This is a genomic window from Pseudomonas atagonensis, from assembly GCF_011369485.1.
In the GTDB taxonomy this organism is placed as follows: Bacteria; Pseudomonadota; Gammaproteobacteria; order Pseudomonadales; family Pseudomonadaceae; genus Aquipseudomonas; species Aquipseudomonas atagonensis.
Genome location: NZ_VXCA01000009.1, coordinates 229431 through 287101, shown reverse-complemented (window position 1 = coordinate 287101; position 57671 = coordinate 229431). Strand labels below are relative to the sequence as shown.

Below are 57671 nucleotides of genomic sequence, written 5' to 3'. Positions count from 1 at the left end.
AGGACGGGCTGATACGCAGGCGCTCGCGCACCGGTACGCCTTTCTCTTCCAGCTTGGTGATCTCGCGCAGCAGGGCGTCGGGTGCAACCACCACGCCGTTGCCGATCAGGCACTGCACACCTTCGCGCAGCACGCCCGACGGAATCAGGTGCAGGACGGTTTTTTCGCCGTCGATCACCAGCGTGTGGCCCGCGTTGTGGCCACCTTGGTAGCGCACTACGGCGGCAGCATGTTCGGTCAGCAGATCAACGATCTTGCCTTTGCCCTCATCACCCCACTGGGTGCCCAGGACTACGACATTCTTACCCATAACACTTGTCCTCATTCGCGCAAACTTGGTGCCGGCGATGGCCGGCAGGAAAACTCAAGAAGCCAGTGGCGAAACTTGCCAAAGCCCGTTCTGCTGAATCAATTGCCGGTCGCAGTCCGCATCACGGGCGGCGGCCAAAGGTTGTCCAGGCAAGGCCTGAACGACACGCTGACCCTCACTGCGCAACTGACAAACCTGCTGCCAGAGTGCCGCATCCGTACTGTCAGGCATCCAGATACCGCCAGACGGTAGCTCGATCTCAGCACGCCCCAGGGTCACCAGGGTTTTCAAATCGGTGGAGAAGCCTGTAGCCGGACGGGCGCGACCGAAGTCGGCGCCGATGTCGTCGTAGCGACCACCCTGAGCGATGGACTGGCCAACGCCCGGCACAAATACGGCGAACACCACACCGGTGTGGTAGTGGTAACCGCGCAACTCGCCGAGGTCAAAGTACAGTGGCAGCTCCGGGAAGCGCACCGACAGACGCTCGGCAATCGCCAGCAAATCTTCCAGCGCTGCCAGCACCGGCGCCGGCGCATTGGCCAGACGCTCCCGGGCAGCACTCAATACTTCGCGGCCGCCGCACAGATCAACCAGCGCACGCAGCATGCCGGACAGATCGGCCGGCAGGCCTTCGGTCAGGGTAATGACCTCGTCGATGGCCTTGCGTTGCAACGCATCGAACAACTGCTGCTCGACTTCACCGGACAGTCCGGCGGCGCGCGCCAGACCACGGTAGATGCCGACATGACCAAGGTCCATGTGCACGTCCGGCACATCGGCCAGTTGCAGCATGGCCAGCATCAGGCTGATGACTTCGACGTCGCTGCTCGGGCTGGCATCGCCGTACAACTCGGCGCCCAACTGGATCGGGCTGCGCGAGGACGACAGTGCCCGCGGCTGGGCATGCAGCACGCTGCCGGCATAGCACAGACGGCTCGGGCCTTCGCGGCGCAGGGTGTGCGCATCGATGCGCGCTACTTGCGGCGTGATGTCGGCACGGAAACCCATCTGCCGGCCCGATTGCGGGTCGATGACCTTGAAGGTACGCAGATCCAGGTCCTGGCCCGCGCCGGTCAGCAGGGATTCCAGGTACTCGATATGGGGAGTCACGACAAACTCGTAACCCCAGCTCTGGAACAGATCCAACACCTGACGACGCGCAACTTCAATGCGCGCCGCTTCCGGTGGCAGTACTTCTTCGATGCCATCTGGCAGCAGCCAGCGGTCTACCGTTGCCATTACGCCATTCCCCTTTGATCCGGGCGGCCAGCCCGAGGGCGAGCCTTGAGTGAAGCAGAAAATGACCGGTCCGTTCAAAACGCACGCGCATGAACGACGCGGCGAAAGGCCTGATACCGGCTTCGCCCATCACTTTCCTCGAAAAACTGTCCGGGCCATTCAACCCGATGTTCTGCAGCAAAAACAGCAATCAAACGTGCAGACGCAAAAAAGCCGGGAATTTCCCGGCTGCCGCATCATACACACGTTTTCCCAAAGGATCACCCCGCCCGTGGTTTTAGCCGCCGGGCGGAATGATTCAGGTCAACGTCGTATCAAGGCTTGGACTTTTCCAGGTAACGGAAAAAGTCGCTGCTTGGGTCGAGGACCAGGACGTCGGATTTGTTCGCGAAGCTTTCACGGTAGGCGCGCAGGCTACGGTAGAAGCCGTAGAACTCCTGATCCTGACCGTAGGCCTTGGAATAGATCGCAGCGGCCTGGGCATCACCATCACCGCGAATCTCTTCGGATTCACGATAGGCTTCAGCCAGCAACACGCGGCGTTGACGATCGGCGTCGGCACGGATGCCTTCAGCCAGCTCGTTACCCTTGGCGCGGTGCTCGCGAGCTTCACGCTCACGCTCGGTGCTCATACGTTCGAACACGCTGCGGTTCACTTCTTTCGGCAGATCGATGGCCTTGACCCGGACATCGACCACTTCGATACCCAGCTCTTTTTCCGCCATCTTGTTCAGCGACGCAGTGATGTCAGCCATCAGCGCATCACGTTCACCCGACACCACTTCGTGCAGGGTGCGCTTGCCGAACTGGTCACGCAGACCGGATTCCAGACGACGGGACAGACGCTCGTCGGCGATCTGCTTGAGGCCCGATGTCGCGGTGTAGAAGCGCTCGGCATCTTTCACGCGCCACTTGGCGTAGGCATCGACCATCACGGCTTTCTTTTCCAGGGTCAGGAAACGCTGTGTCGGTGCATCCAGCGTCATCAGACGTGCGTCGAATTTACGCACCTGGTTAACGTAAGGCACTTTCACATGCAGACCCGGCTGGACATCCGCCTGCACCACACGACCGAACTGCAGCAACACCGCACGCTCAGTCTGAGCCACGATGTAGAAGCAGTTCCAGCCAACCAGTACCACAACAACGCCAACGATCAGGGCGATCAGCGATTTATTGCTCATCAGCGGGTCTCCCTTGTGCGCGACTGCGGCAGGTCAGTGACGTGCGGCGTGACATCCGTGTTGCTGGCCGCGGCCGAACCGGTGACCGGCGCATTGCTGCCCGAACTGTTCTGAATCATTTTGTCCAACGGCAGATAAAGCAGGTTGCTCTGGCCATTCTTGTTGCCGGTCACGAGTACCTTGCTGGTGCTGCTGAAGACTTCCTGCATGGTGTCCAGGTACAGACGCTGGCGGGTGACTTCAGGTGCCTTGCGATACTCGGCAACCAGCTTGGTAAAGCGATCAGCCTCACCCTTGGCGCGCGAGACCGTTTCGTCACGGTAACCGTTGGCATCCTCAAGGATACGCTGGGCTTGACCACGGGCCTCCGGCACCACGCCGTTGGCGTAGGTTTCAGCCTGGTTGCGCGAACGCTGCTCGTCTTCACGGGCGCGGATCACGTCGTCGAAGGCTTCCTGCACTTCGCGCGGTGCCGCTGCGCTCTGTACGTTGACCTGAGTGACGGTGATACCGGTGCGATAGGTATCGAGGAAACGTTGCAGACGCTCCTTGATTTCGCTGGCCATCAATTCACGACCTTCGGTCAGCACCTGGTCCATGGCGGTCGAACCCACCACGTGGCGCAGGGCGCTGTCGGTCGCATGTTGCAGGCTGATTTCCGGCTGATCGACGTTCAGCACGAAGTCCTGCAGGTTGCTGATCTTGTACTGCACGGTCAGCGGCACTTCGACGATGTTCTCGTCTTCGGTCAGCATCTGGCCCTGCTTGGTGTAGGCACGCTCACGCGTGACGTTTTCCATGTACTTTTTATCGATCGGCGGGAAGTAGATGTTCAGACCCGGGCCCACAGTCTCGTAATACTTGCCGAAGCGCAGCACCACGGCTTGCTCCTGCTCGTCGACTACATAGACCGCGCTGTACAGCCAGACAGCCGCCAACACCACGAGGCCGATGCCGAGCAGGCCGCCAAAGCCGCCACCACTCCTGCCCGAACCACCGCCGTCATCACCACCGCGTTTCTTACCACCACCGAACAACCCGTTCAGGCTTTCCTGCAGCTTTCGGAAGGCCTCGTCGAGATCCGGTGGCCCCTTGCGGTCGCCGTTATTGCGGCGCTTGCCACCCCAAGGATCCTGATTATTCGAGTTGCCACCCGGCTCATTCCAAGCCATAGCGCTCTCCATCTGATAAAGCAAAGACGCACCCACGGCGCGCCGACCAATGCTACAGAATGCCTGCCGTTGCGGCACAACCGCTTTTTCAGGCTTTTATTGCAAAGTGTGTTGCTCGATGAACTCCGTCGGCACAACGCCTTCACGACTGACCAGTCGATTGAGCTCCGAGCGCGGCAATCGAACGGCCAGCAAGCTGACACCTTCTTCGTCGTATTCTTCTTTCTGTACCGCGCCCAGTTCGAAGAACTGTGCACGCAGCCGCGCAAAACGCTGAGGCAACCGCAAGGTTCCGACAAACAAGTCACTGCCCAACAACTCGGCAATGGCTTGCTCCAGCAATTCCAGACCACTGCCGTCACGCGCCGAGAGCCAGACCCGTTGCGGCCTGCCGTTTTCGTCGCGCTGGATTTGTGGCTCAACGCCTTCAAGCAAATCGAGTTTGTTATAGACCTCGAGGATCGGCAAGTCCTGGGCGCCAATCTCGCCCAGCACCACCATCACCTGCTCGATCTGCAACATGCGATCCGGTTCGGCCGCATCAATCACGTGCAACAGCAGGTCAGAGTTGCTCGACTCTTCGAGCGTAGACCGAAATGCCTCGACCAGCTTGTGCGGCAGGTGGCGAATGAAGCCCACCGTGTCGGCGAGGACAATCGGCCCCAGGTCATCGAGCTCCAGACGGCGCAGGGTCGGATCCAGCGTGGCGAACAGCTGGTCGGCCGCGTACACGTCGGATTTCGTCACGTTATTGAAGAGTGTGGATTTACCGGCGTTGGTATAGCCCACCAGCGAAACGGTAGGAATATCCGCACGGGAACGGCCGCGACGCGACTGCTCGCGCTGACTGCGCACTTTTTCCAGGCGGCCCTTGATCTGACGCAGGCGAACCCGCAGCAGACGGCGGTCGGTTTCCAACTGGGTTTCACCCGGACCACGCATGCCGATGCCACCACCCTGACGTTCAAGGTGAGTCCAGCCGCGAACCAGACGGGTACTCATATGGTCAAGCTGGGCCAGTTCGACCTGGAGCTTGCCTTCATGGGTACGGGCGCGCTGGGCGAAAATATCGAGAATCAGACCGGTGCGGTCGATCACGCGACACTCGAAAACACGTTCGAGGTTACGCTCCTGACTGGGCGTGAGGGTGTGATTGAAGATCACCAGATCGGCTTCTTCGGCGTGTACCAGGTCGCGTAATTCCTCGACCTTGCCGCTGCCAATCAGGAATTTGGCGGTTGGCCGATGACGCGGCACGTTAAAAAACGCAACGGTCTCGGCGCCCGCCGAATTAGCCAATTCCTGAAACTCCTGCGGATCTTCGCGCGCCTCAGGGTCCTGTCCATCCAAGTGAACGAGAATGACTCGCTCACCACCACCGTGGCGCTCAAAGAACAAAGGAGACTCCTATCAGGCGTTACCTGGCTCAGCGTCACCTGCTTCGGATTCGGTTGCGCTAGGCAGACGAATTGGACGAACCGGCACTACTGTCGAGATAGCGTGTTTGTAAACCATCTGGCTGACGGTGTTTTTCAGCAGAATCACGAACTGGTCGAACGACTCGATCGTGCCTTGCAGTTTGATACCGTTGACCAGGTAGATGGAAACCCCAACTTTCTCTTTACGTAAAGTATTCAAGTAAGGGTCTTGTAGCGAATGCCCTTTTGACATGTGCCGCACTCCTTTAAGGATTCAATAATAAAAATAGGTAATTCAGATGGCTTTGGCCGTCACACCCCCAAGGATAGACGGCAATTGCAAGGACTCAGCTCAATATGGAGATGGTCCCAAGGTATTTCAAGGCGCGTGGCAGATTGTCGCAATCAAGACTGTCCAGCCAGTGTATATCTTCCCAGCTGCGCAGCCAGGTGAACTGGCGCTTGGCCAATTGGCGCGTGGCAATAATGCCGCGCTCCTGCATTTCAGCCAGCGTCAGTTTGCCATCCAGGTAATCCCAGACTTGGCGGTAGCCTACCGCACGTATAGACGGCAACCCCGAATGCAGGTCACTTCTTTTACGCAGGGCTACGACCTCGTCGATGAATCCCTGTTCCAACATATTTGTGAATCTTTGTTTAATGCGCTCGTGCAGTACCTGACGATTTGCCGGGGCAATGGCCAAGTTCGCGACAGTATAGGGCAATTGTTGCAGTCCCGAAGCGGCTGCTTCAGTACTTTGCGCAGATTGTTGCTGACGCAGGGCGGTCATGCTCTGACCGCTGACCCGATAAACTTCCAGCGCGCGACTCAGGCGCTGCGGATCGTTGGGGTGAATCCGCGCCGCCGACACCGGGTCGATGACCGCCAACTGATCGTGCAGGGCTTGCCAGCCAAGGCGTGCAGCCTCTTCTTCGATCTGCGCCCGCACTGCGGGATCGGCCGCCGGCATGTCCGCCAGACCGTCGACCAAAGCCTTGTAATAGAGCATCGTGCCGCCCACCAGCAGCGGAATTTTTCCGCGTGCGGTGATTTCGCCCATGGCTTGCAGGGCATCGCGACGAAAATCCGCCGCCGAGTACGCCTCGGCCGGGTCGAGAATATCGATCAAACGGTGCGGATGCTCAGCCAGCAGCTCTTTGGAAGGCTTGGCCGTGCCGATGTCCATGCCACGGTAGACCAGCGCCGAATCGACGCTGATCAGCTCGCACGGCAGCACTTTGGTCAGCTCGATGGCCAGGTCGGTCTTGCCCGCAGCGGTCGGGCCCATCAGGAAAATCGCTGGAGGTAGCTGGCTCATCAACGACCGCGCAGGAACAGTTTGTCCAGATCGTCCAGGCCCAACTGGGTCCAGGTCGGTCGGCCATGGTTGCATTGACCGCTGCGCTCGGTGTTTTCCATGTCCCGCAGCAGGCCGTTCATTTCCGGCAGGGCCAGGCGCCGGTTGGCGCGGATCGCGCCGTGGCAGGCCATGGTGCCGAGCAATTCGTTGAGATGTGCCTGAATCCGGTCGCTGGTGCCGTACTCCATCAAGTCCGACAGCACGTCGCCGACCAGACGATTGGCCTCGGCTTGCTTGAGCAACGCCGGAATCTGGCGGATCGCCAATGTTTCCGGGCCCAGACGCTGCAACTCGAACCCCAGACGCTGAAACCACGCAGCGTGCTCTTCAGCGCAGTCGGCCTCACGCTGACTGACCGCCAGCGATTCCGGCACCAGCAACGGCTGGCCACTCAGGCCTTCGCTGGCCATGGCGATTTTCAGGCGCTCGTACATGATCCGCTCATGAGCGGCGTGCATGTCCACCAACACCAGCCCCTGGGCGTTCTCGGACAGAATATAAATACCCTTGAGTTGCGCCAGCGCGTAGCCCAGTGGCGGAATATCTTCCTGACCGGCCGGCAGCGCATTGGCATTCGCCTCGGCCAGCGGTGCGAAAAACTCGCGATATGCGGCCTGAGCTTCAGCGGCCGGTGGCACCGCAGATTGCGGACGCGGCGTGTATTGATACTGATAGGCGCCGCCGGCACTGGCCCCGGATGACGTATTGAGCGCCGGTTGCGCCTGTGGCTGTTCGAGCAACGCATTGGCGGCCAGACGCATTTCACCCTGCGGCCCGAATTCGCCGGCCTCAAGACCGGTTGGCCGGACGACGGCGGTTGTGACTGACCCGGCAAGCTGATCTTCCGGACGCACATCACCCAATGCCCGGTGAAGCGTGCCGTAGAGGAAATCATGCACCATGCGCCCGTCACGGAAGCGCACTTCGTGCTTGGTCGGGTGCACGTTGACGTCTACCGCCGCCGGATCGACTTCGAAAAACAGCGCAAACGTCGGATGCCGACCGTTGAACAGCACGTCGCGGTAGGCCTGACGCACAGCGTGGGCAACCAGTTTGTCGCGCACCGCCCGGCCGTTGACAAAGAAATACTGCAAATCCGCCTGGCTGCGGTTGAAGGTCGGCAGACCGACCCAGCCCCACAGGTGCAGACCGTTGCGCTCGATCTCGATCGGCAACGCCTGCTCAAGGAAACCCGCACCGCAGATCGCCGCCACACGCCGCGCGCGGGCAGCATCATCATGGGCCTCGTGCAGGCTGAGGATGGTCTTGCCGTTGTGACGCAGATGGAACGCCACGTCGAAACGCGCCAACGCCAGACGCTTGATCACTTCTTGCAGGTGATCGAATTCGGTTTTTTCGGTCTTGAGGAATTTGCGCCGCGCCGGGGTGTTGAAGAACAGGTCGCGGACTTCCACCGAGGTGCCGACCGGATGCGCCGCTGGCTGCACGCGGGGCGCCATGTCGCGTCCTTCGGTTTCGACTTGCCAGGCCTGATCGGCATCGCGGGTGCGCGACGTCAGAGTCAGGCGTGCAACGGAACTGATCGACGCCAATGCCTCACCGCGAAAACCCAGGCTCATCACCTGTTCGAGGTCTTCCAGATTGCGGATCTTGCTGGTGGCGTGACGGGCCAGCGCCAGCGGCAGGTCATCGGCGGAAATGCCGCTGCCGTCATCGCGAACGCGCAGCAGCTTGACGCCGCCCTGTTCGACATCGACATCAATACGTTTGGCACCGGAGTCGAGGCTGTTTTCCAGTAACTCCTTGATCACCGAGGCCGGGCGCTCGACCACCTCACCGGCGGCAATCTGGTTCGCCAGCCGCGGGCTGAGCAGTTCGATGCGGGCAGCGTTCAAGAGCTGGTTCATTCTTTGGACGCCAGTTCGGTGCCCGGAATGGTCAGGTGCTGACCGGCCTTCAGATCATCGCTTTTCAGATTGTTGGCGCTGCGCAGCGTTGCCGGCGACACCTGATAACGCACGGCGATCATCGCCAGCGTTTCGCCCGGGCTTACGCGGTGGTCGCGCGGGCCTTGGGCGATCTTGCCGGAGTCACGCAGCCAGGCAATGTAGGTCCCCGGTGGCGGGTTCTGCTGGAAGAACTGACGCACGCCGCTGCTGATCGAACGCGCCAGCGCTTGCTGGTGGCTCGATGCCGAGAGTTTGTTCGCTTCGTTGGCGTTTGAGATGAAGCCGGTTTCGACCAAAATCGACGGGATATCCGGCGACTTCAACACCATGAACCCGGCCTGTTCCACACGTTGCTTGTGCAGCGGGGTCACGCGACCAATGTTGGTCAGGACTTTTTGACCGACATTGAGGCTGGAGGTGAGCGAGGCAGTCATCGACAGGTCGAGCAACACGCCCGCGAGCATGCGGTCCTTGTCGTCGAGGCTGACGTTTCCGGCACCACCGATCAGGTCGGAGCGGTTTTCGCTGTCGGCCAGCCAACGGGCAGTCTCCGACGTGGCGCCGCGATCAGACAGGGCAAAGACCGAAGCACCGAAGGCTGCCGCAGACGGCGCAGCGTCGGCGTGAATCGAAACAAACAGGTCGGCGCCCTTTTTGCGGGCGATTTCGGTACGGCCGCGCAGCGGAATGAAATAGTCGCCGGTACGGGTCAGTTCGGCGCGGAAGCCTTTCATGCCGTTGACTTGGCGCTGCAGTTCGCGGGCGATTTGCAGCACCACATCTTTCTCGCGCTGACCGCGTGAGCCGGACGCACCCGGGTCTTCGCCACCGTGGCCGGCGTCGATCACCACAATGATGTCGCGTTTGCCGGCCGGGGCTGGCGGCAGCTTGATCGCGGGTTCTGTCGGGGTCACCGGCACTGCCGGCACGGTCGCGACCGAAGGCGTCGGCGCAGGCGCCGGTTCAGCGTCGGCCGGGTTATCGAACAGATCGACCACCAGACGGTTGCCGTACTGTCCGTTCGGCGCCAGCGAGAAGCTTTTCGGCGTGACGGCTTTTTTCAGGTCGATAACCACCCGCAAGTCTGTCGGCGTACGTTGCGCCGAGCGCATGGCGGTGATCGGTGTATTAGCGGTCTGCAGCTTCAGCGGCGCGCCCAGCGTGGCGCCATTGATGTCGATGACCAACCGGTCCGGGGCAGTCAGGGTGAAGACGCTGTGCTGTACCGGGCCGCTGAGGTCGAAGACCAGTCGCGTGTTATCCGGCGCTCGCCACAAACGCACGCTGTTGACCTTTGAATCGGCCACAGCGTTGACGGTTACTGCCATCAATATCAGTCCAGCGGCAGCCACCAACGCGCGAAAGCGCATACCTAACCCCATCATTTAATTGGATTCCAATGCCAAAGCGGCACACCAGGCCTCGCCACGCGAGCTCTGGGATAAAATTTTCAGCGAACGCCCGCTGTCTTGCGGGCTAATGGTAATGGTCAGGTCAGGCTTTGGCAAAAAGCCTGCACCTTTATCGGGCCACTCGATCAGGCACAGCGCGTCATCTTCGAAATAGTCGCGGATGCCGAGAAACTCCAGCTCCTCCGGATCGACCAAGCGATACAGGTCGAAATGAAAGGCGCGAATGTCACCGATTTCGTAGGGTTCGACCAACGTGAATGTCGGACTCTTTACCGCCCCGACATGCCCCAGGCCACGAATGATCCCTCGTGACAGCGTGGTTTTACCCATGCCCAGATTACCCTCGAGGAAAATCAGGCCATGGCCTTGGGTAACGCGGGCGATCCGTGCGCCAAAGTCGCTCATGGCCTGTTCATCGGCCAGGTACAGGGTTACTTCAGACACGGTGCATGCTCCTCCAACAACTGACGAATGGCTGGAATCAGATCACTGGCCGCCAACCCACGGCCGAATTTACCTTGTTGCATTCCTGCATTGGCATGCAGCCAGACGGCCAGACACGCGGCATCAAAGCCGTCCATGCCTTGCGCCAGCAACGCGCCGGTCAAACCCGCCAGCACATCGCCGAGACCGGCAGTGGCCATGGCCGGATGGCCCTGATGACACAACGCCAGACGCCCATCGGGATGGGCGATCAGGCTGCCGGCACCCTTGAGCACCACCACCGCTGTATATTTTTTGCTCAATGCGAATGCCGCAGCAGGACGATCGGCCTGCACTTGCGCGGTGCTGATTCCCAGCAAACGCCCCGCCTCGCCCGGATGCGGAGTGATCACGCAGTCCTTGGGCAGGCTGACGAAACCACTCGCCAACAGGTTCAACGCGTCCGCGTCCCAGACTTGCGGCAAGGGCGCGTTGGCCGCAGCAGACAATAACGCCCGCCCCCAACTCGCCTGCCCCAGCCCCGGCCCGACGACGAGCACCGAAACCTTTTCCAGCAATCCCATCAACTGATTGGCCGAGGACACACCGAGCGCCATCGTTTCCGGCACGCGAGTCAGCGCCGCCGGGACATGCTCCGGGCGAGTGGCCAGCGAAACCATGCCCGCGCCACTGCGCAAGGCCATCTCGGCACTCAGCAGGATCGCCCCACCGAAACCGTGATCGCCGCCGATCAGCAGCACATGGCCGAATCGACCTTTGTGTGCGGTCGGTGCACGCGCAGTCAGACGCGGCAGATTAGCCGTGTTCAGGCGTCGAGCACTGACAGGAATGTCACGATAGGTTTCGGCCGTGGCTTGCAGATCGTTGAATACCATGTCACCCACATGATCCGCCGCGTCGCCGGTGAACAGTCCAGGCTTCAGGCCAATAAAGGTCACCGTCAGGTCGGCGCGCACCGCGACAGCCAATACCCGACCGGTATCCGCGCACAGCCCAGAGGGAATATCGACTGCGGTAACGGGCAAGCCGCTGGCGTTGATTGCATTGATGGCTGACGCATACGGTTCGCGCACCTCACCGCTCAGGCCTGTGCCCAGCAAGGCATCGACGATGACACCGTGCAGTTCGCTTTGCGCACTCCAGCCCTGCACGGTGACGCCTTCAGCCAACGCCTCGGAATGGGCCAGCGCGGCGTCACCCTGTAAACGCTGCGGGTCACCGACCGCCAACACCTGAACCGTCCAGCCAGCCCGAAGCGCCAGCGCCGCGACCAGATAACCGTCACCTGCATTGTTGCCACGCCCCGCCAGCACGGTCAGCTCATTGGCTGTCGGCCATTGCCGCACCAGCGCGCGCCAGGTTGCGCGCGCCGCCCGCTGCATCAATTCGAAGCCCGGCGTGCCGGCAGCGATCAGCCGCGCATCGAGTTCGCGCACCTGTGCGGCGCGGTACAGCGCGTCGGGTAATTCATCTTTCGTGTGCGGCATGCGTCTTCGGGCTCCGATGTCTGGCAGAATTATACGCACCTCAGCTCCGGTTTCTCTCGCCTCATGTCCGCCATCACCACAGACCTGCCCGCCCTCGCCCAATCGATCAAGGATTGGGGGCGCGAACTGGGCTTTCAGCAAGTCGGCATCAGCGGCCTCGATCTCGCCGAGCATGAGCAGCACCTGGAGCGCTGGCTCGCCGCCGGCTACCACGGCGAAATGGACTACATGGGCGCCCACGGCAGCAAACGCTCGCACCCCGAAGAACTGGTTCCCGGCACTTTGCGCGTGGTTTCGCTGCGCATGGACTACCTGCCCGGCGATACCGAAATGGCCAAACGCCTGGCCGAACCGGAAAAAGCCTACGTATCGCGTTATGCCTTGGGCCGCGATTACCACAAATTGATCCGTAAACGCGTTCAACAATTGGCCGACAGGATTCAGTCCGAGATCGGCCCGTTCGGTTTTCGCGCCTTTGTCGACAGTGCCCCGGTGCTGGAAAAAGCCATCGCCGAACAGGCCGGGCTGGGCTGGATCGGTAAAAACACGCTGGTGCTGAACCGCAAGGCCGGCAGCTATTTCTTTCTCAGCGAACTGTTCGTCGACCTGCCGCTGCCAGTGGATGATCCGTACAGCAGCGAACATTGCGGCCGCTGCACCGCATGTCTCGACATCTGCCCGACCAACGCCTTCGTCGGCCCCTATGTGCTGGATGCGCGACGCTGCATTTCCTATCTGACCATCGAACTGAAAAACGCCATCCCCGAAGACCTGCGCCCGTTGATCGGCAATCGCGTGTTCGGCTGCGATGACTGCCAGATCGTCTGCCCGTGGAACCGCTTCGCCCGACCCTCCGGCGAAAGCGACTTCAAGCCGCGACACAATCTGGACAATGCCGAACTGGCCGAACTGTTCATGTGGGATGAGGACAAGTTCCTCAGCAGCACCGAAGGCTCGCCACTGCGCCGTGCCGGTTATGAGCGCTGGTTGCGCAATCTGGCCGTGGGACTGGGCAATGCGCCGTCAAGCATTCCGGTGCTGGAGGCGTTGAAGGCGCGCCGCGACTATCCGTCAGAGCTGGTACGCGAGCATGTGGAGTGGGCGTTGAAGCAGCACGCCGAGCGCAGCAGCTAACGTTATCGCTGAGCTCAGACTGGTTTTCTCCATTTCGCGCTACGTCCTTTACCGGTCGGCTCAATCAATCCGTCGGCCTTCAGGGCGCGCAAAACCGAACGTACTGTGTCTCGGCTCACTCCCGGACAAGACTCCTCAATATCTGTAATCGAGAACGACAGGTTTCTGCTCAAGACTAGCTCTCTGACTCGATCACTTTTTCCGCCTCGTCGATTATCTATCGTGCCCACCCGGTCTTCGAACTCCTTGTACGCTCGAAGTAATGCACCCCAGAAATAATCCATCCATGGTTGTACGTCGTGCGTGCCCTCATGCCACCGTTGAGAGCTAATTTCCAACGTCTCGTAATAACCCTCTTTTGACTCTTCAAATATCCGCTCAAGACTTATAAAACGCCCGACTCGATAATCGAACTGGTAGAGCAGTAACAAAGTCAGCAGACGAGCAACGCGGCCATTGCCGTCCGAGAAAGGATGGATGCACAGAAAGTCCAGAATGGTGAGCGGTATCAGGACGAGAGGGTCAGCCAGATTTTGCTGCGCAGCTTGATGGTAATGCATCAGCAATTCATTCATCGCTATAGGGGTTAAATGCGCAGCCACTGGTTGAAAACGAATCCGCGATGTCCCGTCGGGATTGCGTTCGATGATGTCATTGTTTGTCGCTTTCCAGTCGCCACCCGATTGGGGTAAATAGCGGTAAAGCAAACCGTGCAATTGCCTTAGGACACCTTCAGAAAAAGGCATGTCCTCAGCAGCTTCATGGATGAGCGCCAGCGCATCCCGATAACCCGCAATTTCCTGCTCGGATCGACTTTGAGGATCGGTGGTTTTGCTCATTAGCGATTTCAAGCGAGCGGGCGCTACGGTCACTCCCTCAAGACGGCTGGATGATTCCGTGGATTCGATCACGGCAAGTTGTTTCAGATCGTCTAAAACCTGAGGCGATTGCGCGATGAATAGTTTTTGCTTGCCTCGGAACTCTCCCAACGCCCGCAACGTCGAGATCTGCAATCCGTTAAAGCGCAAAGCAGCGAGAAACTCTGGATGAAGGGAGCGCATTCGAAATGACCTGCTAAAAGGGGGACAAAATGGCATAAACGGGGTATTTAAAACTTTAAATACCCCGTTTATGCCATTTTTACCCTATTTACATGCCACCAACTATTCAACAATCTAAACAGGACATTTCGCGACAGCATGTCGATCAAGGCGCGTCGTTGTAAACGAACTTCGGCATTTCCCAGTGGAAACGAATCGCCAGCAGGCGCAATAGAAATCCGCCGAACAGGGTAATCAGAATCGCCTGTTCGCTCGGCACGTTCAGATACAGGCACAACATGTAGCACCACGCGGCCGCGAAGGAAACGCTGGCGTACAGCTCACGGCGGAAGATCAGCGGGATGTCGTTGCAGAAGATGTCGCGCAGGATGCCGCCGAACACGCCAGTGATCACGCCACTGACCGAGGCCACCAGCATGCCGTGGCCCATTTCCAGCGCGGTCATGCAGCCGATCAGGGTAAAGGCCACCAGACCGACCGCGTCGAGCACCAGAAACAGCGAGCGCAGGTGGCGCATCCAGCGTGCGGTGAACACGGTGAACATCGCCGCCACCGAAGTCAGCACCAGGTACTCCGGGTGTTTGACCCACGTCAGCGGGTAGTGCCCGAGCAGCACGTCGCGCACCGAACCACCGCCCAGTGCCGTGACGCAGGCGATCAGCACCACACCGAACCAGTCCATGCCGCGACGGCCCGCAGACAACGCGCCAGTCATGGCTTCGGCAGTAATGGCGACGAGGTAGAGCATCAGCAACATGATGGCGATCCAGGCAGGAAGGCGCGCAGTCTAGCCATTTCGGCGCCGCACCAGAAGGGGGCGTGCTCCGGGCTGCATTTCTGATTGGAATCTTCCGGAGAATCTGACGCCCTCTTCGCGAGCAAGCCCGCACCCACAGGGGGAACGCATTCCAAAGGGTGGGAGCGGGCTTTCTCGCGAAGACGTCAGGGCAGACACCGCCCAATCAGAACTTGATGAAGTGCTTGCGGTAATGCTGCAGCTCGGCGATCGATTCGCGAATGTCGTCCAGCGCCAGGTGAGTGCTGCCCTTCTTGAAGCTGTCGCGTACGTCTGGCGCCCAGCGCGCGGCCAGTTCCTTGAGCGTCGAGACGTCGAGGTTGCGGTAATGGAAGTAGCTTTCCAGCGCCTTCATGTGGGTATAAAGGAAGCGGCGATCCTGGCAGATGCTGTTGCCGCAGATCGGCGACTTGCCCTTCGGCACCCACTTCTCCAGGAAGGCGATGGTTTCAGCTTCGGCTTCGGCCATGCTGATGCGGCTGTCGCGCACGCGCTGGGTCAGGCCGGAGTTGCCGTGGGTGCGGGTATTCCACTCGTCCATACGCGCGAGGACTTCGTCGCTGTGATGGATGGCGATCACCGGGCCTTCGGCCAAGGTGTTCAGATCACTGTCGGTGACGATGGTGGCCATTTCGATGATCACGTCGTTATCCGGATCGAGGCCGGTCATTTCCAGGTCGATCCAGATCAGATTCTGCGGGTTTTGCATATTCGGGCTCCTAGGCAATGCTGCGCAGTTTAGCCTAGGCCGATGCCCGGGCGTGCTAAACTCGCGGCCGTTTTACCTAATCGCTGCATTCTTCAGACGGAACACCCATGGCCAAACGCCAACTCAATCGTCGTCAAAACTGGCGCATCGAAAAGATTCAGGGCGAACGCGCTGCCCGCGCCGCCAAACGCGAATCCTCGGCTGTCGAAGCCCTGGAGGGCGGTGACCTTGGCCCTGAGCAACACGGTCTGGTGATCGCTCACTTCGGTGTGCAGGTCGAGGTCGAGGCCAAGGACGGCGAACTCGCCGGCCAGGTGTTCCGTTGCCACCTGCGCGCCAACCTGCCAGCGCTGGTGACCGGCGACCAGGTAGTCTGGCGTGCCGGCAATCAGGGCATCGGCGTGATCGTCGCGCAACTGCCGCGCACCACCGAACTGTGCCGCCCGGACAGCCGTGGTCAGCTCAAACCGGTGGCCGCCAACGTCGACATGATCGTCATCGTCTTCGCCCCGCTGCCCGAACCGCACGCCAACCTGATCGACCGCTATCTGGTCGCAGCCGAGCACGCCGGCATCCGTCCGCTGTTGCTGCTGAACAAATTCGACTTGATCGACGAGCAGAACGCGCCGGCGCTCAATGCGCTGCTGGCCGTTTACCGCACCTTGGGTTATCCGGTACTGGAAGTGTCCGCGCACCACGGCAATGGCATGGAACAGTTGCAGCAGCAGCTAGACGGACGCATCAGCGTATTCGTCGGCCAGTCCGGCGTCGGCAAGTCGTCGCTGGTCAACAGCCTGCTGCCGGACGTTGAAACCCGCGTCGGCCCGCTGTCCGAACTGTCCGGCCAGGGCACGCACACTACGACCACCGCGCGCCTGTTCCACTTCCCGGGCGGCGGCGAGCTGATCGACTCCCCGGGTATCCGTGAATTCGGTCTCGGCCACGTCAGCCGTGCCGATGTAGAAGCCGGCTTCATCGAGTTCAACGACCTGCTCGGCACCTGCCGCTTCCGCGACTGCAAACACGACCGCGAACCGGGCTGCGCCCTGCTCAAGGCTCTGGAAGACGGCCGCGTGCAGCAGCAACGGATGAACAGCTACCGCTCAATCATCGCCAGCCTGCCGGAAAACGGTTACTAAACAACATCGCCAGTAAGGCTGGCGCTGGGAAAGCGTCAGATCAAAAAAAGCCGCAGGTGACTGCGGCTTTTGCTTATCAATGCGATCACTCCAACGGACTTCTTAAAATCATTCGGCTGGTAACTTCGGCGCCTGTTTGGCAATGCTTTTTTCCTGTGATTTAACCCGGCGTTCGAGCTTGCGAATGTCTTCTTCAGCTGGGAGCTCCTCGGGTTTTATTCCGCGCTGATCCAGCATGTCGCGAACACTCAAATTGTTCTGCACATGTTCCCGCGCAATGGCCGACTCACCCTTTAAATCAACCTGAAGCACATTGTGATTAGTCATTTCAGTGGCTAGGTTCTTCGCGGCGATTGTCAATGTAGGCAGAAAATCAGCAAGCGGCCGACTCTTGATAATGCCGTAGTGATCCTTCATCGCTTGAGTCGTTTGCCCACCGAAAAGCGCTGCATCTCCCCGGGATCGAATGCGGGCAAAACCCTCATCATCGACACCTCGTTCATAAATATTCTGCGACAGTTCTTTTTCCGATTCGCGCAAGCGATCACGAGCATCGAAGCGGGCCTGCAAACGCATGCGGTCTTCAATCAACTCTTGCTTGCGCGTTTGTAGTGCGAAATAGCTCTGAGCGAAGGCAATTGGCTGCTTACGCGGATCGCCATTTTGCGCAATCAAATAGCAGGCATAACGCGTGAGCATGAAGTCGTCGACGGCCCGTTGCCCACCTTTGCCAATGTCGATCAATTTCGTAACGCCACGAAAATGATCGAGGGCATCCACGCCGGTGGCCTCACACGAAGCTATCGCCCGCTGGACAACAGTGAAAAAGTTTTCCCAGCGAGCATAACCCAGTGGTTCCTGCAGCTCGCGAGCGAACCAGAACTCGATACCTTCGCCAGGAATCCGTTGCGCCAATCCGTCAAATTGCTGCTGCAGCGAAAAGATTGTCTGATTTTCCATCGTCACGACTCCCTGTGATTAGAAGGCTTTGAATAGATAGCTGGCCATTTCGAGCAAAACACCTGTGAGCAACCTGACGGGGATTATCCGTGAGAGGCTGATCAAAAGTGTGCCCAGTCGTCGCTGGACACAAAAAAGCCGACATCGCTGTCGGCTTTTTTGTGGGTCACTGTTTCGGCGCGGGAGCCGGTGCAGTGGCGGGAGCAGCAGGCTCCGGGTTTGGCGCCGCACTGCCCGGTGCGGCCGGTTTGGGCGCTGCGTCGTCGAACAGGTTCAAACGTTCGCGCAGCTCATGTGCCGGCACCGGTTGCTGATCCGCCGGCAGTGCGTTCGGATCGACCGGCGTCGCCGGAGCGGCGCCGTTCTGGCCTTGATCCGCCGGTTTCGCCGGATCGGCACCTTGCGAACCTTCGATGGCGGCTTGCGCCTTCTTGGTCAGGACGACGATGTCGATGCGGCGGTTGACCGGGTTGAACGGGTTCTCTTTGTCGAACAGCGCCGACGAGGCGTAACCGACCACTCGCGCCACTTGCGCATCCGGATAGCTGCCCGCCACCAACGCACGCCGGGCGGCGTTGGCACGGTTGGCCGACAACTCCCAGTTGCCGAAATCGCCATTGCCAACGTAGGGCTTGGCGTCGGTGTGGCCGCTGATGCTGATCTTGTTCGGCACCGCTTTGATGGTGTCGGCCATGGCCAGCAGGATGTCTTCGAAGTACGGCTTCAGGCGTGCGGAACCGGAGTCGAACATCGGCCGGTTCTCGGCGTCCATGATCTGGATGCGCAAGCCGTTCGGCGTGATCTCGAAGAGGATCTGGTCCTTGAATTTCTGCAGTTGCGGGTTCTCGTCGACCTTGTTCTGCAGTTCTTGCAAAAGCAGTTCCAGACGTTCCTTCTCAACCTGCTCGGCCATGCCCTCGACCTGTTCGGTGTCGACCGTGACCTTGTCCGGTTGCGGCTGGGATTTCACCTCGGGGTTGAGGGTGTTTTCCGGCGCCAGCGTCGGCGTGCCGCCCAGATCGATGATGTACGGCGTGCCGCTTTCGGAGAAGCCGACCGGGTCCTTGAAGTAACCGGCGATGGCGATCTTCTGCTCAGGCGTTGCGGTGGACAGCAGCCACAACACCAGGAAGAACGCCATCATCGCCGTGGCGAAGTCGGCGAAGGCGATTTTCCACGCCCCGCCGTGATGCCCGCCGGCTATGCGCTTGACGCGCTTGATGATTATCGGCTGATTATTTTCCATTTCTTAGCGACCGCGAACGGCTTGTTCCAGCTCGGCGAAGCTTGGACGGTGCGCCGGGTACAGAACCTTGCGACCGAACTCCACCGCCAGCGATGGCGGCATGCCGGAGGCCGAAGCCACCAGCGAAGCCTTGATGGCTTCGTAGACGTTCAGCTCTTCCTTGGCATCGTGGGCCAGGGAGTGCGCCAGCGGGCCGAAGAAACCGTACGCCGCGAGAATACCGAAGAAAGTACCCACAAGCGCCGCACCTACGTGCAGACCGATGGATTTCTGATCGCCTTCACCCAAGGAAGCCATGGTCACCACGATACCCAGTACCGCCGCGACGATACCGAAACCCGGCATGGCGTCGGCGATGCCGTTCACCGCGTGGGATGGGTGTTCGAGGTCTTCCTTCAGGCTGTAGAGCTCCATGTCGAACAGGCCTTCCAGCTCGTGTGGAGCCATGTTGCCGGAGGACATGATGCGCAGGTAATCGCAGATGAACGCAGTCATGCGCTCATCTTTAAGAACAGCCGGGTACTTGGCGAAGATCGGGCTCGCGGCGGCGTCTTCGATGTCGCCTTCGATGGCCATCATGCCTTCGCGGCGACTCTTGTTGAGGATCTCGTAGATCAGGCCGAGCACTTCCAGATAGAAAGTGTGGCTGAAGCGCGAACTGAACATGCTCAGGGATTTCTTGAGCACGTGCATCGTCATGTAACCGGGGTTGGCCTGGAGGAATGCACCAAGGGCCGCACCACCGATGATCATTACCTCGAAAGGCTGGATCAGGGCGGCAATCTTGCCGTGGGAGAGCACGTATCCGCCGAGCACGCTCGCGAATACGACGATGATGCCGATAATTTTAGCCATAGGTAGGAAAGTACTTACTGAGTCGGGTTCAAGGTCATATTCGGAAGTTAAAAAATCTCTTCTTCTACTTATCGGCAAAACTGCGCCAGACTATAGCCAGTTCAGGCGAAAAGCCAATTTAGCCCATGCCGGGCGCGTCTACAGTCAGTGAAGATCCCGTCCAGACATGGCTAATGAAACGAACGTCCCACACGCAAAACCGACCACTCTCGAGGGCTGGGTCAAGCTGCTAGACAGCGTCCGCTTGCCCGTGCCACAAGAGGCTCACGACAAGGTTTGCCGGGCGATCCGCGATAACCGCAGCTCGATTCGCGACATTGCCGACCTGATGCAGGACAGCCCGGCGCTGGCCTTGAGCATCATCCGTGAGGCGAATCGTCACACCCACGGCAACATGGCCACGCCGGCGGAAAATCTTGAGGTTGCGATCAATCGTCTGGGCCTCGCCCGCACCGAAGAATTGCTCGCACGCCTGCCGGCCGAACCGCAGATGCAGATCCCCAAGGCCCTGCGCCAACTGCAGATGATCAGCCAGCACGCCTCGCAACAGGCCAACGGTTTTTTCGCCAGTCGCCTGGCGCGGCTGTGGCAGGACATTCATTGGGGCAGCCTGTTGTTTCTGTCGCCGCTGTGGCCGTTGGCGCTGACTTACCCACAACTGCTTGAAGAGTGGGAACTGCGGGTAATCCACAAAGGCGAATCGGCTCGCACTGTCGAGAAGCAATTGTTTGGCGTGCGCCTGCTGAAAGTTGCTGAAGCTCTGGTCGCGGCCTGGCATCTGCCGATCTGGGTCCAGCAAGGCTATAAATTGTTGCTCACTGAACAGCGCGAACTGGTGAAAGTGCTGCGCATTGCCCGCGACAGCGAACACCCGCTGCGCCAACAGAATCGCCTCGATGACGATCCGACCCTGCGTCGCTGGCTCAATCAGCCAGCCAACACGGTGCTGCTGGCCAACGGTCTGGCGCTGTCGGCGCAACAGGCCTGGGACAGTCCGCACAGTGAGCGCTGGCAATATCTGACCAGCCTTTATCTGCAGATCACGATGGACGAGGTGCAACAACAGTTGCACCAGCAAGCCGCCAACAGCGCTCGCCAGCATGCGATGCCTGACTTGTGGCACCCGGCGGTTTCATTGTTGTGGCCGTGGGGCACCCGTCGTTTGCCGGCCGGTTTGTTGCCCGCCGCCGCGCCGAGCGCCGAAGACCTGAGCAAATGGCGTCAGCAATGCGCCGAACTGCTGACGACGCCGAGTCGCTTTACCAATGCCATGAGCCTGACCGTTGCCGCCCGCGATGCGCTGGTAGCCAGCGGCCTGCGCCGGGTGATGATCATGATGGCCGATCGCTCGCAATCCAATCTGCGCGTGCATCAAACCCACGGTTTGCCGAAAGAGGCCGCCGCGCTGAATTTTGTCGTCAGCCAGAGCAGGGTGTTGCAACGCTTGCTCGCACAACAGGCGCAAGTGCGGATCACCCCGGACAACAACGCACAGTTCTCCGCGCTGTTGCCGCCGGGCCTGCGCACGTTGTTCCGGGGCGAGCATGTGTTCCTGCGTTCGCTGGTCAACAATGGCCGGGTGATCATGATCGTCGTCGCCGATCAGGGCGGCGGGCCGTTCGCCGACATCACCGTACAAGCCTTCGGAAAAACCGCGCAGTGCATCGAAAAAGCCCTGCACAGCTTTAGCAGCCGTGGCCAGTGAGGCTGCGCTACAATCCCCCCCTTTGTGCTCTGGAGACCTCACATGTCTGACTTCTCTGGCTTGCCGCTCGTCATCGAACCGAGCGACTTGCTCCCTCGCCTCGATTCCAGCGAACTGATTCTGGTGGATCTGACTAGCGCCGCCCGCTACGCCGAAGGCCACTTGCCCGGTGCACGGTTTGTCGACCCGAAACGCACCCAGCTCGGCCAGCCGCCGGCGCCGGGGCTGATGCCGGCGAAAGCTGATCTGGAGGCGTTGTTCGGTGAACTGGGCCATCGCAAAGACGCGGTCTACGTGGTCTATGACGACGAGGGCGGCGGCTGGGCCGGGCGCTTCATCTGGCTGCTCGACGTGATCGGTCACGACAAGTATCACTATGTCGATGGCGGTCTGCCGGCGTGGCTGGAGGCAGGCATGCCGATGTCGATCCAGGTTCCGCCGGCCGTCGGCGGCCCGGTGCCGTTGACGCTGCACGACGAGCCGACTGCTACCCGCGAATACCTGCAAAGCCGTCTCGGCGCCGCCGACCTGGCGATCTGGGATGCCCGCGGGCCGCTGGAGTATTCCGGCGAGAAGGTGTTGGCCGCCAAGGCCGGACACATTCCCGGTGCGGTCAATTTCGAATGGACGGCGGGCATGGATAAAGCGCGTCAGTTGCGCATTCGAACGGACATGCCGCAGATCCTCGAAGACCTCGGGATCACCAAGGACAAAGAAATCATTACCCACTGCCAGACCCATCACCGGTCGGGCTTCACCTATCTGGTGGCCAAGTCCCTCGGTTATCCGCGGGTCAAGGGCTACGCCGGTTCCTGGGGCGAATGGGGTAATCACCCTGACACGCCCGTCGAGATTTAAGGTTTTAAGGACTATTAATTAATGAAAGAGCGTCTGTTTATCCTCAGTCAGTACCTGCTGCCTCATCACCTGCTGTCGCGTCTGGCCGGCTGCATTGCCGAGTGCCGCGTGCGCTGGTTCAAGAATGCCTTCACCCAATGGTTCGCCAAGCGTTATCAAGTGGACATGTCGCAAGCGCTGGTCGAAGACCTGACCGCTTACGAGCACTTCAACGCCTTCTTCACCCGCGCCCTGAAAGACGGCGCGCGTCCGCTGGACCAGACTCCGGGCGCTATCCTCAGCCCGGCCGACGGTGCGGTCAGCCAGCTCGGCCCGATCGAACACGGTCGCGTGTTCCAGGCCAAGGGCCACAGCTTCAGCGTGCTGGAACTGCTCGGCGGTGACGCGGCCAATGCGGCGCCATTCATGGGCGGCGACTTCGCCACCATTTACCTGTCGCCGAAGGACTACCACCGCGTGCACATGCCGCTGGCCGGCACCCTGCGTGAAATGGTCTACATTCCGGGCCGAATCTTCTCGGTCAACCAGACCACCGCTGAAAACGTGCCGGAACTGTTCGCCCGCAACGAGCGTGTAGCGTGCATCTTCGACACCGAGCGCGGGCCGATGGCCGTAGTGCTGGTGGGCGCGATGATCGTTGCATCGATCGAAACCGTGTGGGCCGGTCTGGTCACACCACCGAAGCGTGAACTGAAAACCTTCCGCTACGACGAAGCCGCTCGCGCGCCGATCCACCTGGAAAAGGGCGCCGAACTGGGTCGCTTCAAGCTGGGTTCGACTGCCATCGTGCTGTTTGGCCCGGATCAAGTGAAGTGGGCTGAAGAACTGGCGGCCGGCTCGCCTGTACAAATGGGTCAAGGCCTGGCGCTGCCGAAAGCCTGATGCCTTGCTGTGGGAGCCGCCCCGGCTCCCACAGATTGCAGCATTTGCTGCTATGGTTTTTGGCATGAGCCAAACCAACTCCCCACCGTTGTTAAGCGCCCCCACTCCCACGCAATCGCGCCTGTCGTTTTGCGACGCCACCCCGCGCGACCTCAAGCGCTGGATCGCCGGTCTGCCCAAGGCCAACATCGGCGAAACCGCCCGCCAGTTGTATCAAGGGCTGGGCGAGCTCAATCAATTGCTGACCCCCAGCGACAATCGCCTGCAACTATTGGAGCTGCTGCGGCCCGAGGTGTATTTCGTCTGCCAGCATCTGGAGCGGCATTTCCTCCACCAGGCGATCATGCTCGACGAGCGTTCACGCAAGATCAGCAACCTGTGTCAGGCTCTGCAAAGTCATCTGGCCAGCGGTTACAAACAGATCGTTGTGCGCATCGCCCCCAAGTACAGCAAGGACCGCGCGACGCTGGTGAGCCTCGCCCTGCAACGGACGGCTCATGCGCTCAAGGGCCAACTGGTGCGCGCGACGCAGTTGTACAGCCCGCCGCCGCAACACCTGTGGTTCGAATTGCATCAGTTGTATCGCCTCGCCTGTGAATTGCAGTTGCATCAGCGCCGCGTGCATGACGATCTCGCTAGCCTGACCACGGAACTGAGCCTGGAACAGACTTACATCGCCACGCTCTTGCTCGGCTCTGCTCGCTGCAATCAATTGCGCCAGAACCAGATTGCCCGGCTGGCGGAAGTCCTCGATCCCTGGAGTGCCCTGCTCAAGCTACGCCCAGGCAGCCCGGACGATGGTTTGTTTGCGATCAGCGCCGAACTCGACGTCGGCCCGCGCTACCGCTCGATGTTTCGCAGCGAGCAAAAGGCCGGGCTGCTCGGTTTTGATCCACAACCACTGGTCAACGCCATCGAAGCGCATTTGCTACACAAGGACACGTCGACACCATTGCCGGTGCCGACCGGGCTGAGTTTCGACACCTTGCAGCACTTGCACGCGACCTGGGGCCAGGCCGCCGAACGCAGCTTTCAGCGCACCGTGGGTCAGGGCAGCCTGACCGTGTGCGTGGGCATGAGCGCCCTGCACTTCTACCTCGGCGGCGAGCGTACCTTCAGCGAATTACTCAAGCATCCCGGCGCCCGAGCGGCGAACTTCAGCAGCGCCGTGGCCAAAGGCGAAAAGGACAGCTGGAGCCAGGCCTTCGATGCCGCGCCGCAGAGCAGCGAAAAGTTTTTGCCTTTCGAAGAAATCCAGTACGACCATCTGCCAGAAGACGACAGCGGTCATGACAGTACGCCGCACTTCCCCACTTATGCCCTGCCGGTGATCAATCACAGCCCCGGTGGTTATTGCCTGGCGTGGCCAAAAGAAGTGCCCGCCGAACTGCAGGCCGGGGAAATGCTCGGGATTCGTGACAGCGCGAACCAAGGCTGGAGCATTGCGGTGATTCGCTGGATTCGTCAGGTACGTGGCGCCGGCACACAAATAGGCATTGAACTGGTGGCGCCCCATGCGCAACCGTGCGGCTTGCAACTGGTGCGCTCGCGCGACGACCACAACCAATATTTACGTGGACTATTGTTGCCGGAAATCAGCGCCATCGACTTGCCGGCGACCCTGCTGGCGCCGCGACTGCCGTTCCAGGAAGGCAATAAAGTGCTGATCAATACCCAGGGCGAAGAACACCGCGCCGGGCTGGATCGGCGGGTGGCAAGTACGCACAGTTTCAACCAGTTTGCCTACCGCTCGCTGGAGGCCGCGCAGAATGGCGGGAGCGAGGAAGATTTCGATTCGTTGTGGAAATCGCTGTAAACGCAGGGCTTTGCATTGGCGGCGCGACCATCGCGGGCAAGCCACGCTCCCACAGCTTTCGTGGTGATCACAACTTTGTGAACAACCCCACACCTGTGGGAGCGTGGCTTGCCCGCAATGAGGCCAGCTCAGACAGCAGAGACCTTCTTAGAGCTGCCCGTCGCGATCGCGGAAACCGAGCAGATACAGCACACCATCCAGACCCAGCGTCGAGATCGCCTGCTTCGCCGATTGCTTGACCAGCGGCTTGGCACGGAACGCCACACCCAGCCCGGCAATCGCCAGCATTGGCAGGTCATTCGCCCCGTCACCGACCGCGATGGTCTGCTCCAGACGCAAACCTTCCTTGTGCGCCAGTTCCTTCAACAGGTCAGCCTTGCGCTGCGCGTCGACAATCGGCTCGATCGCCACGCCGGTGCACTTGCCGTCGACCACTTCCAGTTCATTGGCGAACACGTAGTCGATGCCGAGTTTGGCCTGCAACTGCTTGGCGAAATAAGTGAAACCGCCAGACAGGATGGCTGTTTTGTAACCCAGGCGCTTGAGCTCGGCGAACAGGGTTTCAGCGCCTTCGGTCAGGCGCAACGAGGCACCAATCGAGTCCAGCACGCTGACATCGAGGCCTTTGAGCAGTGCCAGACGCTCTTTGAAACTGGCGCGGAAATCCAGTTCGCCGGCCATCGCCCGCTCGGTGATCGCCGAAACCTGTTCACCGACGCCGGCAGCCTTGGCCAGTTCATCGATGACTTCGGCTTCGATCAGCGTCGAGTCCATGTCGAACACCGCCAGACGACGGTTGCGGCGGAACAGCGAATCTTCCTGGAAGGCGATGTCGACGTTCAGTTCCTGGGCAACGCTAAGGAATTCGGCACGCAGCGCCTGCGGATCGGCCGCTTCGCCACGCACGGAAAACTCAATGCAACCCTTGCCCTTGTCCGCCGGTGTGTCCAGCGGCATGCGACCCGACAGACGGTCGATGTGGTCGATGTTCAAACCATATTTGGCGGTGATCGAACTGACCGCCTGCAATTGCCCGGCAGTCACTTTGCGGGTCAGCAGCGTGACGATGTGGCGTTTCTTGCCCTGATTGCCCACCCATTGCTGATAATCCTCTTCGGACACCGGGGTGAAGCGCACTTGCTGGTCGAGCTCGTAGCCCTTGAACAGGATGTCCTTGAGCACGGACTTGCCTTGCTCGGAATCTGGGATTTCAACGAGGATGCCGAACGACAGGGTGTCGTGGATCACCGCCTGACCGATGTCGAGAATGTTCACGCCACCCTGCGCCAGAACACCGGTAATGGCCGCCGTCAGACCCGGACGGTCGACTCCCGTGATGTTAATCAGGACGATTTCGCGCAACGCGCACCCCCGCAACTGGAAAAAAACCGCATTCTACCCACTTTCAGTGACCATCGGGCACCGCGAGCGCTTTGCCGGTCTAGGGCCTGTCGCTATACTGCGCGTCAACTTCACGGACAAAAGAGCCGAGCTCAGTGAACCGGCCCACGCCAGTTAAAACCGATAACTTCTTCCTGCTGATCTTCCGTGCACTGCGCCACCGCCGTGTACCGATTGCATTGCGCATTGCCAGCCATAACGTGATCCTGGTCGCTCTGGCCCTGGTGATCTATGCCGGTGTGATGGGCTTGCAGTTCAAGCAGGCCATGCACGAGCAGGCCGATGCGCTGGGCGAAAGCCTGACCACGCAGACCGCCACCTCCGCCACGGAGCTGTTGGTGTCCAACGACATCCTCAGCCTCAACGTGCTGCTCAATAACCTGACCAAGAACAAACTGGTGGCCCACGCGGCGATCTATAGCGTGGACAACCGCATCCTCGCCGAATCCGGTCAGCGCCCCAAGCACAGCCTGCTGGGCGAAGCCGAGGGCATGTACGAGAGCAAGATCACCTTCCAGGACGTGACCGCCGGGCAACTGCGCATCAGCCTGGACATGGATCAGTTTCAGCAGCCGATGACCATCAGCCTGCAAAGCATGGGCATTCTCAGTGCGATTCTGTTGGCACTGGCGCTAGCCCTGAGCCTGCGTCTGGGTCGGCACATTTCCACGCCGCTGCTGCAATTGCGTGTGTGGCTGCGCCGCATCGACGAGTACACGCCCGGCATCGAGCGTCAGGACGAGATCGGCGATCTGGCCCGCCAGCTGCACGCCAGCTACGCACCGGAGCCAGCGCCTGAGCCGGAGCCGGTGTTCGAAGACGAAGAAGACGAGCCCGAGTTCGAAGTGCGCAACCTGCGCGACCCGAGCTTCGACGAAACCCGTCCGATGGCCGCGCACAAGCCTGCCCCGCGCCATGTGGTCAGCACCGTCGAGGACGATGACGACGATGACGCGTTCGCCGACCTGCGCGACGAATCGCTCAATGGCGCGCCGCAACCGGTTGTACGCAAACCGACCCCGAGCGTGCCGCAACACACGGCGGTGCTGGCGGTGCAACTGGGTTCGCAAGAGCAACTGCGCCGCTTGCCTAAAGCGCGACTGGACGAATTGCAGGAACGCTATCGCGACTGCCTCGATCAAGCCGCTTCGCTATATCAAGGCGAAATCGAAACCCTGAACGACGGCAGCACGCTGATGTTGTTCCACACCGAAGATTGCGGCGACGACTATCTGACCAATGCGATTTGCTGCGGCGAGTTGCTGCGGGCGCTGGGTCACCAGTTGCAGATTGAAGTGGCGGACAGCGGGATCACCCTGCAATTACAACTGGGCCTGACCCTGGGTGATGAGTTGTTCGGTCTGAGCCAGATCGATCTGCTGCTGACCGATTCGGCGCAGGATGCACTGGCTCTGTCGCAGCACAGCCGTAATCTGCTGCTGGTTGAGCGCAAGATCAGTGATGACGCACTGATTCGCCAGCGTGCGCGGATCCGCCCGATTGCCAGCCCTGAAGGCGCTTGCTGCGTCGAGCGCTTGATGGAGCCTTATCCATCGATGCTCGAACGGCAACTGGCACGGATGCATGAGCGTCGGGCTTAAGCCTCAAGCCTGAAACATCTAAGCCCGCAGACGAGTGATTGTCTGCGGGCTTTTTTGTTGCCTGCACTTTCCCCCTTACCCTAGCCCTCTCCCAAAGGGAGAAGGAACCGATCCGGGAATATTGAAGACCTGCAGCGACTTGAACGCCCCGCTGTGAATCCATAATCGCCAAGATCGTTCAGGTCAATGTAGAGCACCAGACACATCGGTCAGTCCCCTCTCCCTCCGGGAGAGGGCTAGGCGGGCGGCGTTCCGATGAGGGGCTTTTGATCTAAACCCAGACACAACAAAGCCCGCACAAGGCGGGCTCTGTTCTGAATCGATCCAGACTTAGAAGCGGAACACTTCCATATCCGTTCGAATCGGTGAAGCCATCGGAATCTTCGGCTGCTTCTCGGCTTCCGCCGCTGGTGCTGCCGGCTTCGGAGCCGCTTTACGCGGTGCCTCGGCCACCGGTGGCTGATTGGCCAGGGGCTTGAGCGCCACCGACAGTTGCTCGGCCAGACGTTGCAGCAGAATCCCCTGCGCCTGAACCTGCGAAGCCGTGCTGCCGGCGTGCAGTTCCTGCAGGTGAATGATGCGGTTGTCGCGAACCTGGCCACGACGGTCGATCAAACGCCACTGCGCATCGAGAATCGCAGGTTGCTTCACGCCGGAGTCCAGACGCGTGATGGTCAGCAAGACCTGCACATCCGGGGTAAACCCGGTGGTTGCCGGGGCCAGCACCACACGCTGGCTGTCTAGGTGACCAGCAACCTGACGCATCAACAACTGATCGATATCCGACGAAAGGCTACCCGCCCAACGACCATCGGTCGCCGCCTGCAAACTGCCATCCGGCTGACGCTGCAGCAAAGTCTCACGTTGCAGGTAATCGGCTACGACTACCGGGCCCAACAAAACTGCCATGCCTGCGCTTTGCGCAGGCTGAACCGGACTTCCGCTGTCCAGTTGATACAGCGACACCGGCTGGTGAACGCTGCAACCCGCCAGGCCCAATACGCCGGCGAGCAGGAAAATAAGGGGGCGCAGAGCAGTCATCATCCCGTCCAGGTGGCCGCCACAAGGCTGACCACAGTGAAAATACTCAATAAATATGAAGAACGCTCGGCCACGCCGGCGCTTGGAAAGGCCATATCATCCGTGAATATGCGTTCCGACTCCAGCGCCAAAGCGCCGATCTACGCGTTAAATCGTAGATACGGCGCTCTAGGACGCCTAATTGAGGTTTTCGACGAGCAGCGCATCGACACGCTGGAAGCCCCTCGGGAGTTTATTCCCGCGACGTCCACGCTCACCTTTGTAGTGTTCGAGGTCCTCGGCTTTCAGTTTGTAAGGGCGTTTACCCGCTTGCAGGATCAACGTAGCGCCTGCGGGGATGACAGCAATGTCCGTGACAAACTCTTCACGGCTCGCGACACGGTCACCCGGAACACCGATGATCTTGTTGCCCTTGCCCTTCGCCAACTGAGGCAAATCGCTGATATTGAAGACCAGCATGCGCCCCTCGCTTGTCACTGCAGCGAGCAAATCATTCTCTCGGTCAGTTACCGGGCGAGGTGCGATAACCTTTGCGTTGTTCGGCAGGCTCAACAGAGCTTTACCGGCCTTGTTCTTGGCTTGCAGGTCTTCACCTTTCACCACGAAACCGTAACCGGCGTCGGACGCGATCACGTACAGCGCGTCGTCTTCCGGCATCAGCACGCATTCAAAGGTCGCGCCAGGTGGCGGTGTCAGACGACCAGTCAACGGTTCGCCCTGACCACGCGCCGACGGCAGCGTATGCGCGGCGACCGAATAACTTCGGCCAGTGGAGTCAATAACCACGGCAGACTGGTTGGAACGCCCCGCCGCCGAGGTCTTGAAGCCATCGCCAGCCTTGTACGACAGTCCGGTGGCATCAATGTCGTGGCCCTTGGCCGAACGGATCCAGCCTTTTTCCGAGAGCACGACGGTGACTTTCTCGTTCGGCAGCAGATCGTGTTCGGTCAGTGCCTTGGCTTCGGCACGCTCGACGATTGGCGAACGACGGTCGTCGCCATAGGTTTCGGCATCTTTCAGCAGTTCGGTGCGCACCAGCTTCTTCAGCTTGGCTTCGCTGCCCAACAGGGCTTGTAGCTTGGCTTGTTCCTTGAGCAGTTCGTCCTGCTCGTCGCGCAGCTTCATCTCTTCCAGTCGCGCCAACTGACGCAGACGGGTGTCGAGGATGTAGTCGGCCTGGATTTCGCTGAGGGCGAAACGCTCGATCAGCTTGGCTTTCGGGTGTTCCTCGGTGCGGATGATGTGAATCACTTCATCCAGGTTGAGGTAAGCAATCAACAAGCCGTCCAACAGGTGCAGGCGACGCTCGACCTTGTCGAGGCGAAATTGCAGGCGACGACGGACGGTCAGCACGCGGAATTCCAGCCATTCGACCAGCAACGCGCGCAGGTTTTTCAGCTGCGGCTTGCCGTCCAGACCGATGATGTTGACATTGACCCGATAGGTCGACTCCAGCTCGGTGCTGGCGAACAGGTGCTGCATCAGCGCTTCGTGATCGACACGGCTGTTGACCGGAATGATCACGATGCGGCACGGGTTTTCGTGGTCGGATTCGTCGCGCAGGTCGGCGATCTGCGGGGCTTTCGACGGTTTCGCCTGCATCAGCGCGGCGATCTGCTCCAGCACTTTCGCACCGGACACCTGGTGCGGCAGCGCGGTGACGATGATGTCGCCGTCCTCGACGTGGTACACGGCGCGCATGCGCACCGAGCCCTTGCCGGTTTCGTACATTTTCAGCAGGTCGGCGCGCGGCGTGATGATTTCCGCTTCGGTCGGATAATCCGGGCCCTGAATGTGTTCGCAGAGCTGTTCGACCGTGGCTTTCGGCTCATCGAGCAAGCGTACGCAAGCGGTGGCGACTTCACGCAGGTTGTGCGGCGGCACGTCGGTGGCCATGCCCACGGCAATACCGGTGGTGCCGTTGAGCAGGATGTTCGGCAGGCGCGCCGGCAGAACCAGTGGCTCTTGAAGAGTGCCGTCGAAGTTCGGCCCCCAGTCGGCAGTGCCCTGACCCAGTTCGCTGAGCAGCACTTCGGAATATCGCGACAGCCGCGCTTCGGTGTAACGCATTGCCGCGAAGGACTTCGGATCGTCCGGCGCACCCCAGTTGCCCTGGCCGTCGACCAGCGTATAGCGATAGCTGAACGGCTGAGCCATCAGCACCATCGCTTCGTAGCACGCCGAGTCGCCGTGCGGGTGGAACTTGCCGAGCACGTCACCGACGGTACGCGCCGATTTCTTGTGCTTGGAATCGGCGTCCAGCCCCAGCTCGCTCATGGCGTAGACGATACGCCGCTGTACCGGTTTCAGGCCGTCGCCGATATGCGGCAGAGCACGGTCCATGATCACGTACATGGAGTAGTTGAGGTAGGCATTTTCGGTGAAGTCAGCCAGCGAGCGGCGTTCTACACCGTCCAGGCTGAGATCAAGGGAGTCGCTCATGCGGGCCTCATCGGTTCGTTGTCTGGCGCAGCAGCATGGTGCCACCGCGCTGAGTAAATTCAAGTTTGTTCAGGGCACTCATGCCGAGCAGCACCTGATCGCCATGCAGCCCCGGCGCCACCAGTGCGCGGACGTCCCGCAGCACGATGTCGCCCAGTTGCAGGCGGTCAATTTTGGTTCGATAACCCTGGCTCAGGCCGTTGGCCGTGCTCAGGGTTACGCCGAAACCTTCTTCCAGCTTCAAACGCCTGGCCAGATCCGCCGGGATCGACACATCGGTGGCGCCGGTGTCGAGCATGAACTCGACCGGCTCGCCGTTGATCTGGCCGCTGGCGACAAAATGCCCCTGGGCATTGCCGGCCAGCTTCACTTCAATAAAACCTTCACCCTGCTCCGAACTGACCACCACGTTCGGATTCTGCTGACGCTGTTCCCACTGGCCAAAAAACCGCGTGGCCAGAAACAGTGCCGCGCACCACGCCAGAATCATCAGCACCCGCCCGGCGCGCTTGCCCGGTGGCTGCTGGCTCACTGTTTGGCACTCCAGCCACCGTCCGGCGCGGCGAAGCGCCAGACGATCGGGCGTTTTTCGCCGTCGGCGCGAACGCCGTCGTTGTTGTCGAGGCCGATCCACGCGCCCTGTGCATCCACCACCAGCGCTTCCGCCAAGCCATAGGCCTGCGAATACTGGCGCTGTGGCTGCAAGGCATCCTCGGCATACGACCAGCACAACTCGACCCTGGCCGTGACCGCATCGCGACGACAGATCTGGAACGCATTGCGCTCCAGGGTAAACAGCTTGCCGTTGAACAGCGAAATATCGGCAAAGTCGCGGGTGACGGCACGGGCCTTGGGAAACTGCGGCGGCTGCATTTCGACCCCGGCTTCGCTGAGCAGTACACAGGCACCGTCACAATCCCAGACCGTTTGCTGACGCTTGATCTTCAGCAGGCCACGGCGTTCACGCTCGGCGGCGAGCCACAACTGGTCGCCCGCCGGGTTGATCGCCAGCCCTTCGAACAAGGCGTTGAAGTGCAGCAACATGCCACTGGCTCGGGCTTCTTTCACCAGCATCGGCGAAATTTTCAGCCACGCCGCCGGGCCATGTGGCGGCACTTGCAGCACCGCCGCGTGAGCCTCACTGACGATGTAACGATTACCGGCGTTGTCGCAGGTGATGCCTTCGAAATCCAGATCGCCGCCACGGATAAACGATGCCGCCCAGGTGCGCGAACTCAGCCCCCACGGCAAACCGCTGTCCGGTACCGGTGGCACGTCGATGTGCACGGTTTCCGCCTGCCACACCGGATCCGAGGTTTTAAGCCGATAGATCTGGTCATCGTCGCGGTCGGATACCGTCCACAGTTCGTTGCCGCACAAGGCCAGCCCGGACAGGTTGCCACCGCGCATGCCTTCGACCGGGTGCTCGGCGAGCAGGCGCAGCTCTTGCGCAGGCTCGGCCGACACCGTCATCGCACTCAGCAGCAACGCACCCGCCAAGGCCCAGCCAAACCGCATCAGGCCAGCACCTCGGCGAGGTTTCCTTTGGATTCGAGCCAGGTCTTGCGGTCACCGGCGCGTTTCTTCGCCAGCAGCATGTCCATCATTTCCGAGGTTTCGGCGAAGTCTTCACCCAGCGTCAGTTGCACCAGGCGCCGAGTGTTCGGATCCATGGTGGTTTCACGCAACTGTGGCGGGTTCATTTCACCCAGCCCCTTGAATCGGGTGACCTGCGGCTTGCCGCGTTTCTTCTCGGCCACCAGACGATCGAGAATCCCGTCACGCTCGGCTTCATCGAGGGCGTAGTAAATCTCTTTGCCGAGGTCGATGCGGTACAGCGGCGGCATCGCCACGTAGACGTGACCGGCATCCACCAACGGGCGGAAATGCTGGACGAACAACGCACAGAGCAGGGTGGCGATGTGCAGACCGTCGGAGTCGGCGTCGGCGAGGATGCAGATCTTGCCGTAACGCAACTGGCTCATGTCTGCAGCGCCCGGATCGACGCCGATGGCCACGGCAATGTTGTGCACTTCCTGACTTGCGAGCACTTCGCTGCCGTCGACTTCCCAGGTGTTGAGGATCTTGCCGCGCAACGGCAGGATCGCCTGGAATTCCTTGTCCCGCGCTTGCTTGGCGGAACCACCGGCGGAATCACCTTCGACCAGGAACAGTTCGGAACGCATCGGATCCTGCCCGGCGCAATCGGCCAGTTTGCCCGGCAGCGCCGGCCCCTGAGTGACGCGTTTACGCTCGACTTTCTTGCTCGCCTTGAGGCGGCGGCCGGCGTTGTTGATCGCCAGTTCAGCCAGCGCCAGACCGGTTTCCGGGTTGGCGTTGAGCCACAGGCTGAAGGCGTCCTTGACCACGCCGGAAACGAATGCCGCCGCTTCACGGGACGACAGTCGCTCTTTGGTCTGGCCGGAGAATTGCGGCTCCTGCATCTTCATCGACAGCACGAAAGCAATGCGCTCCCAGACGTCTTCCGGCGCCAGCTTCACACCGCGTGGCAGCAGGCTGCGGAATTCACAGAATTCGCGCATCGCGTCGAGAAGCCCCTGACGCAAACCGTTGACGTGGGTACCGCCCTGCGCCGTCGGGATCAGGTTGACGTAACTTTCCTGCACCGCGTCGCCACCTTCCGGCAGCCACAGCAGCGCCCAGTCGACCGCTTCCTTGTTACCGGCGAATGCGCCGCAGAAGGGCTCGTCGGGCAGGCGTTCAAATTCGCTGACCGCGTCGACCAGATACGAACGCAGGCCGTCTTCGTAATGCCACTCGACTTTCTCGCCGGTGCCTTTGTCTTCGAAGCTGACCAACAGGCCCGGGCACAGAACGGCCTTGGCCTTGAGTACGTGCTTGAGGCGGCTGATGGAGAATTTAGGGGAGTCGAAGTATTTCGGATCCGGCGCGAAGTACACGCTGGTGCCGGTGTTGCGCTTGCCGACAGTGCCGACGATTTCCAGCTCCGAGGCCTTGAAGCCGTCGTTGAAGGTCATCTGGTACTCGTTGCCGTCACGCTTGACGCGCACCCGGACTTCGGTCGACAAGGCGTTGACCACAGAAATACCCACGCCGTGCAGACCGCCGGAGAACTGGTAGTTCTTGTTGGAAAACTTACCGCCCGCGTGGAGCTTGGTGAGGATCAGTTCGACGCCTGACACCCCCTCTTCCGGGTGGATGTCGACCGGCATGCCTCGGCCGTCGTCGCTGACTTCCAGCGAGTGGTCGGCGTGCAGGATGACCTGAACCGATTTGGCGTGGCCGGCCAGGGCTTCGTCGACGCTGTTGTCGATGACTTCCTGGGCGAGGTGGTTCGGCCGACTGGTGTCGGTGTACATGCCGGGGCGTTTGCGCACCGGGTCGAGGCCCGAGAGGACTTCGATGGCGTCGGCGTTATAAGAGCTAGCGCTGGGAGTGGCCATAGGGTCTCGTCGTCAGTCATTCATGAAATAGGGGCAAGACATCACAATGCGGTGAAATCGATTGCCTGGTACAAATCGGCGCCAATGCCGGCAAAACTCAGCAACGCCGGCAATTGCCCGGCAAAACCCTGGAAACTGTGGTCGCCGCCGGCCTGAATACGCAAGGCACAGGCCCGGTAATACTGCTGGGCGAGGCGATAGTCCAGAGTTTCATCACCCGTCTGCAACCAGACCTGATAACGCTGCGCATCCCGGGGCGCCGGCACTTCCAGTTCGGCCAGAGCCGTCACGTGGTCGTGGGTCAATTCCCAAGTCTCATCGGTATACAGGTTTTTCTGCGTGCCCAGATAACCGTCGAACATCCGGTGCGGACTGACGGCCGGATTCACCAGCAGTGCTTTCAGGCCATGGCGCTCGGCCAGGTGAGTCGCATAGTAGCCGCCGAGCGAGCTTCCCACCAGCAACGGCCGGCCCAGCTCGGCAATTGCCTGCTCCAGCTGACCGATGGCTTCGCGCGGGTGGTGGTGCAGCGCGGGAACACGCAGTTGATCGCTCAAACCCAGCCGCTCCATCACCTCGACCAGCTGACAGGCCTTTTTCGAGGACGGCGCGCTGTTGAAACCGTGGATATAGAGGATCGAACCGGACATTTGAGCTCCCTGGGTGTCGGCGAAAGATAGCGGAGTTTACAGGGAGTCAGGTAATTCGTGGGCGTTTGTAAGGACGCCTTCGCGAGCAAGCCCGCTCCCACTTTGGAATGCGTTGCCCTGTGGGAGCGGGCTTGCTCGCGAAGAGACCCGATGGAGCTCAGTAACCGTCAGAACCGTAATCGACGATAAATTGGAAATCGGTAACGCGCTCGACGCCAGTTTCGAGCCGACCGTCGGGCAACAGTCGGAGCCAGCGATACCCCGGCGCCTGCTCGCCGACCTTGAAGTCTTCACTGCCAGGTTCGAACTGAATGCACGTCGAAGGCGAGGCCAGCAGGCGCACGCCATTGCGCTCGCGATCAATCTCTTGATGCACGTGCCCCCACAGCACCGCACGGGCTTGCGGAAAACGATCCAGCACTTCGAAAAATGCTTCGGGGTTGCGCAGGCCAATCGGCTCCATCCACGCGCAACCAATCGACACGGGATGGTGGTGGAAGCACACCAAATGATGTCGTTCCGGCGCTTCGCTCAACGAGCGGGCGAGCAACTGCAGTTGATCGTCCTGAAGATAACCCGGCACTGAGCCCGGCACCGCCGAGTCCAGCAGGGTCACGCGCCAGTTACCGATATCGACCACTGACTCCAGCAACGCGCTCTGCACCGCCGCTTGCGCCATGATCTGCGGTTCGTCGTGATTGCCGGGAATCCAGCGCGCCGGCGCTTCGATCTGCGCACTCATCTGACGAAACTGTTGATATGACTCCAGCGTACCGTCCTGGGAAATGTCGCCGGTGGCCAGCACCAGATCGATCTGCGGCTGCCGCCCCAGCACCAGTTCAATGACCTTTTGCAGGCTCTCGCGGGTGTTCATGCCCAGCAGCGCGCCGTCCGCTTCAGCGAACAGATGGCTGTCGGACAACTGCACCAGCAACGCCGGATCGGCGGTGGTCAACGTGGATACGCTCGGCAAGGCGTTCTCCCAGGGCAAAGGCACGGATTCGGTTGAATGGCGCAATTATGCTGGGGGATGAGTGAAAGGGGAAACCGGCGAACCGGACGCAGTTCACAACTAGCGTACGACTTCGTACTCGTGCCCCAACGCCAGGCAATGACTCAGCCATTCCCCCAGGAACAGATTGAGCTGAGCTTTTTCATCGGGCTGATGCATCGCCGCGTTCGGGTAAGGATAGATGCCGCGAAAGCGTCGTGCATGTTCGGCGCTGATCACTTCGGCCATGCGCGCGTCGTGATAGACCTGCACTTCCAGCTGCGGCACCGGCAGCCACGGCAGGCTGTGCTCCTGGCGCACTTGCAAGGTCGTGGTGTACGGACAGGTTTGCAACACTTCAAGGGCCAGCACGCCGAGCATTTGCTCGCCCTGGGTCACGGCAATGCGCCGCGCCTCGGGGTCGTTGCGCATGTCCGGCACCAGTCGCATCAGGCGCGCGTAGTTGGCCTCGCAGGCGGCTTGCAGCCCTGCGAGGTCAACCCGATAACGATCGCGCAGCTTGTTTACGACCATAACCCCCTCACTTCGGCGCGGTTCAGCGCCAGCCACTGCAAAGCGATGATGCTCGCCGCGTTGGCAATGCGGCCATCGCGCACGGCCTGCAAGGCATCTTCGAACGCCCAGACCGTGACGCGGATATCTTCTGCCTCTTCTTCCAGGCCATGCAGGCCGCCAACCCCTTCGGTGCTGCAACGCCCCAGATACAAATGCACGAACTCGTTGCTACCGCCCGGCGAAGGGAAATATTTGGTCATCGGCCACAGAGCCTTGATGTCCAGCCCAGCTTCCTCCTGCGCTTCGCGGTGAGCAACTTCTTCCGGCACTTCTGCCTTGTCGATCAGACCGGCGACCAGTTCGACCAGCCACGGGTTGTCGGTCTTGCCCATGGCGCCCACACGAAACTGCTCGATCAGCACCACTTCGTCGCGCTGCGGATCGTAGGGCAGCATGCAGACCGCATCATGGCGCACGAACACTTCGCGATTGATCTCCCGACTCATGCCGCCGGCAAACAACTCATGGCGCAGGTGCAAACGGTCGAGCTTGTAGAAGCCCTCGTAGCAGCGCTCACGCTTTACGACATCGACGGTGGTCGGCGTGGAGTTGGCAAAATCAGTCATGAGCATCCTCGTTTACTGCGAATCCATTACGAGATTCCCTGCGTTACCGGCAACCTCGACTTCGCGCCATCCTAACGCGCCCGAACGGTTTGATGCAGCCCCTTTACCGTCAGCGGGATGGACGGTGGAGGCGAAACCCACTCTAATTAGCTTAGTGGCGAACTGACTGCTTCTGCGAGAGTCGAAGCGGATATCTTTTTGCCTTCCCCTGCTTTCGAAAGGACGCCCATGTCGCTTTTCAAAATTGCCTCCGTGGCCGCCATCGCCCTGACTCTGGGCGCCTGCGCCAGCCTGTTCCAGCCCAACTACCGTACGCCGCTGGAGACCACCCGCGATGCGTCGGAACAGCTCAAACCCGGCTGTTCCAACCCGGACTGCCCGCTGGTGAACATCGATACGCTGCGCTTCCCGGCAGAACCGGCACTGGACGGAATCATCGAAAAACGTCTGCTGCAAATGACCCGCACCGAGAAAAACGCGCCGGTCGCACCGACGCTGGCGGCTTACCGCGAGCAGTTTCTGGCGAGTGCCGGCCCGCGCAACAGCAGCTATCTGCAGGCGAAAGTACGCGAACAGCATGACGGCTTGGTGATCATCGAACTGTCGAGCTACCTCGACACCGGCGGCGCCCATGGCACACCGGGTCGCGGCTTCATCAACTATTCGCGCCAGCAGCACAAGGTGTTGAACCTGTCCGACATGCTGCTGCCGGGTCAGGAAGACGCTTTCTGGAAGGCGGCGCAAGTGGCGCACAACAGCTGGCTGATCAGCACCAAGCTCGATCAGGAGCCTGAGTTCGTGGCGAACTGGCCGTTCGTGAAAACCCAGAACGTGGCGCTGACCTATGGTGGCGTGATCCTCAAGTACGACGTGACCACCATTGCGCCTTACGCGCTGGGCCACGTCGAATTGAAGATCCCTTATCCACGCCTGAACGGCATTCTCAAGCCTGAGCTGTTTCCCGGCCGTAACTGAAGGCCCGGCCCAGCACGAGCTGTAACAGCCCTGCCAGCACCAGCGCCGGCAGGGTTGCGCCGACATCCGGATACAGATTCGCCAGCAAGTGGTAGGTGCTCACGCCTCCCAGCCACGCCAACAGCGCCGGCCAGCGCAATGCGGCCGATGCGACCTGAACGCTGCGCTTGCGCAGAATGAAGTGATCCACCAGCACCACGCCAAACAGCGGCGCAAACACCGAGCCGATCAGCAGCAGGAAATTCTGGTACTGCGCCAATGGCGCGAGCAGTGCGATCAGCGTGCAGATCACGCCGATGGCCAAGGCCAGGTGCTCGACTTTCAAGCGCAACAGAATCCCGCTGGACACCGCTGCCGAGTGAATGTCGGCGAAGGCGTTTTCCGACTCGTCCAGCAGAATCAGCAGCAACGGAATGCCCAGTCCGGCGCCGGCCAAGGCCAGCAGCAACGCATTGACTTCACCGCTCGGGGCGAAAGCCAGGGTGTAGGCCACGCCAAGACTCATCAGCCAGAAATTGCCGATAAAGAAGCCGATCGCGGTACCACCGAAAACGTTCTTCGCGCGCTTGCCGAAACGCGAGTAGTCGGCAATCAGCGGCAGCCATGACAGCGGCATCGCGATGGCGATGTCGAAGCCCACGGCGAACGGCATCGAACCGTCACCGCCGCGTGCCCAGAGTGCGGCCAGATCAGCCTTGGCAAACAGGTTCCAGGTCAGCCACAGGCACGCCGCCAGCAGCAGCCAGATGCCCCACTTGCGCAGGATCTGGCGGACAAACGTCAGCGGCCCACTCACCGCGAGCAAGGTCGCCAGCGCGCCGAAAAACAAGGTCCACAACACCGGGTTCGCCCACAGCGAACCTTCGCTGAATGCGCGGGTGCCGAGCAGGCTGGCTGCGTCGCGCATGACGATGATTTCGAACGAGCCCCAACCGATCAGTTGCAGCAAGTTAAGCAGCGCCGGCAGGCTCGCGCCTTTGCGGCCGAGGCTGAGTTTCAGCGCGGCCATCGACGACAGACCGGTGTCGCTGCCGATCACGCCAACGGCGGCCAGCAACAGGACGCCGACCAGGGTGCCGAGGAAGATTGCCAGCAGCGATCCCGACAGGCCAAGCCCCGGCGCGAGCAATGCGCCGGTCTGCAAGACCATCAAGCCGATGCCGAGGGAGAACCACAGGGAAAACAGATCGCGACCGCCGAATACACGCTGGTTGGCGGGCACGGCGAGATCGGGGGAATAGGTACCGGGTTGAATGCTCAAGGGTGTTATCTCAGAGGGACATTTGTTGTTGTGTTGACGTGTGGCGAGGGGATTTATCCCCGTTGGGCTGCGGAGCAGCCCCAATACAGGCGACCGAGTTGTCTCAGCAAAAACTCATTCACCAGATTTGCGACTGCTGCGCAGCCGAACGGGGATAAATCCCCTCGCCACAGGGGTCAATGCTGGATCAAACCTTCTTGTACAGCTGACTGCCTTCCTTCTTGAACCGCTCGGCCTGTTCCGCCAGGCCCTGGGCGACGTCCACGTCGACCGCGTCGATCCGCTGGTTGGCCGCGTATTCGCGGACTTCCTGAGTGATCTTCATCGAGCAGAATTTCGGCCCGCACATCGAACAGAAGTGCGCGACCTTCGCCGAGTCCTTTGGCAGGGTTTCATCGTGATACGAACGGGCGGTGTCCGGATCCAGACCGAGGTTGAACTGGTCTTCCCAACGGAATTCGAAACGCGCCTTGCTCAAGGCGTTGTCGCGAATCTGTGCGCCCGGATGCCCCTTGGCCAAGTCCGCCGCATGCGCCGCGATCTTGTAGGTGATGATCCCGGTCTTCACGTCATCCTTGTTCGGCAGGCCCAAGTGCTCTTTCGGCGTCACGTAGCAGAGCATCGCGCAACCGAACCAGCCGATCATCGCCGCACCGATACCGGAGGTGATGTGGTCATAACCTGGCGCGATGTCGGTGGTCAGCGGGCCGAGGGTGTAGAACGGCGCCTCGTCGCAGCACTCCAGCTGCTTGTCCATGTTCTCTTTGATCAACTGCATCGGCACGTGGCCCGGACCTTCGATCATGCACTGGACGTCGTGCTTCCAGGCGATCTTGGTCAACTCGCCGAGGGTTTCCAGTTCACCGAATTGCGCTTCGTCGTTGGCGTCGGCAATCGAGCCCGGACGCAGGCCGTCGCCCAGCGAGAAGCTGACGTCGTAGGCCTTCATGATTTCGCAGATTTCGTCGAAGTGGGTGTAGAGGAAGTTCTCTTTGTGGTGCGCCAGGCACCACTTGGCCATGATCGAACCGCCACGGGACACGATGCCGGTCACACGTTTGGCGGTCAGCGGCACGTAGCGTAGCAACACGCCGGCGTGGATGGTGAAGTAATCGACGCCCTGCTCCGCCTGCTCGATCAGCGTGTCGCGAAACAGCTCCCAGGTCAGGTCTTCAGCGACGCCGTTAACTTTTTCCAGCGCCTGATAGATCGGCACGGTGCCGATCGGCACCGGCGAGTTGCGGATGATCCACTCGCGGGTTTCGTGAATGTGTTTGCCGGTGGACAAGTCCATCACGGTGTCCGAACCCCAGCGAATGCCCCAGGTCAGTTTCGCCACTTCTTCTTCGATGGACGAACCCAGCGCGCTGTTGCCGATGTTGCCGTTGATCTTCACCAGGAAGTTACGGCCGATGATCATCGGTTCCAGTTCGACGTGGTTGATGTTGGCCGGAATGATCGCGCGGCCGCGGGCGATTTCCTCGCGCACGAACTCAGGGGTGATTTCTTTCGGGATGCTCGCGCCGAAGCTGTGGCCGGCGTGTTGCTGCTTCAACAGGCCGGCAGCGCGGGCCTCTTGCAGCTTCATGTTTTCGCGGATGGCGACGTATTCCATCTCGGCGGTGATGATGCCTTTGCGCGCGTAGTGCATCTGGCTGACGTTGGCCCCGGCCTTGGCACGGCGCGGGTTGTTGACGTGGGCGAAACGCAGCTTGGTCAGTTCTGCGTCGGCAAGACGTTGCTGGCCGAAGTTCGAGCTCAGGCCTGGCAGGCGCTCGGTGTCACCACGGTCGTCGATCCACGCCGAACGCACATCGCCCAGACCTTTGCGCACGTCGATCACCACGTTCGGATCGGTGTACGGGCCGGAGGTGTCGTAGACGGTGACCGGCGCGTTGATTTCGCCGCCGAAGTCGGTCGGGGTCACATCGAGGGTGATTTCGCGCATCGGCACGCGGATGTCCGGGCGGGAGCCCTGAACGTAGACTTTTTGCGAACGGGTGAACGGCTTGACCGATTGTTCGTCGACCTTGGCCGAGTCACTCAGGTTGATCGCGTTTTTAGATTTTGTAGTCATCACGGGCTCTCCAGACAGCATCCAGGCAGTGGATTGTCGGAGCAGAACCTGAAAGGCACGGACGCACCAGGACTGGTGCTGTGCATCGTCGTCGAGCGTTCGATTGTCGAACAATATCCCGGACGAAGCACAAGAGGACTCGCCGGGTGACGAGAAATCTTGTTCCCTACGCAGGCGCTAACCTGATCAGGTTCAACGGGATCCGAAATTATTCGATCTCAGCCTCATAGCAAGGCACCCCGACAAGAACCCGGCCAGTCTAGACACAACCGGCAAAGAACGCCAACACCGCGGCAAACACCATGATGAATGGCGCATTTGGCGGGACTTGCAGGATTGTTGCCGGGTGATTGCACAACTACACTCGCTTAGCCTCGCTGCGCCTTGACGCTGCGGGGGCCGCGCCGTAGCCTTGGCGCGCACATTATTTCCATAATATTTTTTGCTAGGGATCGCCTCATGCTGCGCAAACTTTCACTGGCTTTAGCCGTGTCTTGTGCGTCCAACGCTACGGCCTGGGCAGCAGAAGCGCCCTTGTCGAGCAAAACCGATCTGGTCAGCGTGTATCAGGAAGCGGTCGACAACAACGCCGATCTGGCCGCCGCCCGCGCCCAGTACGGCGCGCAGAAAGAGGTGGTGCCGCAGGCCCGTGCCGGTCTGCTGCCGAATCTGTCCGGCGGCGCCGAAGTAGCGAACGTTCGCACCTCGATCGACCAGCCTTCGGCCATCGCCAACCGCAGCGCCAATTCCTATCAGGCCACGCTGGCCCAGCCTCTGTTCCGCGCGGATCGCTGGTTCCAGTACCAGGCCGCCAAAGACGTCAACGAACAAGCCGCGCTGCAACTGTCGGCGACCGAGCAGAACCTGATCCTGCAATCGGCCGAAAGCTATTTCAACGTGCTGCGCAGCCAGGACAACCTGGCCTCGACCAAGGCTGAAGAAGCAGCGTTCAAACGCCAGCTCGACCAGTCCAACGAGCGCTTCGATGTCGGCCTGTCGGACAAGACCGACGTGCTGCAATCGCAGGCCAGTTACGATACCGCGCGGGCCAACCGGATCGTTGCGCAGCGCCAGGTCGATGATGCATTCGAAGCGCTGATCACCCTGACCAACCGCCAGTACAACTCGATTCAGGGCATCGTCCACACTCTGCCAATCCTGCCGCCTGCGCCGAACGACGCCAAGGCATGGGTCGACACGGCGGCGAAACAGAACCTCAATCTGCTGGCCAGCAACTTCGCCGTCAGCTCGGCTGAACAGACGCTGAAGCAGCGCAAGGCCGGCCACTTGCCGACCCTCGATGCCGTGGCCAAATACGAAAAGGGCGACAACGACGCCCTCGGTTTCGCCAACCCGAATGCCTTCGGCACGCCCTACCGTGGCAACGTCGAACAGAGCACGGTTGGCCTGCAACTGAACATTCCGATCTACAGCGGCGGGCTGACCAGTTCGCAAGTGCGCCAGTCGTACGAGCAACTGAACCAGAGCGAACAGCAGCGCGAATCGCTGCGTCGGCAGATCGTCGAAAACACCCGCAACCTGCACCGCGCGGTGAACACCGACGTCGAACAGGTGCAGGCACGCCGCCAGTCGATCATCTCCAACCAGAGCGCGGTGGAAGCCACGGAAATCGGTTATCAGGTCGGCACGCGCAACATCGTCGACGTGCTCGATGCACAGCGTCAGCTGTACACCTCGGTGCGCAACTACAACAACACCCGCTACGACTACATTCTCGACAACCTGCGTCTGAAGCAGGCGGCGGGGACGTTGAATCCGGGGGATCTGGAAGACTTGCGGCGTTATCTGAAGGCCGACTACAACCCTGACAAGGATTTCCTGCCGCCGGATCTGGCCAAGGCTGCGGAAGCGCAGCTCAAGGCCCGCCCGTAAAAGATCTGGATAAATCCCCTGTGGTGAGGGGATTTATCCCCGTTGAGTTGCGCAGCAGCCCCAAAACCATTCAACGCGGTGATTCAGGTAAATCGTGCCCACCGCAATTGCGACTACTGCGCAGCCGAACGGGGCGGTGCGATGTTTCGCTAAATCCCCTCGCCACAGGTTTGCGTGAAACTTAGCGGATGAGTTTGCCCAACCCGTCCAGCAAGCGCTGCAACGCGCCCTGATTGCGGCGCATCACCGCCAGCCCGGCTTCGGCCATGCGCTGCGCATCGCGCGGCAGCTCGAACAATCGCTGCACTTCCACCGCCAGCCCTTCGGCATCGTCCACCTCGGCCAACGCCCCGGCTTCACGCAATTGCGCGGCGATGTCGAGAAAGTTGAACAGGTGCGGGCCACTCAGTACCGGTTTCGCCAGAGCGGCAGGTTCCAGCAAGTTATGCCCGCCGTTCGCCACCAGACTGCCGCCGACAAACGCGCTATCGGCCAAGGCGTAGAGAAACAACAACTCGCCCATGGTGTCGCCGAGCAGCACGGACGTCTGTGCATCGACATTGGCACCCGTCGAGCGTCGCACCGTGGCGAAGCCTTCGCGCTGGCACAACTCGAACACCGAATTAAAACGCTCCGGGTGACGCGGCACCAGGATCAACAGCGCATCGGGATGATTGGCGAGCAAGCGGCGGTGAGCATTCAACACGACTTCGTCTTCGCCTTCGTGGGTGCTGGCGGCGATCCACACCGGTCGCTCCAGCGCCTGCCATTGGCCGCGCAACTCGGCGGCCCGTTGCAGCAGTTGCAAATCAATGGTCAGGTCGAATTTGATTGAACCGGTGACCTCGACCGTTTCCGGGCGCGCGCCCAGATCGCGGAAGCGCTGGGCTTCTGCTTCAGTCTGCACGGCGAACAAACTCATTTCAGCGAGCATCGGCGCGGTCAGTTTGCTGAAGCGACCATAGCCTTTGGCCGAACGCTCAGACAGGCGGCCGTTGGCCAACGCCACGGGGATCCCGCGCTTGGCGCATTGGTGAATGTGGTTGGGCCACAGTTCGGTTTCCATGATCACGGCGAGTTTCGGCTGCACGCGATCCAGAAACCGCGCCGCCGCGCACGGCAAATCGTACGGCAGATAGCAGTGCTGGATGCGCGGCTCGTTGGCGAACAGCGCATGAATGCGCTCCGAACCGGTCGGGGTCATGCAGGTCACGGTGATCGGCAGCGTCGGATAACGTTGCAGCAAGGCGCGGATCATCGGCGCGGCGGCGATGCTTTCGCCCACCGACACCGCGTGCACCCAGATGCCGCCGGGTTGCAGCGGCGGCATCCCGTAGGAGAACCGTTCGCCAATCCGCTTGGCATACGCCGGAGCCTTGCGCGAGCGCAGCCACAGCCGAATCGCCACCAACGGCAGCCCCAGGTAAAACAGCGCGGTGTAGAGAGTTCTATTCATGGCGGCGGAGTTTATCGACTTTTGCCGCCGATCGCCCGCAGGTGTATGGCAAATCGCTCCGCCAGCCAGCGCGCCGCCGGCCCGAGCGGTTCGTCACGGCGCCAGACCAGTTCCACCACCAGCGCCGGCGGCGTCCATTCGCTGTCCAGCTCCACCATCAAGCCCTGATACGCCGAATACTGCACCACATGCCGTGGCAGCCACGCCCAGCCAAGATCGCGCACCAGCCACTCGGCCATCACGTAAAAACTGTCAGCGCGCCACACCTGCGGGCTCGCTGGCTCGTTGCCGGGGTAGACGCTGGTTTGCGTCGACATCAATAGCTGCCGATGCTGCGCCAATTGCTGGCAAGTGACGTACGTCTGCTGCGCCAGCGGATGATTGATGCCGCAGACGGTGACCATTTCCACGCTGCCGAGCACTCGTCGCTCCAGCGCTTCAGGGATTTCGTCGTGGTAGAACAGCAATCCGAGGTCGGCGCGGCGCTCGACCAGTTTGCGTGCGACTTCGCCTTGAGCGGCGCTGGTCAGTTGCACTTCGAGGCTGGGAAACTGCTCGGCCAGCGCGCCGAAACTCTCCACCAGAGCCTGATACGGCATCGCTTCATCCTGCGCCACGCGCAACTGCGCTTCCTGCCCGCGCATCATCGCCATGGCGCGGCCATTGAGACGTTCACATTGGCGCAGCACTTCCCGCGCCTCTTCAAGCAACGCCTCGCCCGCTTCGGTGAGGCTGGGCTGGCGGCCACTGCTACGCTCAAACAGACTGACACCGAGATCGTCCTCAAGCGCGGCAATCGCGCTGCTGATCGCCGATTGCGCCTTGCGTTGCTGGCGCGCCACGGCGGAGAACGAGCGCAGTTCGGCGACATCGACAAACACCCGAAGCTGATCAAGATTCCATTGCATGCTGATTCACCAGGCCATCTTCAAAACAGATAGGTAATGACTTTACCGCATCTGGCGAAGGTCTAGAATGCCGCCTCAGCAAGCCACGTTTCACATTGAGGATTTGAACCATGAACGCCTACGCCTACCTGGCCATCGCCATTTGCGCAGAAGTGATCGCCACCGTGTCGATGAAAGCCGTCAAAGGCTTCAGCACGCCACTGCCGCTGGTGCTGGTCATCGTCGGTTACGCGATTGCATTCTGGATGCTGACGCTGGTGGTGCGCACCGTTCCGGTGGGCGTGGCGTACGCGGTGTGGGCCGGCATGGGCATCGTCATGGTCAGCGTCGCGGCGCTGTTTATTTACGGGCAGAAACTGGATATCCCGGCGATGCTCGGCATGGCGTTGATCGTGCTGGGCGTGGTCGTCATCCAGCTGTTCTCCAAAACCGCCGGCCACTAACGGCAAACCTCATACCCTGTGGGAGCGGGCTTGCTCGCGAAAGCGGTGCATCAGACGACAAAAATGTTGCCTGAGCCATCGCCTTCGCGAGCAAGCCCGCTCCCACTTTTGGTTTTGCATTCGGCCTGTTGATCATCGACAAATCCGCCTCTTTCCCGAGTCTGTATACTGCGCCCTCGTCTTGAACACCTGAGGTCGTTGCATGCCATCCGTTATTTCCACCGACGTTCTGATTGTCGGCGCTGGTGTCGCCGGCCTCTGGCTGAACGCGCGCCTGCGCCGTCAGGGTTTTTCGACCGTGCTGGTGGAAAGCGCCAGCCTCGGCGGCGGGCAGAGTGTGAAGTCCCAGGGCATCATCCACGGCGGCGCCAAGTACGCGCTGCACGGTGCGCTGACCGGCGCCTCGGAAGCCATCGCCGACATGCCACGCCGCTGGCGTGAAGCGTTGGCTGGTAACGGTGAGCTGGACCTGTCAGGCGTGCGCCTGCTCTCTGAAGCGCATTACCTGTGGTCGCCGGGCACTCTTGCCGGCAACCTCACCAGTTTCTTCGCCAGCAAAGCCGTGCGTGGCCGTGTCGATCAGGTCAAGGGCGATCAATTACCGCCCGCCCTGCAAGACAAACGCTTCAAGGGCAAGGTCTATCGCCTCGCCGAGCTGGTGGTCGATGTGCCGAGCCTGATCCAACGCCTGGCCGATCTGGCTGGCGACGGCCTGCTCGCCGGGCAAACCATCGAGCCGTTGCTGGAGGCGGGCGTGCTGGTTGGCTTGAAGGTCGACGGTCGCGAGATCCGTGCCCAGCGCATCGTCCTCAGCGCCGGCGCCGGTACGGCCGAGTTGCTTGAGCACTTGGGCCTGAGCAGACCGGCCATGCAACGCCGGCCACTGCACATGATCATCGCCAAAGGCCCGGGTCTTAAACCGCTCTACGCCCACTGTCTGGGCGGCGGCACCAAACCGCGCATCACCGTCACCACGCACCCGGCGGCGGATGGCCAATGGGTCTGGTACATGGGCGGCGACATCGCCGAAAGCGAAGGCGTGGCGCGCGAGCCGGCCGAGCAGATCGCCACCGCACAGAAAGAAATCGCGCAGTTGCTGCCGTGGATCGACCTCAGCACCACACAATGGGCGACCTTGCGCGTCGACCGTGCCGAGCCGCTGCAAACCGGCCTGACGCGCCCGGACAACGCATTCCTTGCTGAAGAAGGTCGTTTGCTGGTCGGCTGGCCAACCAAACTGGCGCTGGCGCCGGACTTCGCTGACCGCGTCATCGCCTCGCTGCAGCGCGACGGCATTCAGCCGCAAGCCACCGAGCCTTTGCCGCCGCTGCCAAAACCACCGCTGGGCGTTCCTGCCTGGGAGCAACTGCTGCCATGAGCCTGCCGAACCTGCACGACCTCCTTCGCCCACTGGGCAGCACCGGCCTGATGGTTTCGCCACTGGGCCTGGGCACGGTCAAACTCGGCCGCGACCAAGGGGTGAAATACCCCAACGGATTTCAGATCCCTGACGACGAGGCGGCGCGCATGCTGCTCCGGCAAGCGCAGGAACTGGGCATCAACCTGATCGACACCGCACCGGCGTATGGCCGCAGCGAGGAACGCCTCGGCCCGTTGCTGCGCGGCCAGCGTCAGGACTGGGTGATCGTCAGCAAGGTCGGCGAAGAATTTGCCGATGGCTTGTCGCACCACGACTTCAGCGCTGCCCACACGCGCCTGTCAGTGGAACGCAGCCTGCAACGTCTTGAAACCGATTTTATCGACCTGGTTTTGGTGCACTCGGACGGCAACGACCTGGCGATCCTGGAGCATGAAGAGGTTTACGCTACCCTCGCGGCGCTCAAGGCCGAAGGCAAGATTCGCGGCTTCGGCTTCTCCGGCAAAACCGTCGAGGGCGGCTTGAAAGCACTGGAGCAGGGGGACTGCGCGATGGTCACCTACAATCTGAACGAACAGAACGAGAAGGCAGTCATTGACTATGCTGCTGCCCACGGCAAAGCCATTCTGGTGAAAAAAGCCCTGGCCAGCGGTCACGTGTGCCTGAGCCCGGGGGTGGATCCGGTGCGCGCCAGCTTCGAGTTACTGTTTGCCCAGCCTGGCGTGGCCAGTGCTATTGTCGGAACGATCAATCCGCTGCACCTCGCCCATAACGTTGCGACCGTTGCCCAGGTCCTCCGTGGTCACTGACGCCGCCCCGCGGCCTTAAGCAGGAGCCGACATGCCGCGCACGCTCATCAGAAAGAACCCGAGCAACTTCAAGACCCTGCCACTGTACGTCGAAGCGACACCCGAAGGCCTGGCCTACCAGAGCGTCGGCATGCCGCTGAACTTCACCCAGACCTTGCAACGGCGCAAACCGGTCAGCGTGACGGACACCGAGCGGTTTGCACTGGAATTGGCCAACCTCGGGGTCTCGGTGCGCCTGACCCTGCATTGGCAGAATCGCGACTACTGGGTGTTGGTGCGTCAGCGTCGTCAGGATCGTGGCGACGTGGTGCTCAAGCTGATTTCCGGTTATGTGCCGGCTCACGAGCTGAATATTCCGTTGCACACGGCCATTCAGGAAATCGCCGAAGAGTGCCTGCTGGAAACCCCGGAAGGCTGGCTCGGTGGACGTTTCAACGACACCTGGCTGCCGGCGCCCTACTCGGCCGCCCTTCATTATCGCGAGGCTGTGCCGTTTCGCCTGACACCGCTGTCGGGATCGGCCCGACCCATCCGCTGCGCCAACCTGCAATTAATGGAACGGCCGCGGGCCTATGTGCATTTGCCGACAGCCTCGCTGCAACTGATTTACGACCTGCGCCTGGACGTGCCCAAGGAAGCAAAATCCCTGAGCCTGTTTCATGTCGACGAACGTCTGGAAGGCGATCAACTGGTCGCGCGGCTCGACCGCAAGCGTCCGGATCTTTATCTGATGCCATTGGTGGACGGTGCGCCGCTGGCAGAGCTGTACACGCTCAAACGCGACAAGTTGATACCGGCCAGCACCCGTGGACTTTACCTCGCGGAAAGCTTTGCGACCCAGGAAGGCTGGGTCGTGCGCGAGGAGCGGATTCGCTGGAAGGACTGGGTGGTGCAGCAAGGGTTGCAGCCGGCCAAGGCCCCGCGTCAAGGCCTCAGACAGTTAAGCATCAAGGCGCTGCGTCTGGTCGGACTGGGCAAGAAGCGCGCGAGCAAATAAGTGCTCAGCGGCGGCGATCCAGCCATGTGCGCAGGCCGGCGAAAAAATGAAAATAACGGTTCTCGCGCTTGCCCATGCCGCGCTTTGGCGAGAATGACTCTTCGGCAAATGCGCCGGTGATCCGCACCCGCGAGGCCTGAGTCGGCAACGTGCAGACTTTGGCGCCCGCCTCCAGCAGTGCGTACTTGAGCAACCGCTCGGAGTGCAGCTTTCTGCCCGTGGCCTTGCAGAAATCAAAAATGCGCTCGACGCGCTTGCCATACGCGACGTAAGTATCGCGCCCGCACACAGCGAAGCGATCGTTCAGCCCGCCCCACCACTGCCAGTCCGGAATATAGGCATTGTGTCGCCGGGCCTCTGGATGATTGAACACATAAGCAGGCAGCGGATTATGGAAGAAATTGTCCGGTCGCACGAACACGACGAAATCCGGATTGAAGGGTTCGATCATGCCGGTCACGGTGTGCAGCGAGTTGAGCTGATAGATCAGGTTGCGCAACGAAGCAAAGTTGTCGGCCCAGGTATCGCCCTGGGCTTTGACCTGTTCGAAATCCCAACGCTCGAGCACGCCATCCGTGGATGTCCGCGCGCCGGTCATTGATTCGAACGGCTGGTAATTGTCCACCGCCAGCGCGCCTTTCTCGCCAGAGCGCTCGTTCTGCACTTCTTCGATCTTGTACAGGTGATAGAAGCAACGCACGTCGCTACCCGCCGGTAGTTGCGCCAGAACGTTCTGTTCGATTGAAGGAAAGCAAATCTGCGAGTTTCGCGGAATCCCGAAAAACGCCACGGCAATTTTCAACACTCAACAGCACCTTTTGAAAGAAGTTCGAACCCGCTGACCACCGAGACCAGCGTGCCGTCTATTGGCGGCAAAACAGCTTTTGCCACCAGCGACGGGGTTGCAGAGGCACGACGATGACGTCGGACTTCTGCAGCCAGTCGCGCTCGTAATCCCAGGCGTGGCCACCCCATAGCTTTCCGGCTTCGTTGGAAAACCCCAAGGTCAGCAACTGATAGGTGTAACCGGCGTGGCCACGCAGCCAGTCGAACAGCACCAGGGTATTGAAACCGGTGGAAGGCCCGACATAGCGCTTGCCGCCCGGGCGGTCGACCGGGTAATTCCACAGCGGCGGCAACGGAATACGATCCCAGTACATGGCCACGCGCGGCAACGGGCACATCGGCGCGGCGCAACCGACGAGCATGCTGAAACAGCGCTCGTTGGCCTGCTCGAACAGACGCTGCACGTCCGGCCCGTACGGCAGACCGAAAAAGTAAGCGTCCGGGGCGTTGTAGCCGTGCACGAAAACATTCACGCCTTGCGCGTTGAGCAGCGGCGCCTTGATGCAGGTGTTGAAACTGACGACGACGTCATCGGCACTCAAGTTCAGCGCCTCAAAGTCCGCCGCCGTAATGGCCGGATTATTGGCTATCAGCACAACCCGCGTCGCACGGCTCAGGGTTTCGCGCAGTGGTTCAGGCAACGCCTCCAGAACAGACTGGTCACCGCCGGGTAGCGCATCCAGCGCCATGTGTTCGTCCATCATTCAGACCGGCACCTGCATTCCGTGACGCAGCTTGACCCACCAGCGCGTGAACGCCGAGGGCGGCTGCCAAGGGCGCATCTCGCGCTGGATTTCAGTGGCGAGGGCCTGCCCCACCCGGGCGAAGGAATAACGGCTTTGAGCAAAGGCCTGACCATTGCTGGCGATGCGATCCGCCAGCTCCGGGTTGTCCTGCAACAGCTTGATCTTCTCGACCGCCTCGTCTTCGCTGCGATAGAACATGGTGTTGTGCATGTCTTCGAAACCGAGCAACTGATCTTCTTCGCCCTGACTCCAGGCGAGCAGCACGCAACCGCAGGCCATGGCTTCGAAGTTCTTGATCATGAACTCGTTCATGCCGATATCGGCACTGACAAAGATCTTGATGCGATTGAGTGTTTCCAGGTACTCGGTGCCCGATTTCGTGCGGGTCACCAGCATGCCGGTACGCCGCGAGAGCGATTCGAGCAGCGCCTTGCGCTCGGCGTACTCGGTGCTTTTCAGGCTGCCGAGAAAACCGATGGGAATGTCCCGCTCGGCACCGGTGTTGCGCAGCATCTGCTCGTCATAGCCCTTGGAAACGAAGACCGTGTCGATGCCCTCAGCGAGCATCTTGCGTGCGACCACTGCACCGGACACCAGTGCGCGGCAGCTCGGCAGACGGCTGTACAGACGTGAATACACGCCACGGTATTTACTCGCCGGCATGTAATTCTGGTAGGCGTCGTGTTCGAGAAAGACCAGACCGGGGATGCATTTGAGCACCCGCAGTTGCGTCGCCAGGCGCTTGACGCGGGAGAAAATCACCACGCGATCAAAGGTCTGGTAATCAACCGAGGCCAGGAACGGCCCCAGGTTCAACTGCTGCTGCTTGCTCAAACGATAGATGAAACATTCATCACAGTTCTGCTGCACGATGTCGTAGAGCCGGTCGAGAATGACCCGCTGTTCGTCCATCACCAGGAGCATGACTTTCATAGGTTATTGACCACGCGATGTAGGCAGGCAAGCGCATCGGATTCAAACCTGCCAACTTCAACGGAAACGGTGAGATCCCCAAGGCAAAATCCGTTCACACGCAGTTCACAACGGTAAACATTCATCAAATCAACGACTGCGGATTTTTTCGACGATAGCGGTCGTCGAGCTGTTTTCCACCAGTCCAAGCACTTTCACCGTGCCGCCATAGGCGCTCACGATACTGGCACCGACGACCTGGTCGATGCCGTAATCGCCGCCCTTGACCAACACGTCCGGCTTGACCTCGCGCAACAGGTTTTCCGGCGTGCCCTCAGGGAAACTGATGACCCAATCCACCGCCCCGAGCCCGGCCAGTACCGCCATGCGCCGGTCAACGCTGTTGATCGGGCGCCCCGGCCCTTTCAGACGGCTGACGGACGCATCGTCGTTGACCGCGACGATCAAACGATCGCCCTGGGCCCGCGCCTGTTCCAGATAGGTCACATGACCGGCATGCAGAATGTCGAAGCAGCCGTTAGTGAAGACGATCTTCTCGTTGTGCGCACGGGCATCGGCCACGGCGAGCAACAACTGCTCCAGGCCCAGCACGCCGCGCTCGGAACCTTCTTCGCGCTGAATGGCGCGACGCAGCTCCGGGGCACTGATGGCGGCGGTACCGAGCTTGCCGACCACGATGCCGGCAGCCAGATTGGCCAGCGCCACGGCGTGGGGCAGTTCTTCACCGGCGGCAATGGCCGCAGCCAGGGTCGAAATCACGGTGTCACCGGCGCCGGTGACATCGAACACCTCACGGGCACGGGCCGGCAGGTGCAGCGCCGGATGATCCGGGCGCAGCAAGGTCATGCCGTGCTCGCCACGGGTCACCAGCAACGCACCGAGTTCGAGATCGTGCATCAGGGTTGCGCCCTTGCTCACCAGTTCGTGCTCATCGGCGCAACCGCCGACAATGGCTTCGAATTCGCTGAGGTTAGGGGTGATCAGGCTGGCGCCACGGTAGATCGAGAAATCCTTGCCTTTCGGGTCGGCCAGCACCGGGATGTTTTTCGCCCGGGCGGCCTGAATCAGCGCCTGATGGTTCTTCAGCGCGCCTTTGCCGTAGTCGGACAACACCAGCACCTTGATGCCTTCGAGCAAGTCATCGACCTGCGAGCCAAGGGCCAGGGCGTCGGTGGCGAACGGTTCTTCAAAGTCGATACGCAGCAGTTGCTGGTGCCGGCTCATGACCCGCAGCTTGACGATGGTTGGCTGGTGCGCGATGCGCTGGAACAAGGCACGAACGCCCGCGCCTTTGAGACTGTTGCTCAGGCTGTCGGCGGCTTCGTCGTCACCGGTCACACCGACCAGCGACGCCGGCGCACCCAGCGCGGCAATGTTCAAGGCAACGTTCGCAGCACCGCCCGGACGGTCTTCGATTTGCTCGACCTTAACGACCGGCACCGGCGCCTCAGGGGAAATCCGTGAGGTTCCGCCATGCCAGTAGCGGTCGAGCATGACATCGCCGACTACCAAGACTGGCGCTTGATCGAAACGCGGCATGGACAACTTCATGGAGCAACCCACATACAAAATGAACAGGGGCGCGATATTAACACAGGGTAAAGCCCCGTCCGCCTCATTCTGAAAGGTCGCGCACCCAGAACAATTCGTGACGCCGGACAGCCTTGCGGAAAAACTCGTTACTGCCTGTAACGGGCCAGCGCCGTCCGGCCAGCACTTGCTGAATCACCCGGCGCAACTGACGCTTGAAACCCTGCGAGCCTTGCAGGTCATGCTCCATCGCCAGCGCCATGGCCTTGTCCAGTTGCACCTCGGCGGACAACACCGGGCTCCACAAGCGGTCAGCCGGCAGTGGCTCGATGGCCGGCGGCAACGCGATACCACCGCCCGCCGGCCCCATTGGCCAACGATCATTGTCGTGCAGGTGATTGGCGTACATCAGCAACGTTGCAGGCTTCCAGGCGCTGGCGGCAATGGCTTCGAGCACGGCGCGAGTGGAGGCGACGTGGTCGCTGTGCGGATCCAGCTCGGGATGCGGCGTTACGATCACCTCGGGGCGAAAGTGCTCGAACATCGCCTGCAGATCGGCCACAAGGTTGTGCCAGGTCGGCGCACCGTCGGCATCGCCCGCCAGCGTCAACGGGTTGTGTCGACGCACGCTGCGCACATCACTCTCTCCCGACTCTCGCGAACCGAAGGGTTTACCGGGCTCTTCGGCCATCGCCGGCAGTTGCAGACAGTAGTAGCCCAACTGCACGCAACGATTGGCCGGCACTCCACCCCACAAGGGAATGGTAAGGCTGTCCCAACTGCGAAGGCGGCCCTTCAGGCGCGCCGCCTCTGCCTTGTCCAGCCCAAGGCGCTGATACTGTTCGGCTTCGATTTCACCCTGAGTCAGGGTGACGATGCTCGCCTCTGTACTGCGACTGTAGAGACCGAATGCTGCCAGTTCCGCGTCGTCGGCATGAGGGGCGATAACCATGACTCGCCGCTGGGCGTAGTCAGGATTGCCCATCACCCACAACGTACCGCTGGCGCCCACCGTGCAATGGCGCCCGCGCAGTGTCAGCGTGCCCTCGCTCAACGCCGTAGCCTGCCCGGACAGATTGAGAAAACGCCGGCCTTTGACCCCGCGCTCGAAGTCCTGCCGATCGTTACCCGCCTCGACATAAGGATCCAGCCAGCGGCCCAGCCAGGTGGTTTTCAACTCAACCTCAAGCAACAGCGTCTCGCCATTGGCCAGCGGTTGATCCAGGCGCACGACGCCGCCGCTCAGGCTTACGGCCTGCCGGGCAGTATCGGCGGGGAAGTTGTATTGATAGTCGTCAGCGGCCCGATAGAACAGATGATCGGCGAACCAGGCTTCGTGGGCCACCCACGCCAGCACCAGCAACACCGGCACCAGCCACCAGCCCAGCCAGAACCCCGTCGCCAACAGCGCAATCAGGAAAGCGATCAGGAACATTCGCTTGTGGCGTCGATGGGTTTTGAGCAGCTGTTGCTTGCGAGCACTCATGCATTCAGACCTGATAGACCGGTACCGTATGGCACCAGCGATCCTTGTATTCACGGTCAGCGCGACCGAACGAATAACGCAGTGTCTTGCCCAGCGCCTGAGCGTCCGCCCAGGCTTGCTGGGTATTGACGAAACTCAGGACGCTGCCCGGGCTGAACTCCCGGCTCTGTGGATCGACGCCACCGTTGACGTATTCCAGCGACACCCACTGCGGCGCTTCGACCCGGTACAGAATCTGGATCGCCACAGGCGCCGACTCCAGCATCACCACCGAGCCGGTCATGAACTCGCGCAGCAGGGTGAAAACTTCAACCAGTCCGGCCTTGCCAGGCACCTCAAAACCCCAGCGCCGCTGAAACAGATCGCCGTAAGCGGCGGCCTGCTCTTGCGGGGTCAGGTCGGACATCGGTATCAGCGAGCCGCCCGCCTCTTCCAGCAGCCGCTGTTCGCGGCGCTGGTTGTAGCGAAACTTCTTCGAGTAATCCTCGGGCAGCCGCGCTAGCGCCAATCCCTCGGGCTGCGCCCGCAAGGTGCTGATCTGTTCGGCGTTGAGCTGGGACACATACGCCATGCGCTGGCGCACCGGCACCACGACGTCCGGAGCGATCGGCAGAATCAGTTCGGCGTTGCCCATGTCGAGCAAGCCGCGCTTGCCCTCGCGCTTGAGCACTTCCTTGGACAACGCGGCGTGCTTGCCCCAGCAGGCCACCGCCGCGACGACTTCATCGCCGACAATCCAGCCCAGATAACGCAACTCGATGCCGACAAACCCCGACAGCCGTTCGACGACCTCGGGATGAGTCGCAAAGCTGCCGCCGTAGCGCTGCCAGGCGCGAGCATAGCTGTCGCGGTCAATTTCACTCCAGCCACGCTCACGAAAGCTACGAAACATCGTCAGCATACGTTGGTCGCGTGTGCCGGCTGAGGTTCGTCACCCTCGTCAAACTCTTTGGCATGCAGACGGGCGTAATAGCCGTTTTGCTCGAGCAACTGCGCATGCGAGCCGCGCTCAACGATGCGGCCTTCGTCCATGACCAGAATCAGATCGGCTTTCTCGATAGTGCTCAAACGGTGAGCGATCACCAGAGTCGTGCGGTTTTGCACGACATGATCCAGTGCCGCCTGGATATGCCGCTCCGATTCGGTATCGAGCGCGGACGTGGCCTCGTCGAGAATCAGCAGCGGCGCATCCTTGAGCAACGCACGGGCAATGGCGATGCGCTGACGCTGGCCGCCGGACAGCAACACGCCGTTCTCGCCGACCATGGTTTCATAGCCCTGCGGCATCTTGACGATGAACTCATCGGCATAGGCCTCAGTGGCCGCGCGCTTGACCTCATCGAACGGCGCGCCGGCCAGATCGCCGTAGGCGATATTGTTGGTCACCGTATCGTTGAACAGCGTGACCTGCTGAGTCACCAGCGCAATCTGCCGACGCAGGCTGCGCAAGGTAAAGTCCTGCACCTGTACGCCATCGAGCAGGATCTGCCCTTGAGCATGATCATGCTGATAAAAGCGTGGGATCAGGCTGGCCAGCGTCGACTTGCCACTGCCGGAGCGCCCCACCAAAGCGACCATTTGCCCCGGCTCGACGACGAAGCTGATGTCGTTGAGCACCGGTTTATCGGTGTCTGGATAGTGGAAGCTCAGATTGCGCACTTCCAGACGGCCTTCGAGGCGATCCTGCTCGACCGTGCCCTGATCCACTTCCGCCGGCTCATCCAGCTGCTCGAAAATGCTTTCGGCACCGGCCACACCCTTCTGAATCGTCGAGCTGACTTCCGACAACTGACGGATCGGCTTGGGCAGCAGGCCCGCCATGGTGATGTAAGCCACCAGATCGCCCGGCGATGCATCGCCACGAAGATAGAGCACAAGGAACATGACCACGGCCATGGCGCTGTAGGTCACCAGTTGCAGCATCGGCGTGTAAACGGCGCCGGTCTTGGTCATCGTCAACTGCTTGTCGGTATTGCTCTGGCTGGCATCACGAAAGCGATCCTTTTCGTACTGCTCGCCGCCGAAGCTGCGCACCACGCGGTAGCCATGGATGGTCTCGGACGCAACGTGCGTGACGTTGCCCATGGAGACCTGGATCTTTTTGCTTTGCTTGCGGAATTTTTTGCTGGTGCTGTTCAC

51 protein-coding genes and 1 riboswitch (2 of these 52 cut by a window edge) are annotated in these 57671 nt (G+C 60.9%); of the genes, 13 read left to right on the top strand and 38 right to left on the bottom strand.

The features are described from left to right. From F2P67_RS06785 to F2P67_RS06735, 11 genes are all read right to left on the bottom strand, one after another. A protein-coding gene (locus tag F2P67_RS06785; RefSeq protein ID WP_027921980.1) for an adenylosuccinate synthase crosses the window boundary here: on the bottom strand, positions 1-310 show its 5' end (the start). 980 nt of this gene lie to the left of the window's left edge; 310 of the gene's 1290 nt are visible here — the first part of the coding sequence; the start codon lies at positions 308-310; its stop codon lies off the left edge, out of view. A gap of 54 nt (positions 311-364) precedes the next feature. Further along, positions 365-1552 carry an ATP phosphoribosyltransferase regulatory subunit gene (locus tag F2P67_RS06780; protein WP_166218781.1) on the bottom strand — a complete coding sequence of 396 codons (1188 nt, stop codon included), beginning with the start codon at positions 1550-1552 and terminating at the stop codon, positions 365-367. Positions 1553-1866: 314 nt separating this feature from the next. Beyond that, complete coding sequence (gene hflC, locus F2P67_RS06775; protein ID WP_007950723.1) at positions 1867-2736, bottom strand: protease modulator HflC; 870 nt, start codon at positions 2734-2736, stop codon at positions 1867-1869. Further along, on the bottom strand, positions 2736-3908 hold the full coding sequence (hflK, locus tag F2P67_RS06770; protein WP_166218779.1) for an FtsH protease activity modulator HflK: 1173 nt from the start codon (positions 3906-3908) through the stop codon (positions 2736-2738). The genes hflC and hflK overlap by 1 nt, the downstream gene beginning before the upstream one ends. A 96-nt stretch (positions 3909-4004) precedes the next feature. Continuing rightward, the gene (hflX, locus tag F2P67_RS06765; RefSeq protein WP_103304663.1) at positions 4005-5306 is read right to left on the bottom strand and encodes a ribosome rescue GTPase HflX; all 1302 of its coding nucleotides are present in this window, start codon (positions 5304-5306) and stop codon (positions 4005-4007) included. A 12-nt stretch (positions 5307-5318) separates the two neighbouring features. Next, the gene (gene hfq, locus F2P67_RS06760) at positions 5319-5579 is read right to left on the bottom strand and encodes an RNA chaperone Hfq (RefSeq protein ID WP_007902656.1); all 261 of its coding nucleotides are present in this window, start codon (positions 5577-5579) and stop codon (positions 5319-5321) included. A gap of 94 nt (positions 5580-5673) precedes the next feature. Continuing rightward, on the bottom strand, positions 5674-6645 hold the full coding sequence (miaA, locus tag F2P67_RS06755; RefSeq protein WP_166218777.1) for a tRNA (adenosine(37)-N6)-dimethylallyltransferase MiaA: 972 nt from the start codon (positions 6643-6645) through the stop codon (positions 5674-5676). Continuing rightward, the gene (gene mutL, locus F2P67_RS06750; protein WP_166218775.1) at positions 6645-8555 is read right to left on the bottom strand and encodes a DNA mismatch repair endonuclease MutL; all 1911 of its coding nucleotides are present in this window, start codon (positions 8553-8555) and stop codon (positions 6645-6647) included. The genes miaA and mutL overlap by 1 nt, the downstream gene beginning before the upstream one ends. Beyond that, on the bottom strand, positions 8552-9925 hold the full coding sequence (locus F2P67_RS06745) for an N-acetylmuramoyl-L-alanine amidase (RefSeq protein WP_425511016.1): 1374 nt from the start codon (positions 9923-9925) through the stop codon (positions 8552-8554). Before F2P67_RS06745 ends, mutL begins: the two co-directional genes overlap by 4 nt. Before the next feature lie 57 nt (positions 9926-9982). After that, on the bottom strand, positions 9983-10453 hold the full coding sequence (gene tsaE, locus F2P67_RS06740; RefSeq protein WP_166218771.1) for a tRNA (adenosine(37)-N6)-threonylcarbamoyltransferase complex ATPase subunit type 1 TsaE: 471 nt from the start codon (positions 10451-10453) through the stop codon (positions 9983-9985). Further along, positions 10441-11940, bottom strand: coding sequence for an NAD(P)H-hydrate dehydratase (locus tag F2P67_RS06735; RefSeq protein WP_166218769.1), 1500 nt, complete (start codon positions 11938-11940; stop codon positions 10441-10443). Before F2P67_RS06735 ends, tsaE begins: the two co-directional genes overlap by 13 nt. Positions 11941-12003: 63 nt before the next feature. Here F2P67_RS06735 and queG point away from each other — a divergent pair, with 63 nt between their 5' ends. Beyond that, positions 12004-13074, top strand: coding sequence for a tRNA epoxyqueuosine(34) reductase QueG (gene queG, locus F2P67_RS06730; protein WP_166218767.1), 1071 nt, complete (start codon positions 12004-12006; stop codon positions 13072-13074). 14 nt (positions 13075-13088) lie between these two features. Here queG and F2P67_RS06725 read toward each other — a convergent pair whose 3' ends face one another. The 3 genes from F2P67_RS06725 to orn form a co-directional block, all read right to left on the bottom strand. Next, a complete protein-coding gene (locus tag F2P67_RS06725) occupies positions 13089-14135 on the bottom strand; it encodes a Fic family protein (protein ID WP_166218765.1) in 1047 nt (348 codons plus the stop codon). 145 nt (positions 14136-14280) lie between these two features. Continuing rightward, positions 14281-14895, bottom strand: a complete 615-nt coding sequence (locus tag F2P67_RS06720; RefSeq protein WP_178120910.1) for a TRIC cation channel family protein — start codon at positions 14893-14895, stop codon at positions 14281-14283. A gap of 202 nt (positions 14896-15097) precedes the next feature. Further along, positions 15098-15640: an oligoribonuclease gene (orn, locus tag F2P67_RS06715; protein WP_053116764.1), complete on the bottom strand. Its 543-nt coding sequence runs from the start codon at positions 15638-15640 to the stop codon at positions 15098-15100. A 107-nt stretch (positions 15641-15747) separates the two neighbouring features. Here orn and rsgA point away from each other — a divergent pair, with 107 nt between their 5' ends. Continuing rightward, positions 15748-16779, top strand: coding sequence for a small ribosomal subunit biogenesis GTPase RsgA (rsgA, locus tag F2P67_RS06710; protein WP_166218761.1), 1032 nt, complete (start codon positions 15748-15750; stop codon positions 16777-16779). Positions 16780-16887: 108 nt separating this feature from the next. On the opposite strand, the gene dinD is transcribed toward rsgA, so the two are convergent. From dinD to motA, 3 genes are all read right to left on the bottom strand, one after another. After that, positions 16888-17739 (bottom strand): DNA damage-inducible protein D, encoded by an 852-nt coding sequence (gene dinD / locus F2P67_RS06705; protein ID WP_166218759.1) that lies wholly within the window; start codon positions 17737-17739, stop codon positions 16888-16890. Between the two features lie 166 nt (positions 17740-17905). Further along, entirely contained in the window at positions 17906-18985 is a 1080-nt protein-coding gene (motB, locus tag F2P67_RS06700; RefSeq protein ID WP_166218757.1) for a flagellar motor protein MotB, read from the bottom strand. Between the two features lie 3 nt (positions 18986-18988). Further along, positions 18989-19840 (bottom strand): flagellar motor stator protein MotA, encoded by an 852-nt coding sequence (gene motA / locus F2P67_RS06695; protein WP_007952169.1) that lies wholly within the window; start codon positions 19838-19840, stop codon positions 18989-18991. Positions 19841-20006: 166 nt separating this feature from the next. Between motA and F2P67_RS06690 the strand changes: the two genes are divergently transcribed. The 4 genes from F2P67_RS06690 to F2P67_RS06675 all read left to right on the top strand — a co-directional run bounded on the left by F2P67_RS06690 (position 20007) and on the right by F2P67_RS06675 (position 25101). Next, complete coding sequence (locus tag F2P67_RS06690; protein ID WP_166218755.1) at positions 20007-21545, top strand: HDOD domain-containing protein; 1539 nt, start codon at positions 20007-20009, stop codon at positions 21543-21545. A 42-nt stretch (positions 21546-21587) separates the two neighbouring features. Further along, positions 21588-22403 (top strand): thiosulfate sulfurtransferase, encoded by an 816-nt coding sequence (gene rhdA / locus F2P67_RS06685; RefSeq protein WP_166218753.1) that lies wholly within the window; start codon positions 21588-21590, stop codon positions 22401-22403. 21 nt (positions 22404-22424) lie between these two features. Further along, on the top strand, positions 22425-23285 hold the full coding sequence (gene asd, locus F2P67_RS06680; RefSeq protein WP_105705899.1) for an archaetidylserine decarboxylase: 861 nt from the start codon (positions 22425-22427) through the stop codon (positions 23283-23285). Between the two features lie 64 nt (positions 23286-23349). After that, positions 23350-25101: a molecular chaperone gene (locus F2P67_RS06675; RefSeq protein WP_166218751.1), complete on the top strand. Its 1752-nt coding sequence runs from the start codon at positions 23350-23352 to the stop codon at positions 25099-25101. Positions 25102-25248: 147 nt separating this feature from the next. Here the strand turns inward: F2P67_RS06675 and serB are convergent, their stop codons facing one another. Continuing rightward, the gene (gene serB / locus F2P67_RS06670) at positions 25249-26463 is read right to left on the bottom strand and encodes a phosphoserine phosphatase SerB (protein WP_064388597.1); all 1215 of its coding nucleotides are present in this window, start codon (positions 26461-26463) and stop codon (positions 25249-25251) included. A gap of 134 nt (positions 26464-26597) precedes the next feature. On the opposite strand from serB, the gene F2P67_RS06665 reads away from it, so the two are divergent. Beyond that, on the top strand, positions 26598-28103 hold the full coding sequence (locus F2P67_RS06665) for an AhpA/YtjB family protein (protein ID WP_166218749.1): 1506 nt from the start codon (positions 26598-26600) through the stop codon (positions 28101-28103). A gap of 330 nt (positions 28104-28433) precedes the next feature. On the opposite strand, the gene F2P67_RS06660 is transcribed toward F2P67_RS06665, so the two are convergent. From F2P67_RS06660 to F2P67_RS06620, 9 genes are all read right to left on the bottom strand, one after another. Continuing rightward, positions 28434-29144: a PqiC family protein gene (locus F2P67_RS06660; RefSeq protein ID WP_166218747.1), complete on the bottom strand. Its 711-nt coding sequence runs from the start codon at positions 29142-29144 to the stop codon at positions 28434-28436. Positions 29145-29321: 177 nt separating this feature from the next. After that, entirely contained in the window at positions 29322-31586 is a 2265-nt protein-coding gene (gene parC / locus F2P67_RS06655; protein WP_096794754.1) for a DNA topoisomerase IV subunit A, read from the bottom strand. A 7-nt stretch (positions 31587-31593) separates the two neighbouring features. Beyond that, on the bottom strand, positions 31594-32118 hold the full coding sequence (locus tag F2P67_RS06650) for a TIGR02281 family clan AA aspartic protease (RefSeq protein ID WP_166218745.1): 525 nt from the start codon (positions 32116-32118) through the stop codon (positions 31594-31596). After that, complete coding sequence (locus tag F2P67_RS06645; RefSeq protein ID WP_166218743.1) at positions 32115-33104, bottom strand: esterase-like activity of phytase family protein; 990 nt, start codon at positions 33102-33104, stop codon at positions 32115-32117. Before F2P67_RS06645 ends, F2P67_RS06650 begins: the two co-directional genes overlap by 4 nt. Then, the gene (gene parE / locus F2P67_RS06640; RefSeq protein WP_095047278.1) at positions 33104-35011 is read right to left on the bottom strand and encodes a DNA topoisomerase IV subunit B; all 1908 of its coding nucleotides are present in this window, start codon (positions 35009-35011) and stop codon (positions 33104-33106) included. The genes F2P67_RS06645 and parE overlap by 1 nt, the downstream gene beginning before the upstream one ends. Before the next feature lie 41 nt (positions 35012-35052). Beyond that, positions 35053-35661, bottom strand: coding sequence for a YqiA/YcfP family alpha/beta fold hydrolase (locus F2P67_RS06635; protein ID WP_166218741.1), 609 nt, complete (start codon positions 35659-35661; stop codon positions 35053-35055). A 157-nt stretch (positions 35662-35818) separates the two neighbouring features. After that, positions 35819-36634, bottom strand: a complete 816-nt coding sequence (gene cpdA, locus F2P67_RS06630) for a 3',5'-cyclic-AMP phosphodiesterase (protein WP_166218739.1) — start codon at positions 36632-36634, stop codon at positions 35819-35821. 99 nt (positions 36635-36733) lie between these two features. Further along, a complete protein-coding gene (locus F2P67_RS06625) occupies positions 36734-37186 on the bottom strand; it encodes a DUF1249 domain-containing protein (protein WP_007967395.1) in 453 nt (150 codons plus the stop codon). Continuing rightward, positions 37177-37794, bottom strand: coding sequence for an NUDIX domain-containing protein (locus F2P67_RS06620; protein ID WP_166218737.1), 618 nt, complete (start codon positions 37792-37794; stop codon positions 37177-37179). The genes F2P67_RS06625 and F2P67_RS06620 overlap by 10 nt, the downstream gene beginning before the upstream one ends. Positions 37795-38022: 228 nt before the next feature. Here F2P67_RS06620 and F2P67_RS06615 point away from each other — a divergent pair, with 228 nt between their 5' ends. Continuing rightward, entirely contained in the window at positions 38023-38769 is a 747-nt protein-coding gene (locus F2P67_RS06615; RefSeq protein ID WP_166218735.1) for an RsiV family protein, read from the top strand. On the opposite strand, the gene cytX is transcribed toward F2P67_RS06615, so the two are convergent. Continuing rightward, complete coding sequence (gene cytX, locus F2P67_RS06610) at positions 38738-40030, bottom strand: putative hydroxymethylpyrimidine transporter CytX (protein WP_166218733.1); 1293 nt, start codon at positions 40028-40030, stop codon at positions 38738-38740. The two genes, F2P67_RS06615 and cytX, sit on opposite strands and share 32 nt — an antisense overlap. 187 nt (positions 40031-40217) lie before the next feature. After that, a complete protein-coding gene (thiC, locus tag F2P67_RS06605; protein ID WP_166218731.1) occupies positions 40218-42107 on the bottom strand; it encodes a phosphomethylpyrimidine synthase ThiC in 1890 nt (629 codons plus the stop codon). A 146-nt stretch (positions 42108-42253) separates the two neighbouring features. Beyond that, a riboswitch (TPP riboswitch) is annotated at positions 42254-42359 on the bottom strand. A 207-nt stretch (positions 42360-42566) separates the two neighbouring features. Between thiC and F2P67_RS06600 the strand changes: the two genes are divergently transcribed. Further along, positions 42567-44000 (top strand): TolC family outer membrane protein, encoded by a 1434-nt coding sequence (locus F2P67_RS06600; protein ID WP_166218729.1) that lies wholly within the window; start codon positions 42567-42569, stop codon positions 43998-44000. A 181-nt stretch (positions 44001-44181) separates the two neighbouring features. Here the strand turns inward: F2P67_RS06600 and waaA are convergent, their stop codons facing one another. Beyond that, entirely contained in the window at positions 44182-45456 is a 1275-nt protein-coding gene (gene waaA / locus F2P67_RS06595; RefSeq protein WP_166218727.1) for a lipid IV(A) 3-deoxy-D-manno-octulosonic acid transferase, read from the bottom strand. An 11-nt stretch (positions 45457-45467) separates the two neighbouring features. Next, entirely contained in the window at positions 45468-46370 is a 903-nt protein-coding gene (locus F2P67_RS06590) for a LysR substrate-binding domain-containing protein (protein WP_178120909.1), read from the bottom strand. A gap of 104 nt (positions 46371-46474) precedes the next feature. Here F2P67_RS06590 and F2P67_RS06585 point away from each other — a divergent pair, with 104 nt between their 5' ends. The 4 genes from F2P67_RS06585 (at position 46475) to F2P67_RS06570 (ending at position 49991) form a co-directional block, all read left to right on the top strand. After that, complete coding sequence (locus F2P67_RS06585) at positions 46475-46807, top strand: DMT family transporter (RefSeq protein WP_016985677.1); 333 nt, start codon at positions 46475-46477, stop codon at positions 46805-46807. 202 nt (positions 46808-47009) lie between these two features. Next, positions 47010-48185, top strand: coding sequence for an NAD(P)/FAD-dependent oxidoreductase (locus F2P67_RS06580; RefSeq protein ID WP_166218723.1), 1176 nt, complete (start codon positions 47010-47012; stop codon positions 48183-48185). Then, positions 48182-48994: an aldo/keto reductase gene (locus F2P67_RS06575; RefSeq protein WP_166218721.1), complete on the top strand. Its 813-nt coding sequence runs from the start codon at positions 48182-48184 to the stop codon at positions 48992-48994. The genes F2P67_RS06580 and F2P67_RS06575 overlap by 4 nt, the downstream gene beginning before the upstream one ends. A gap of 31 nt (positions 48995-49025) precedes the next feature. Further along, on the top strand, positions 49026-49991 hold the full coding sequence (locus F2P67_RS06570; RefSeq protein ID WP_166218719.1) for a metal ABC transporter ATPase: 966 nt from the start codon (positions 49026-49028) through the stop codon (positions 49989-49991). A gap of 4 nt (positions 49992-49995) precedes the next feature. On the opposite strand, the gene F2P67_RS06565 is transcribed toward F2P67_RS06570, so the two are convergent. From F2P67_RS06565 to msbA, 7 genes are all read right to left on the bottom strand, one after another. Further along, entirely contained in the window at positions 49996-50796 is an 801-nt protein-coding gene (locus F2P67_RS06565; RefSeq protein WP_166218717.1) for a hypothetical protein, read from the bottom strand. Between the two features lie 58 nt (positions 50797-50854). After that, complete coding sequence (locus tag F2P67_RS06560) at positions 50855-51541, bottom strand: hypothetical protein (protein ID WP_166218715.1); 687 nt, start codon at positions 51539-51541, stop codon at positions 50855-50857. Further along, on the bottom strand, positions 51542-52516 hold the full coding sequence (locus F2P67_RS06555) for a glycosyltransferase family protein (RefSeq protein WP_166218713.1): 975 nt from the start codon (positions 52514-52516) through the stop codon (positions 51542-51544). Positions 52517-52645: 129 nt separating this feature from the next. Beyond that, positions 52646-54067, bottom strand: a complete 1422-nt coding sequence (hldE, locus tag F2P67_RS06550; RefSeq protein WP_166218711.1) for a bifunctional D-glycero-beta-D-manno-heptose-7-phosphate kinase/D-glycero-beta-D-manno-heptose 1-phosphate adenylyltransferase HldE — start codon at positions 54065-54067, stop codon at positions 52646-52648. Between the two features lie 64 nt (positions 54068-54131). Further along, a complete protein-coding gene (locus F2P67_RS06545) occupies positions 54132-55532 on the bottom strand; it encodes a PIG-L deacetylase family protein (protein WP_166218709.1) in 1401 nt (466 codons plus the stop codon). A 4-nt stretch (positions 55533-55536) separates the two neighbouring features. After that, on the bottom strand, positions 55537-56433 hold the full coding sequence (locus F2P67_RS06540) for a GNAT family N-acetyltransferase (protein ID WP_166218707.1): 897 nt from the start codon (positions 56431-56433) through the stop codon (positions 55537-55539). Further along, positions 56427-57671 carry the 3' portion of a lipid A export permease/ATP-binding protein MsbA gene (gene msbA, locus F2P67_RS06535; protein WP_166218705.1) on the bottom strand. 582 nt of this gene lie beyond the right edge of the window, so the window shows 1245 of its 1827 coding nt (coding positions 583-1827); its start codon lies beyond the right edge, outside the window; the stop codon is at positions 56427-56429. Before msbA ends, F2P67_RS06540 begins: the two co-directional genes overlap by 7 nt.

Excerpts from the sequence above, each read along its gene's own strand:
- F2P67_RS06780 (WP_166218781.1), bottom strand. The coding sequence starts at position 1,552 with ATGGCAACGGTAGACCGCTGGCTGCTGCCAGATGGCATCGAAGAAGTA.
- hflC (WP_007950723.1), bottom strand. The coding sequence starts at position 2,736 with ATGAGCAATAAATCGCTGATCGCCCTGATCGTTGGCGTTGTTGTGGTA.
- hflK (WP_166218779.1), bottom strand. The coding sequence starts at position 3,908 with ATGGCTTGGAATGAGCCGGGTGGCAACTCGAATAATCAGGATCCTTGG.
- hfq (WP_007902656.1), bottom strand. The coding sequence starts at position 5,579 with ATGTCAAAAGGGCATTCGCTACAAGACCCTTACTTGAATACTTTACGT.
- miaA (WP_166218777.1), bottom strand. The coding sequence starts at position 6,645 with ATGAGCCAGCTACCTCCAGCGATTTTCCTGATGGGCCCGACCGCTGCG.
- mutL (WP_166218775.1), bottom strand. The coding sequence starts at position 8,555 with ATGAACCAGCTCTTGAACGCTGCCCGCATCGAACTGCTCAGCCCGCGG.
- F2P67_RS06745 (WP_425511016.1), bottom strand. The coding sequence starts at position 9,925 with ATGGCAGTAACCGTCAACGCTGTGGCCGATTCAAAGGTCAACAGCGTG.
- F2P67_RS06735 (WP_166218769.1), bottom strand. The coding sequence starts at position 11,940 with ATGCCGCACACGAAAGATGAATTACCCGACGCGCTGTACCGCGCCGCA.
- queG (WP_166218767.1), top strand. The coding sequence starts at position 12,004 with ATGTCCGCCATCACCACAGACCTGCCCGCCCTCGCCCAATCGATCAAG.
- F2P67_RS06725 (WP_166218765.1), bottom strand. The coding sequence starts at position 14,135 with ATGCGCTCCCTTCATCCAGAGTTTCTCGCTGCTTTGCGCTTTAACGGA.
- orn (WP_053116764.1), bottom strand. The coding sequence starts at position 15,640 with ATGCAAAACCCGCAGAATCTGATCTGGATCGACCTGGAAATGACCGGC.
- rsgA (WP_166218761.1), top strand. The coding sequence starts at position 15,748 with ATGGCCAAACGCCAACTCAATCGTCGTCAAAACTGGCGCATCGAAAAG.
- dinD (WP_166218759.1), bottom strand. The coding sequence starts at position 17,739 with ATGGAAAATCAGACAATCTTTTCGCTGCAGCAGCAATTTGACGGATTG.
- motB (WP_166218757.1), bottom strand. The coding sequence starts at position 18,985 with ATGGAAAATAATCAGCCGATAATCATCAAGCGCGTCAAGCGCATAGCC.
- motA (WP_007952169.1), bottom strand. The coding sequence starts at position 19,840 with ATGGCTAAAATTATCGGCATCATCGTCGTATTCGCGAGCGTGCTCGGC.
- F2P67_RS06690 (WP_166218755.1), top strand. The coding sequence starts at position 20,007 with ATGGCTAATGAAACGAACGTCCCACACGCAAAACCGACCACTCTCGAG.
- rhdA (WP_166218753.1), top strand. The coding sequence starts at position 21,588 with ATGTCTGACTTCTCTGGCTTGCCGCTCGTCATCGAACCGAGCGACTTG.
- asd (WP_105705899.1), top strand. The coding sequence starts at position 22,425 with ATGAAAGAGCGTCTGTTTATCCTCAGTCAGTACCTGCTGCCTCATCAC.
- F2P67_RS06675 (WP_166218751.1), top strand. The coding sequence starts at position 23,350 with ATGAGCCAAACCAACTCCCCACCGTTGTTAAGCGCCCCCACTCCCACG.
- F2P67_RS06660 (WP_166218747.1), bottom strand. The coding sequence starts at position 29,144 with ATGACTGCTCTGCGCCCCCTTATTTTCCTGCTCGCCGGCGTATTGGGC.
- parC (WP_096794754.1), bottom strand. The coding sequence starts at position 31,586 with ATGAGCGACTCCCTTGATCTCAGCCTGGACGGTGTAGAACGCCGCTCG.
- F2P67_RS06645 (WP_166218743.1), bottom strand. The coding sequence starts at position 33,104 with ATGCGGTTTGGCTGGGCCTTGGCGGGTGCGTTGCTGCTGAGTGCGATG.
- parE (WP_095047278.1), bottom strand. The coding sequence starts at position 35,011 with ATGGCCACTCCCAGCGCTAGCTCTTATAACGCCGACGCCATCGAAGTC.
- F2P67_RS06635 (WP_166218741.1), bottom strand. The coding sequence starts at position 35,661 with ATGTCCGGTTCGATCCTCTATATCCACGGTTTCAACAGCGCGCCGTCC.
- F2P67_RS06625 (WP_007967395.1), bottom strand. The coding sequence starts at position 37,186 with ATGGTCGTAAACAAGCTGCGCGATCGTTATCGGGTTGACCTCGCAGGG.
- F2P67_RS06620 (WP_166218737.1), bottom strand. The coding sequence starts at position 37,794 with ATGACTGATTTTGCCAACTCCACGCCGACCACCGTCGATGTCGTAAAG.
- F2P67_RS06615 (WP_166218735.1), top strand. The coding sequence starts at position 38,023 with ATGTCGCTTTTCAAAATTGCCTCCGTGGCCGCCATCGCCCTGACTCTG.
- thiC (WP_166218731.1), bottom strand. The coding sequence starts at position 42,107 with ATGACTACAAAATCTAAAAACGCGATCAACCTGAGTGACTCGGCCAAG.
- F2P67_RS06600 (WP_166218729.1), top strand. The coding sequence starts at position 42,567 with ATGCTGCGCAAACTTTCACTGGCTTTAGCCGTGTCTTGTGCGTCCAAC.
- waaA (WP_166218727.1), bottom strand. The coding sequence starts at position 45,456 with ATGAATAGAACTCTCTACACCGCGCTGTTTTACCTGGGGCTGCCGTTG.
- F2P67_RS06585 (WP_016985677.1), top strand. The coding sequence starts at position 46,475 with ATGAACGCCTACGCCTACCTGGCCATCGCCATTTGCGCAGAAGTGATC.
- F2P67_RS06580 (WP_166218723.1), top strand. The coding sequence starts at position 47,010 with ATGCCATCCGTTATTTCCACCGACGTTCTGATTGTCGGCGCTGGTGTC.
- F2P67_RS06575 (WP_166218721.1), top strand. The coding sequence starts at position 48,182 with ATGAGCCTGCCGAACCTGCACGACCTCCTTCGCCCACTGGGCAGCACC.
- F2P67_RS06570 (WP_166218719.1), top strand. The coding sequence starts at position 49,026 with ATGCCGCGCACGCTCATCAGAAAGAACCCGAGCAACTTCAAGACCCTG.
- F2P67_RS06560 (WP_166218715.1), bottom strand. The coding sequence starts at position 51,541 with ATGATGGACGAACACATGGCGCTGGATGCGCTACCCGGCGGTGACCAG.
- F2P67_RS06555 (WP_166218713.1), bottom strand. The coding sequence starts at position 52,516 with ATGAAAGTCATGCTCCTGGTGATGGACGAACAGCGGGTCATTCTCGAC.
- hldE (WP_166218711.1), bottom strand. The coding sequence starts at position 54,067 with ATGAAGTTGTCCATGCCGCGTTTCGATCAAGCGCCAGTCTTGGTAGTC.
- F2P67_RS06545 (WP_166218709.1), bottom strand. The coding sequence starts at position 55,532 with ATGAGTGCTCGCAAGCAACAGCTGCTCAAAACCCATCGACGCCACAAG.
- F2P67_RS06540 (WP_166218707.1), bottom strand. The coding sequence starts at position 56,433 with ATGCTGACGATGTTTCGTAGCTTTCGTGAGCGTGGCTGGAGTGAAATT.